We start from the raw sequence: 46,999 nt of genomic DNA, 5'->3' as shown, positions 1-46,999 counted from the left end.
ACGACCTTGATAAAAACGGAGAGACACCGCTTGTTACCTTCAAGGTTTCTCTTTCAACACTTGGTTTTTCTACAGCTTATCGATCTATTTTCATCAATACTCCCCAATATACCGTTCTTAAAGAGTTAGAAGAAGTTTATGCAGTTTCTAGTACTGAATTGGATGAAGGCAAGCTGAAACAGATCTGTACGGATATTCTTGAATGGGCTGATAACCAAAACACCAACCAAATCATCTATGATTATGCAGCTTTGCCAACAAACAGTGAACTTGATCTTATAATACGCCATTTTATTGCGCTTATTCTTATTGGGGATGTTGAAAAGCTCAAATTTTATAAGGAAAGTTTGAAGGATAAAAACTTTTCAGCTTTGATAAAGGAAAACATAGCACATATTATTGATAACGTCCTTACTCTTGCACGCCGTTATCGGACTGGTTTTCGTGTTGTTTCATTTTTAATTTTAATCATTTTTGCAGGCTTTTTTATATTTTAAATCGTATTTAGCATAGTTTAGAAGAAGATATTGAGGAAGCAACAAAAAGTGCAATTAAAAAGAAAAGGATAAAGCGATTGGTTTTGAAATAGTATAAAGAGCATAAGGAACAAATCTATTTATAATGCATTGATGTTTTATAAAGTAAAAGCAAAGTAAAAACGGAGATGTTAAAATGAAAAAAATAGCATGTACTACTCTTATGTCAATTTCGATAGTTTTTAGTACTTATGCTCAGTCTTTTGAAGTACCTTCTAAACCTGAAATGATTTCTTCGACGGGCATTGTACAGGTAGGGATAGATAAATCTGTGCGTTATGTGACCCCTTTAGCAACGGATTTTGTTGCTTCTAGCCTTATAGGAGCCAATGTATATAATATAGAAGATGAAAATATTGGTGAAGTAAAAGATATTATTTTACGTGAAAATAATATTGCGGGATTTGTTATTGCTGTAGGTGGTTTTCTTGGCATAGGGGAGAGTTATGTGGTTGTTTCTCCAGAAACAATCCAGATGACAAATGATTATGGTAAGTGGAAACTTATTACAAACGCGACAAAGGATTCTTTAAAGAACGCTCCAATATTTAAATACGAAGGGCGTTGGGCACGCTAAATTTTATATTTTCATTCTTAATGGGTAAAAAAGTTGCTATCATAATATTATGGTAGCAACTTTTTTTATTTAGAAGACCATCGGAAGTTTTTGCGACAAGCTTTCATGAATTTATTACAAAATTTTCAAGATAAAATATTTAAAGAAGAATAAAGATTAGGTATTATGTTTAAATAACATTATATCACCGTCTTGCACAATGTATTCTTTTCCTTCATCACGGGCTTTTCCTGCCTCTTTTGCACCACTTTCTCCTCCCAGAGCAATATAGTCATTGTAGCTGATGGTTTGGGCACGAATGAAGCCGCGTTCAAAATCTGAGTGAATAATACCTGCTGCTTGGGGAGCTTTTGTACCACGCGTAATGGTCCATGCTCGCGTTTCCTTAGGTCCACAGGTAAAGTAAGTAATGAGATCAAGTAAATGGTAACCAGCGCGAATAAGGCGATTTAAACTTGGTTCAAAGAGTCCTAAAGCATTTAGATATTCTGATGCTTCAGTATCGCTCAGTTGCGTAATTTCCGCTTCGATAGAAGCAGAAATGATAATGCTTTGTGTGCTTTGCTCTATTGCCATTTTTTCGATTGTTTGAGTAAAGCTATTTCCATGAGCGGCGTCATTTTCGCTTACGTTGCAAACATAAAGTACAGGCTTTGAGGTTAAAAGATTCAGACTTTTAAGAATATGGTGTTCATCAGGAGGGATATTCTTGAATAATAAGCGGACAGGATTTCCTTGTTGTAGTATGTTTAGTGCTTTTTCCATAATGGGTAGAATTATGAAAGCTTCTTTGTCTTTTCCAGTTGCTTGTTTCCGGATTTGTACGATTCGTCTCTCAAGGCTTTCAAGATCCGCAAGCATGAGTTCGGTTTCAACCGTTTTCGCATCACAAACAGGATCAATACGTCCTTCTACATGGGTAATATCTTCGTTTTGAAAACAGCGTAAAACGTGGACAATGGCATTGACTTCGCGAATATTGGCTAAAAATTTGTTCCCTAAACCTTCACCTTTTGAAGCTCCTTTTACAAGCCCAGCAATATCAACGAAATTAATGCGTGTAGGAACAATTTCCTTTGAACCAGCGATTGATGCAATTTTTTCCATTCGCAAATCTGGAACAGCAATTTCACCAGTATTGGGTTCAATGGTACAAAAAGGATAATTGGCAGCTTGTGCAGCAGCTGTTTTTGTTAATGCATTAAAAAGTGTTGATTTCCCAACATTAGGTAATCCAACAATACCGCATTTAAAGCCCATGAGAGTTTTTCTTTCCTATTGATTTTATGGTCAAGATAAAGCTTCTTTTTATAGCATGTTTTCAGGAGAGTTATAGTCTTTGTATTGCGATAACTGAGAAAAAAATCTACAGCAACAAATACTCTACTTTTTTACCTTTTAAGTTTTTCTTATCTTAATGATTTTCTTAGTCTCAAGGATAAGAAAACTTCGACTTAATATTAATAATGTGCTAAGCTTTTCATGGTACGCAAGTCTGCGTAAATAATTAATCGGAGAAAATAGAAGAGTGTTAACTCGTTATGTCTTTTTAATCTCAGTACTTTTGGCTTTGCCTGGATGTGCTACACATCAGTCAGATATGTCATCGGTTTCTTTTCAACAAGCTCGGTATATTTCACCAGAAATACAGGCTTTGTACGGTCCTATAACGAATGAGGCTTATTTGTTACCTGCTGTTGATCTTGCGACAATTGATCCAAAATTTTGGCGACAAGAAGTAATTTATTATACGTCTTATCCACCTGGAACATTAGTTATAGATATGCAAGAATGTTTTCTTTATCTCATTGGTGAAAATGGAAAAGCTTTACGTTATGGGATTGGAGTTGGTAAGGAAGGCTTAGCATTTGAAGGTGAAGGGGTTGTACAGCGCAAGCGCCGATGGCCAAATTGGGTTCCTACCACAGCAATGATGGCTAGAGAACCAGAACGTTATGGTCATTTGGGGAAAGGAATGCCACCAGGACCTGATAATCCGTTGGGTGCGCGGGCACTTTATCTTTTTAAAAATGGGAAAGATACATTTTTCCGTATTCATGGCTCACATGAATCTTGGTCAATTGGGCGTGCTATTTCAAGTGGGTGTATTCGTTTGCTTAATCAAGATATTATTGACCTTTATGATCGTGTTCCCATTGGTTCACGTGTTGTGGTGTTGCAAAACAATAAGAGTGTACCTACAGTTTACAATCAACAATCAACTAGCGATGATTCGCTATAATTAACTATTCAGTCAACTGGATTTTTTTAATTTTAAGGAGAAAGTTAGGATGAAGCCATTTGGGGATGTTTTTGGTTTGTTGTTCAATTTTATCTCTTTCCAAAGAGAGAGTGTAAATCTTTCTTTGGAGAAAGTGTGGACAAATTAACACCATTGTTCTACTTGCTGGCTTCTAATGTTGCTAATCGTTTTATCTTTGAAAAGGTTCATAAAAGGGGTTTTTCTACTTTTTTCAGGAGTTTTATCTATATATCTCTCAACTTGCGAGGTGTAGGCTAATGGTGTTGCTTGTTTGACTATCAACAGATTTAAAATGAATCATCGATTATTCGAAATTTTTAGTGTAAGTCCAAAAAATTAATCATTATAAATTAATGTATTATATAAATTTTCTATAGAAAAGCGTTAATTTTATCGATGAGAGAAATAAGCTGTTAGGGTAAGTTCTCGTTTTTTAACGTCTGTGATATTTCATTTATAAAGAGGGACTTGTTATCTTTTATGAGCAGAGCAATATTTTTTGCAATTGCATCTAAAAGAGGGGAGAGCCATTCTTGATCAGATTTGGTAAAATTTCCCAGAACATGCTGGTGAACAAGTTTTTTATTTCCAGGGTGACCAATTCCTATGCGTACACGAAAATAGCCAGCACTACAATGGGCATCAATAGATTTAATACCATTATGCCCATTATTTCCTCCGCCAATTTTTACACGGATCTTTCCTGGTGGTAGGTCTAACTCATCATAAATAACGATCAAATTCTTCAAATCTAATTTATAATAGCGTAAAGCTTGATCAATAGCTTGACCAGAGAGATTCATGAAAGTTTGTGGTTTTATAAGAAAAATTTTCTCATTATTTATGAAACCATTGGAGATTTTTGCTTGAAATTTCTTCGACCATGGAGAAAAAGGAAAGGACTGGTAAATGGCATCAACAGCCATAAAACCGATATTATGTCGGTTATTTTGATATTGTAAACCAGGATTGCCAAGCCCAGCAATAAGCCACATGTGTATCTTCAGTCAAGGTATGAGAAAGGGTAATATCCCATAAATTAAGGCGAAAAAAATTCTCGTCTGTTGAGTTCTATGAAGTTTGCGTGTCGTTCTTATCATTTTCTTGTTCAGAAGTTTTATCACTGACACCCATGGTTGCAGGGACTGCAATGGTTGCAATGGTAAAGTCTCGATCTTGGATGATGGGGGTTACATTTTGGGGCAGCTGCACTGCTGAAATGTGAATAGAATCACCAATAGAATAACTGGAGAGATCAATTTCAATGGCTTCAGGAATAGCATTTGCTGGGGCAGTACATTCGATTTCGTGCCGAACAATATTGAGGACACCACCTCTTTTAAGCCCAGGCGCTGTATCTTCATTGAGGAAGTGGACGGGAATATTTACTTCTACAATGGATTTTGCTGAAATGCGCAAAAAATCTACATGGAGAGGAAAGTCACGCACGGGATCTAGTTGATAGTCTTTTGGCAAGACCATAATTTTTTGCTTATCAAGCACAATCGTTGCAATGGTGGTACGAAAGCCACCAGCCTGAATTTTGTAGAAAATTTCTTTATAGGGAACTGTTATTGCCAAAGCTGGTTGTTTTTCACCATAAATAACAGCGGGAATAAGACCATTGCGACGAAGTTCACGGGAGGACCCCTTACCAACCCGCTCGCGTTTTTCGGCTTTAAGAGTATAGCTTTTGCTCATAATTTAAGTCCTTTTTACATGATTGGAGATCCTTCAAAAACAATAACAGTTTTTGCATGGATATGAAGATATGCGCTAACAAGCAGCGATCGCTCCATTCTGCGTTGCCTCCAAGGGTGTCTACGCAGAATTCTGTTCTATAATTCAAAATATTCATAGATGCAAGAGTTGTGGGAAAAATCGATGATTTCTACCGTTTAAAAAGAGGGCATGCTAAAAATTATGGTGCGGATGGAGAATCGACTAATATACGCTAATGTGTTTAAAATTAAACAGTGGAGATGTTATGAAGGTTGAGATTGCCTTGGGTGAGATGTCAGAGAGACATGCTTTGCATAAATCGATACCAGCACTTCTTGATTTGGAAGAATTATTAGCGACACGTCTTCTTGTACAAGGCAATTCCGGTTCAGGGAAATCACATCTTTTACGCCGTCTTTTGGAGCAGAGTGCTAAGTGGGTGCAACATTGTGTGATTGATCCAGAAGGAGATTTTGTAACTTTGGCAGATAAATTTGGTCATGTTATTGTAGAGGCTCAACGTAGCGAACTAGAATTAATACGTATTGCTCATCGTATTCGACAACATCGGATTTCAGTGGTGCTTAATCTTGAAGGTTTAGATATTGAACAACAGATGCGTGCTGTGGGGGTTTTTCTTGGAGCCCTGTTTGATGTGGAACGTGATTATTGGTATCCTATGCTTGTTGTTGTCGATGAAGCACAATTATTTGCTCCAACTGTGGCAGGAGAAGTTTCTGATGAAGCACGTAAAGTTTCTCTTAGTGCTATGATTAATCTTATGTGTCGAGGGCGTAAACGTGGTCTTGCTGGGGTTATTGCGACACAGCGTTTGGCTAAGCTTGCTAAAAATGTTGCTGCTGAAGCTTCTAATTTTTTAATAGGCCGGACTTTTTTAGATATTGATATGGTGCGAGCTGCTGATCTTTTGGGAATGGAGCGTCGCCAGGCTGAAATGTTTAGAGACCTTGAGCGGGGATATTTTATAGCTTTAGGGCCTGCTTTATCACGACGTCCTTTACCAATCATTATCGGTTCTGTTGAAACTTTAGCACGTTCTTCTAACCCCAAATTAATGCCTCTTCCGACGGAGTGGAATGATGTACGAGAACTTGTTTTTACTGCTTCACCAGCGGAAATTTTAACACCATTTAAGCAAACACGAGAGGCGGTGAAAGAAAAATCAATGCACGAGATGTTAGAAGAGGCGGTGCGTAAAAAACAAGAGTTGCTGGAAGAAGAACTAAATTTATTTCCTGAATTTTCTGATGTTGAAAGTGATAGCCAAGCAGAACATGTTATTCGGGAAATTCTTGAGGATCCAGAGGTTTTTTATCGTTCAACAGCGGTACTTTATCAAGATTTTTTGGTTCGTTGCCGTAGCCATGGTATATCAAAAGTTCCTTTTAATCTTTCACAATTTAGGCGTAAATTGGCTATTGCGCAAGCTTTTGTCGATGAACAAATGGCTGTTAGTGAACTTTGGAAACATATTCTGCAAATATCAGAAAGGTTGGAAGATAATGTTCAAGGAGTTTTCTTGAACGTGGCACAGGCCGCATTAGGCGGAAAGCCTTGCCCATCCGATGCATTTTTAGCACGTCTTTATGGAACTCATTCTTTAAGCCGTGCTCGTCGACTTTTAACTTACTTTGAAGAACGTGGTCTCATTATGATTCGTATGGATCTTAGTGGTCAACGCATTGTTGCATTTCCCGATCTTGGTGTCGAAACAGCACCAGGAGATCCCAAGGAACCACTTTAACCAAATAAGCTTGAAACAGATTGTTCTGCTGCTGTTCTTGCTATTGCTTCTCCAATAAGATCGGCAATAGGCAAAACGCGAATATTATGTGCTTTCTCAATGGTTTGTGTTGGCATAATTGAATCTGTAATAATCAATTCTTTCATTTCTGAATTAGCAATTCGTTGGATTGCATTTCCAGAAAGAACACCGTGCGTGATATAAGCTGTGACACTCTTGGCGCTATGTTTAAGCAGAGCACTTGCTGCATTGCATAAAGTTCCACCTGAATCAACAATATCATCAAGCAAAAGACAGTCTTTTCCCGATACATCTCCAATAATATTCATAACTTCTGATTCACCGGGCCGTTCGCGACGTTTATCCACAATAGCGAGCAAACTGTTCAAGCGCTTGGCTAAGGAGCGAGCACGGATTACACCACCCACATCAGGTGAAACTACAATGACATTTTCAAGAGAATAATGCATTTTAACATCGCGAGAAATGACAGGAACAGCATAGAGATTATCCGTAGGGATATCAAAAAAACCTTGAATTTGTCCTGCATGAAGGTCTAATGTCAAAACGCGATGGGCACCCGCTTCAGTAATTAGATTAGCAACAAGTTTTGCAGAAATGGGAGTCCGTGGACCAGGTTTTCGATCTTGGCGAGCGTAGCCAAAATAAGGTATCACTGCTGTGATACGACGTGCGGAAGAACGACGAAGGGCATCAATCATAATGAGTAATTCCATCAAATGATCATTTGCAGGATAGGATGTAGACTGTAAAACAAAAACATCTTGTCCACGTACATTTTCATGTAGTTCTACGAAAATTTCTTGATCAGCAAAGCGCTTTACAGTTGCTTTGCCTAAGGGGATGTTCAAATAATTTGTAACATCTTCAGCTAGGCGTGGATTGGAATTTCCGCAGAAAAGTTTCATAGTAGAACCTCTGAATAATTATGGTGGGAATGCGACACGGTTTTTAATTTCTTTTTACTAAATTGCAAGAAAACAATTATAAAAGCATTACAATTTTATTGATTATTGTTAAAGAGCTATGCGGTGTGTTTTTTTAATTTTCGTTTCTTGTAGAGTTAATTTTTAAAAATTGTAAGAAAAATAAAGGATAATATAAGATCTATACGGGTTATCTCTATTCTAGAAAAATTTGATTTATAATGATAATTTATTATTTTCATCGTGAATTAAAAAACCGAATATCGTAGGATTCCTTTATTTCAAATTTCTCAATGTTGAATCAATCAAAGCCATCCCTTTGCATATTATTAAGTGGGGAGAAAAATCGCGTAAGAAAGAAGTAAAAATAGCTCTTATTAAATCAATGCAAGAGCTGTTGGTGACACTGAAAGTTGGAAAATCCAACAATGGTACCAGTTTTCTAACAACTACGGTAGCAAGGCCACTGTTACACTTTTCCCATAAGGGTGCTGTGTGATGTAATCACACCTTAATACACTGTTGTATATCTTAATTAGAGCATAAAATACAGTTAATTTTTATAACGGAATTTAGGTTTATCATAACCATTTAACATAATTAAATAATTATATAACAAAACACGTATTTATTGTAAATATGTATTTATATTTTTTAATACACTGTGTATAAATATTGTAATATTTTTATAAAGTTATTATTTTTTATTATGTATTTTAAAATCTATATTCGATCATTTATTAAACAATTTTGCCATTTTTCTTTTATCAAAATTGGCGATTTAGGTAGTTTTATTGAAAATGAAAGCAAGCTCTCACATGATGGCAATTGCTGGGTTGTTGCTAAATACATGTGTTGTAAAATCTTATCGTGTTTAGGAAGAATATATATAAGGGTAACAATATGACGAGTTGTAAATAAATGACAATGGAGGTATTAAAGCTTAATTGGCGAGAAAATCTACAGCCTTGAGTTTTTAATCCATTGATAAAGTGACTCTATATTTCATTTATTTTCTCGCAAATTAGTACATGTATGGATTTGCGAGAAAATAGATAGTTATACAAATACTAACTAACAACAAGAAGGAAGCCATCTTGCCTTCTTAATTAGAGCTGATCGAAACTTTATAATAAATTCTTTAAATTATACACAACTTTTTTATTGGAGAGCGTTAAAGATCTGATTATAATTCGCGCTATTAATTTCCAAAGGATGCTCTTTATTGGCAATTTGTAGCATTTCTAGCTTGAGGTCTTCTCTTATCATCATATCTATATTGGTACGAATCTCAGGTGAGAGAGTGTGAGGCGTGATGTTTTGAGGCATTGTTACAGTTTTTATTTGATAAATGATACGGTTTGTTGCAACTGGACTTTTTATGACACCATAATGACCTTTGGGGCCAGAAAATAATGCTTTAACACCTTCAACACCAAAGATTTCAGATGAATCTTGACGACGGAGAGCTTGTGTTGTTTGTTTTGGAACACCAAGTTTACGAGCAAGAGAAGCAAGATCTTTTCCTTCAGTGAGCTGTTTAAGAATATTTTGTGCTTTTTCATCAAGAAGGCGTTGGATTTCTTCACTTTTCCATTGAGTAAGAACATCTGGCTTAGCCTCTTCAAAAGTTTTATCACGTGCTGGGATAATTTTATCGACCCTATACCAGAGATATCCACCACTTTGAAAAGAAAGAGGTTCAAGATTGATATCCTCATTTGATTGATAAATGGCATTCAGTAAAATATCTTTTTGAGGTAAATCCGTGAGTATTGCACCTTCAAGTGTTTTTCCCGTTTTATCAATGGTGATTGTGCGAAAAGATAATTTATATTGGTTAGCAAGCTCTTTAAGAGAAGAGCCTTCAAAACGGGCATTTTCAATTGCTAGATAATTGTTTCGGATATCATCGATAGCATGATTTTTTGCAAGTGTTTGGCGAATATTTTCTTCTACACTTTCAAAAGGAAGAGGTCTTGAAGGTTCAATATGCGTGACACGAATGAGAACAGGTCCCTGTAAGTCATTTATTACAGCACTGACTTGTCCTTGTTGGAGTTCAAAAATTTCAGATGCCAGACGATTAGGAAGTTCATTTTCTGCGAGAGGCCCTTTTTTTATGTCATTAAGAGCCTTTTTTTCAGCTTTTACTAGTTCGTCAAAACTTAAACCGTCGGCTATTTTTTTTGCTGCATTATCAGCTTCTTCTCGTGTAGAGAATCGCAATTCTTCAAATGTGCGTTTTTCAGGAGTTACAAAACGTGCAGTATTCTGAGCATAATAGGCTTTTGCCTCTTCTGTTGAGATATTTTTAGGTTTTATGAAATCATTAAGTTTCATAGATAATAAAGAGACAGTTCGGTATTCTTGAACACGAAATTCACTTTGATGCGTTTCAAACCATTTTTGCAATGTTTCGTGATCAGGATCAGCAATTGTTTCCTCTTCATTTAAAGTAATAATGAGATAATCAGCGATCCGCATTTCCCCTTGATAAAAAGCAAGTGCTTTATAAAAGAGATCCGGTGCTTTCATATCAGCGAGTAAAGCTGAAATAAGCTGATTTCGCTTTTCTTTTTTGATGTAATAATTAAGAAAAGCATTTTCACTGATCCGTAAATGCTGCAAATAGTTATAAAATAAATTTTTATCAAAAGTGCCATTTATTTGGAACATATTATCACTCCCAATCATATGGGCTATTGTATCTTTTGAAAGACTTATTTTCATTTTACGTGCTTGTTCATCAAACAGTGTATTTTGTTGCAATTGACTAAACACGAAAGCGGGAATTTGGTATTGCTGCATTTCATTTGGCGTAAACATTCGTCCAAGCTGAGCGGCATGCGCTAAACGTGCACTTTGATCGGCAAGTGTGAGATGATAATCATCGATAGTTGTTATGGATTTTCCAGAAGTAATAAGATCTCTTTTACTTTTGGTCTGTAATTGTGGTATTCCCCATAAAAGGATAAAGCATAAGAGTAAAATAGCAAGAAAAACCCTGGAAATCCAAGAATTTGCAGCATTTCTTATGATATCAAGCATTGTTCAATTCCATCATTTTATTATGAGTTATTCTCAAAGCAGTAATGGAATTTGCAATAAAGACACAAAAGATGCAAGCTTTAAAGACTTGCTTTCATTTTATAATTTGGTACCTACAATAAACAATGTATGGTAATAGCTTTCGAGGTGAAAATTATGTCTCCAAATATTCGGCCTTTTCTTGCTGGAAATTGGAAAATGAATGGAATGAGTGAATCGCTTGAAGAATTGCGCACTATTGCTATCGGCGTTAGCTCTGATCTAGGTCATCTGTTTGAAGCCCTAATTTGTGTTCCAGCAACACTTTTATCGCGCGCTTCTAATATGCTGGATGGTAAAAATCTCTTTTTAGGAGGACAAAATTGTCACTTTGCTGATCATGGCCCTTATACTGGAGATGTTTCAGCTTTTATGCTTAAAGAAGCAGGAGCGAGTCATGTTATTCTTGGGCATTCAGAGCGTCGTATAGTTTATCAGGAAGATGATGCGATTGTCTGTGCTAAAGTGCAAGCAGCTTGGCGAGCGGGGCTTGTGACTCTTGTGTGTATTGGTGAAACATTGGAGGAGCACAACAATAATAAAGTGCTGGATGTTCTTGCGCAGCAGCTTGAAGGCTCTTTACCAGACGATGCGACATCAGAGAATACCATTATCGCTTATGAACCTGTTTGGGCAATCGGTACTGGTAATATGGCGACTTTAGAAGATATTGCAAAAGTGCATCATTTCATTCGTGAGAAAATGTGTTCTCGTTTTGGTGATGAAGGGAATAATATGCGTTTGCTTTATGGTGGATCAGTAAAACCATCCAATGCATTTGAACTTTTAAGCATTGCTCATGTTAATGGTGCTTTGATAGGTGGAGCAAGCTTGAAAGCGGTTGATTTTTTAACTATTTGCAATGTTTATCGTCAATTCTAGCAGAGAAATTTAAGTTTCCCCCTTGGATTGTGTGTTATTTATGTGTAAATAGCCATGAAAGAGTTATTTGAAGAGCAGGGTTTATGCAAACAGTACTGATTGTTATTCATTTATTGATTGTGATTACTTTGGTTGGTGTTATATTAATTCAACCTTCTGAAGGTGGTGGTCTCGGTGTGAGTAATAGCTCAGGGTTGATGAAAACCCGTGGATCTCGAAATCCTTTAACACGTTTAACTGCTATTTTGGCATGTTGTTTTTTTGTCGTCTCTATTGGCCTGACTGTGGTAGGAAGTATATCAACTTCTAGTTCTGATATTTTAAAGCGTATACCGATTAATTCAGAGCAGAATTCTACCAATAAGAATTCAGAATCAGTATCCTCACCAGGTGGTGAGTCTCCCTCTTCTATTCTTGAGCAGCTAGGAGGCAGTTCGAATTTTTTACAGGAACAAAAACAACTCACAAATCCTGAAGCAGAAAACCCAGTTTCACCGGTTCCTGAAAATACAGTTCCCGATAATAGTACAAAATAGTTTTTTTGAGAAAATATAGATTTTTAAAAGGGTGATTTTTTTGATTTTTTTATTTTAGAAGAAAAATTATTTCTTTTTGCATTTTTTGCTGGAAAAATCATTATAAATTGCTTATCACCATAAGCCCATGGCACGTTATGTTTTTATTACTGGTGGTGTGGTTTCTTCTCTTGGAAAAGGCGTTGCAGCGTCGGCATTGGCAGCGTTATTACAGGCTCGTGGTTATCGCGTGCGGCTTCGCAAACTTGATCCTTATTTAAATGTTGATCCAGGTACAATGTCGCCTTGTCAACATGGTGAGGTGTTTGTAACCGATGATGGTGCGGAAACAGATCTTGACCTTGGTCATTATGAGCGTTTTACTGGGCGTTCTGCGAATAGCCAAGATAATATTACAACAGGGCGTATTTATCGCAATATCATTGAACGAGAGCGGCGTGGTGATTATTTAGGAGAAACAGTTCAAGTTATTCCTCATGTTACGGATGAAATTAAGAGATTCATTACGACGGGGAATGAAGAATTTGATTTTGTTTTATGTGAAATAGGTGGAACGGTTGGGGATATTGAAGCAATGCCTTTTCTAGAGGCAATTCGTCAGCTTCGTAATGAGTTACCGAGACAGAATGTTGTTTATGTCCATCTTACATTAATGCCGTATATTCCTTCAGCAGGTGAATTAAAAACAAAACCAACGCAACATTCTGTCAAAGAATTGCAATCGATTGGTATTTCTCCTGATATTTTGCTTGTGCGTGCAGCCCGGTCTATTCCAGAAACGGAGCGGTGGAAGTTATCACTTTTTTGCAATGTTCGCTCCAGTGCGGTCATTCAGGCGTTAGATATGCCGACGATTTATGATGTTCCTATGGCATATCATAAAGAAGGTTTAGATTCTGAAGTTCTTTACGCTTTTGGAATCGATTCTGCACTTCCCCCTCAGATGGATTGTTGGGAAGATATTACGCATCGCATTCATCATCCTGAAGGAGAGGTTACGATTGCTGTTGTTGGAAAATATACAGGCTTAAAAGATGCTTATAAATCGCTTATTGAAGCGATTGCGCATGGTGGTTTAGCGAATAAAGTAAAGGTTAATATTGAGTGGATTAATTCGGAACTTTTTGAAAAAGAAGATTCCATCTCAGCATTACAAAAAGTTCATGGAATTTTGGTTCCAGGTGCCTTTGGAGCACGAGGGGCAGAAGGGAAGATTCGAGCAATTAAATTTGCACGTGAACGTAAAGTTCCATTTTTAGGAATTTGTTTTGGAATGCAATTGGCTTGTATAGAAGCTGCACGCAATCTTGCACAGATTGAGAATGCTTCATCAAGTGAGTTTTGCGAAACAGAAAATCCAATTGTCGGTTTAATGACAGAATGGCTCAAAGGTGATGTTTTTGAAAAACGTACAAGAAATAATGATCTTGGCGGTTCAATGCGTCTTGGTGCCTTTGCCGCTGAATTGAAAGAAGAAAGCCATATTGCCAAAATTTATGGGATGACAAAGATTGTTGAGCGGCATCGTCATCGTTATGAGGTCAATATTGATTATAAGGACAAGTTAGAACGGTGTGGTTTGATTTTTTCTGGTATGTCTCCCGATGGTATTTTACCGGAAACGATAGAATATGCAGATCATCCATGGTTCATTGGTGTTCAATATCATCCAGAATTAAAATCACGTCCTTTTGATCCACATCCGCTTTTTTCTTCTTTTATTGAAGCTGCGGTAGAACAAAGTCGATTAGTTTAATACTTAAATTTTGGTTATTTTGCTTTTGAGGAATAATATGTCTAAACCAAATGCTAGAGTGAAAGTTGGAAATATTATTTTTTCAAATGAAATGCCTCTTTCATTAATTGCAGGACCATGTCAGATGGAAAGTCGGGATCATGCTTTTGAAATAGCTGGTCGTATTAAAATAATTACCGATCAGATTGGTATTGGGTTTGTTTATAAATCGAGTTACGATAAAGCTAACCGAACCTCTTTGAATGCAACACGTGGTATTGGCCTTGAAAAAGCAATGGCTATTTTTTCTGATTTAAAAAAGGAGTTTGGTTTTCCCATATTAACTGATGTGCATACGGAAGATCAATGTGCAATTGTTTCTTCTACGGTTGATGTTTTACAAATACCGGCTTTTTTATGTCGCCAAACGGATCTTTTGGTAGCAGCTGCCAAAACAGGGTGTGTTATTAATATTAAAAAAGGTCAGTTTTTAGCTCCGTGGGACATGGAAAATGTTTTAAAAAAGGTTGTTTACAGTGGCAATCCGAATATTATGCTTTGTGAGAGAGGCACGTTATTTGGTTATAACCGACTTATTTCTGATATGCGTTCGGTGCCTATTTTACGTTCATTTGGTGCTCCTGTTATTTTTGATGCAACACACTCTGTTCAAGAACCAGGTGGCCATGGTTCTTCATCTGGTGGACAGCGTCAATTTGTTGAGGTTTTAGCGCGTGCAGCTGTTTCTGTTGGGGTGGCAGGTATTTTTTTAGAAACACATCAAGATCCAGATAACGCGCCTTCTGATGGTCCCAATATGATTAAAATTGATGATTTACAAAGATTGCTTGAGACTTTAATGGAATTTGATTATCTGTCAAAGAAGTTGAATTAAAAAATATTTCATTAATATGGCATTAGAAATGAATCGTGCCTTTTATTGGATAAGGGAGCACATATGGCTATAATTGTCGATATCATTGGCCGTGAGGTTCTTGATAGCCGTGGTAATCCAACGGTTGAAGTTGATGTTCATTTGGAAAATGGAGCTTTTGGTCGCGCTTTGGTTCCCTCAGGAGCTTCAACAGGAGCACATGAGGCTATAGAACTTCGTGATGGTGGTTTGCGCTATCAAGGGAAAGGTGTTGAAAAAGCAGTTTCTGCAGTTAATGGCGAAATTCTTGAAGAACTTGGTGGGCGGGACGCAACAAATCAAATCGCTATTGATCAAGCAATGATTACTTTGGATGGAACGCCAAATAAAGGCCGTCTTGGTGCTAATGCACTTCTTGGTGTTTCATTAGCTGTTGCAAAGGCAGCTGCGGCTTCATTAAATCTACCTTTATATCGTTATATTGGTGGTACGCAAGCGCATATTCTTCCAACACCTATGATGAATATTATTAATGGTGGCATTCATGCTGATAACTTGATTGATTTTCAAGAGTTTATGATTATTCCTATAGGAGCTCCTACGGTCAGGGAAGCTATCCGTTATGGTGCTGAAATTTTTCATGCATTGAAAAAACGTTTAAAAGATGCAGGTCATAATACTAATGTTGGTGATGAAGGTGGTTTTGCACCTCAATTTACAAGTGCAGATCAAGCAATTGATTTTATTATGGAATCTATCATAACATGCGGCTATAAACCAGGTGAACAAATTGCTATTGGTTTAGATTGTGCTTCAACCGAATTTTATAAAAATGGTTCGTATTTTTATAAAGGTGAGGGGAAATGCCGTGATATTCAAGAACAGGTAGATTATCTAGCACAACTTGTGAAAAGTTATCCTATTATTACAATTGAAGATGGAATGGCGGAAGATGATTGGGAAGGTTGGAAGCTACTCACTGACACAATTGGAGAAAAATGTCAGCTTGTTGGCGATGATTTGTTTGTAACAAATTCAGCACGTTTACGTAATGGTATTAAAATGGGAGTAGGCAATTCTATTCTCATAAAAGTTAATCAAATTGGTACTTTGAGTGAGACACTTGATGCTGTAGAAGTAGCTCATAAAGCAGGTTATCATGCTATTATATCTCATCGTTCAGGCGAAACAGAGGATTCTTTCATTGCGGATCTTGCAGTTGCAACGAATTGTGGACAAATTAAAACAGGTTCTCTTGCGCGCTCGGATAGATTAGCAAAATACAATCAACTTATTCGTATTGAAGAAATGCTAGGAGACCAAGCACGTTATGCTGGTGATTTATATCGTTGATAAGTTGTGGGCACAAAGTTTGAAAGTAAAATATCCTTTAGATGTGAAATTGATATTTTTATCAAAGATATATACGTGATAATTGTCTAGGTATTTAAATTTGTAGGAATTAAAATGAAAGGTGTGATTATTAGTCAAGATCAAGGAACTTATCTGGTTTCGGGTGATGATGGTAAGCGTTATCAGTTTGCGATTTGGGATTGGTTAGGAAAAAAATCGCCAAGGATTGGTGATACTGTCGATTTTGTGTATGAAGGAGGTGTTGTCAGTTCTGTTTTTCCATTATTAAGACCAGGTAGCGAGCACTCAAAGATAAAGTTTGCTATGATTTGTTGGGTTACGGGTATCTTTGGTGTTCATCGTTTTATGGTTGGTAAAGTTTGGACTGGAGTTTTAATGCTCATTCTATCTTTGTCATTTTTTGGATTGATGATTACTGGTATTTGGGCGATTGTTGATTTTATCGTCATTCTCGCTGGAAAATTTACAGATAAAGATGGGAATCAAATTACGGAGTTGTGAAGATTTTACAATCAATGTAAAGAGAAGGTAATTTTGTTCGTTTTTTATTTTTATAAATATTAAGTTCATGATACTCAATTATTATAATATATGTTTTAAATGTGAGATATTAAATAACCTATGCACAGTTGAATAAAAATATTGAAACAGACTGTGCTATTTTATGTGAATAGAATAAAAGTAAAATCGCTAAACGTGCTTTTTATTGCAGTTCATAGAAGGTATGTTGTTGGGGATTTCAAGTTCTTTTAATTGTTACGTTTACCGCAGTGTATATAGATTGTATTCATGTAGTTATTCTATTCAGCATGCTATCGACTTAGAAGAAGAACCTCTTTATGGATAACATATGAGGAACAGCTTTATAGATGTTTAAGGCTGAGAAATAAAATTATCGCTTAGGATCAAGGAGGTTATCTCATTTTTGGAGATGATAGTAAGCGTTATCAATTTTCAGGTTGCAATTGGTTAGGTGAAAATTACCAAAAGTTGGGAATATTATTGATTTTGGATGAAGAAGATTCCACTAGATTTGTTTTCCCTATCTTGTTCGTAGGTCAGTCAGAATAATCAAGGTGACGTTAGAATCATTTGCTTTTTGGGGAAATGTTGGTGTGCATCGTTCTATGGTCGGTGAAATAAGGGCCAATATTGTATTGCTTTTCTAGTTATTTTATTTAGGAAATTATAGCCACAAAGATGCATGTAAAATTACAAGTTCGTGGCTATCCAATAAAGTGGATCATTTAGCTTCCGTTGCTTGTATTGAAGGGGGATAGATTGATAATGACAAATTATTTTGTGTAGTTTAGTAATGAGGTATTAATCAAAATTGCGTAGAGTGAGGCTGAGTATTAAGAAATTTGTTCTGTAAAGACTGTGCTATTTTATGTGGACAAAGCAGAAACGTAGATCAATCAAAGTACGCTTTGTACTGCCTCTTATGACAGTGGGAGTTTTAAGCTATTTCAGTTACCATATTTATCATGGTGAGTATGGATTGTATTCACGCAGTGAAGTTAATCGGCATCTTAGCGAGTTAGAAAAGGAGCTTCATAAAATAGAAGCTGAGCGGGTATTTATTGAAAAGCGTATTTCTCTTTTACGCAATGGGTACATTGAGAAGGATATGTTGGATGAGTATGTCCGAAAAAATTTAAACTTTTCTAAGTCAAATGAATTGACAATTTTAACGCCTTGTAAATGGTGTCAAGGTGAATAAGAAATCGCTTAATTTAAACAACAATTACCTATGATATTGTTTAAGCTGATTGTTAAGGCTTGTAACTTTTGTTCGTAAAGGTTATTCCTAGACAATCATAAAAGGGAGTTTAATATGGCAGAACGACTTAAAAAAAATTCTGCGTCGGTGGTGTGCACTGCATTATCCAGCACCACAAAGAAAGCACTAATAGCAGATTTTACAAAAGAGGAAGAAATTATTGCCTATCGTGAAATGCTTTTAATTCGTCGTTTTGAAGAAAAAGCAGGACAACTTTATGGTATGGGGCTGATTGGGGGATTTTGTCATCTTTATATTGGCCAGGAAGCTGTCGTTGTAGGAACATTAAAGGCAGCAAAAGAAGGTGATCAGGTTATTACGTCTTATCGTGATCATGGCCATATGTTAGCAGTTGGGATGAGTCCGCGTGGTGTTATGGCAGAATTAATGGGGCGTCAAGGTGGCTTTTCCAAAGGGAAAGGTGGTTCGATGCATATGTTCTCTAAAGAAAAGAATTTTTATGGAGGACATGGTATTGTTGGTGCACAGGTTCCGATTGGTTCAGGTTTGGCATTTTCGAATCAATATCTTGGTAAAGATAATGTGACTCTGGTTTATTTTGGTGATGGTGCTGCAAATCAGGGGCAGGTTTACGAAAGTTTTAATATGGCTTCACTTTGGAAGCTTCCAGTTGTTTATATTATTGAAAATAATCAGTATGCTATGGGAACATCAGTTCCACGTGCGTCTGCAGAGACTGATTTTTCCCGACGTGGTCTTTCTTTTGAAATTCCAGGTCTTATTGTTAACGGTATGGATGTTCGAGCAGTAAAAGGAGCTGCTGATGAAGCAATTTCTTGGTCACGTTCGGGTAAGGGACCAATCATTCTTGATATGCAGACCTATCGCTATCGTGGTCATTCTATGTCTGATCCAGCAAAATATCGTTCAAAGGAAGAAGTTCAAAAAATAAGAGAGGAATGCGATCCGATTGATCAAGTAAAAAGTCGGATTCTTAGACAAAATTGGGCGAGTGAAGACGATTTGAAGTCTATTGAAAAAGAAGTTCGTGCAATTATTGCTGATGCAGCAGATTTTGCACAAAGTGATCAAGAGCCAGATGCTTCTGAGCTCTATACTGATATTTTAGTTTGATGTGAAGGGAGCTAGTATGTCTATTGATATTTTGATGCCGGCGCTTTCACCAACTATGGAAGAAGGTAAACTGTCTAAATGGCTTAAGAAAGAAGGCGATAAGGTTAGTTCTGGCGATGTTATTGCTGAAATTGAAACGGATAAAGCCACAATGGAAGTAGAGGCTATTGATGAAGGCACTCTTGGTAAAATTTTTGTGCCTGAAGGTTCTGAAGGTGTAAAGGTTAACACTGTTATTGCGGTTTTGTTAGAAGAAAGTGAGAGCGCTGAGGATATTTCTCAACCTACCGCTACAGCACAAGGACCTAAAGAATCTTCTTTCTCTCTTTCTTTGTCAGTTCCGCAGTCTCCTATTCTTGATACGTTTCCTGATTTTGATATTCCGGCTGGAACACAGATGGTTACGATGACAGTGCGTGAAGCGCTTAATCAGGCTTTGGCTGAAGAAATGCGACGTGATCAAAAGGTTTTTCTCATGGGGGAAGAAGTTGCGCAATATCAAGGTGCCTATAAAGTTAGTCAAGGTTTGTTGGAAGAATTCGGGGAACGCCGAGTTATTGATACCCCAATTACAGAGCATGGTTTTGCTGGGATGGCTGTTGGTGCTGCTTTTGGAGGATTACGTCCTATTGTTGAATTTATGACATTTAATTTTGCGATGCAGGCGATGGATCAAATTATTAACTCAGCAGCAAAAACACGGTATATGTCTGGTGGGCAAATGACTGTTCCTGTGGTTTTCCGTGGTCCCAATGGCGCAGCTGCCCGTGTTGGTGCTCAACATTCTCAATGTTATGCCGCATGGTATAGTCATGTGCCAGGTTTGAAAGTTGTCATGCCTTATAGTGCTGCAGATGCAAAAGGTTTGTTGAAAGCTGCTATACGTGATGATAATCCTGTTATTTTCCTTGAAAATGAGATTTTGTATGGGCATCAATTTAATGTTCCTCAACTCGAAGATTTTGTTTTGCCTATTGGTAAGGCGCGTATTCATAAGTCTGGACAGGATGTGACGATTGTTGCATGTGGAATTGGAATGTATTATGCTGTTCAAGCGTTACCAGAAATTGAAAAACTTGGTATTGATGTTGAATTGATAGATTTGCGAACCATTCGTCCGATGGATCTTTCAACAATTCTTTCTTCAGTTAAAAAAACAGGTCGTTTGTTAACAATTGAAGAAGGGTTTCCTCAGTCATCTGTAGGAACTGAAATAGCAACACGAGTTATGCAGCAGGCTTTTGATTATCTTGATGCGCCAATTGCTACGATTTCTGGAAAAGATGTTCCGATGCCTTATGCAGCTAATCTTGAGAAGTTAGCTTTGCCTAATACAACTGAAGTTGTTGAAGCCGTTAAGGCTGTGATGTATAGAGCATAATGAAGGAAAGCACAATGCCCATTAAAATTACAATGCCAGCGCTTTCCCCTACGATGGAAGAGGGAAATTTAACAAAGTGGAATATTAAGGAGGGAGATAAGGTTTTCTCTGGTGATGTTATTGCTGAAATTGAGACGGATAAAGCGACGATGGAAGTTGAGGCCGTTGATGAAGGTACGGTTGCTAGAATTGTTGTTCCTGCTGGAACACAGGGCGTTAAGGTAAATGCTTTGATTGTTGTTTTAGCAGAGGAAGGTGAAGATTTAGCTAAAGCTGCAAAAGTTGTAGAAGAAACCTCTTCTTCTACAATTCAAGAATCAGAGGGTGTAAAACAGCCAGATTCTCTAATGCAGATGGACTCAAAGGATTCAAAAATATCTCACGAATCATCATCTCAACAATTAATACAGCAAGATAAAAGAAGATCTCGTCGTTTTGCTTCTCCCTTAGCACGGAGGTTAGCATCTCAGGCAGGCCTTGATTTATCCCTTATTGCTGGAAGTGGTCCGCACGGACGTATTATCAAGCGCGATGTAGAAAAAGCTATGAGCAGTGATATTTCTGAGACTTCTTTAGTCGCAGAGGCTTCTGATAAACAGATATTGAAACTTTTCAAAGAGGATGAATATGTTTTCACGCCCCATAATAATATGCGTAAAACAATTGCAACACGTTTAGTGGAATCAAAACAAAGAGTTCCGCATTTCTATATAACAGTAGATTGTGAACTTGACGCGCTATTAGCGTTGCGGACACAACTGAATGCTGTTGCGCCAATGGTTAAGATGCAGGAAGAAGAAAAGCCTACTTATAAGCTTTCTGTTAATGATATGGTAATCAAAGCTGTTGCACTTTCTTTGAAAGCAGTGCCTGATGCGAATGTTTCTTGGCTTGAAGGTGGAATGCTTCATCATAAACATTGCGATGTTGGTGTTGCTGTTTCTCTTCCTAATGGATTAATTACACCGATTATTCGCCATGCAGAGGAAAAGCCGTTGTCGCTTATTTCCAAAGAGATGAAGGATTTTGCAAAGCGTGCGCGTGAGCGCAAGTTAAAAATGGAAGAATATCAAGGTGGAACAACAGCTGTATCAAATATGGGGATGTATGGTGTGAAAAGTTTTTCTGCTATCCTTAATCCACCGCATGCAACGATTTTTGCGATTGGTGTGGGGGAACAGCGCGCTATTGTTAAAAATGGTACATTAACCGTTGCAACAGTTATGTCGGTTACACTTTCTGCTGATCATCGTGCTGTCGATGGCGCTTTAGCAGCGGAGCTTGCACGGACTTTTAAGAAGATGATTGAAAATCCATTCACAATGTTGGTTTGAATTATTCCTACAGCTCTTCATGTAAATTGAGAGAGTGTGTGGTGAGAGAGTACAAATAAATTCAAAGAGTTTGGAGGGCAATGTTATTGCTGTTTCTAGTTTGGCTAAAGCATTTATGTAAAGCTTAGAGTAAAGAAGTAAGATAATTTTGTCATGTTGATTTTTAATTTTAAGTTCAAAAAGTACATATCCATTTTATATATATCCATGGAGGAATTACTGTGGCAAATCTTTATGATGTAATTGTGATTGGATCAGGTCCAGGCGGATATGTAACCGCAATTCGTGCAGCACAATGTGGTTTTAAAACTGCGATTGTTGAACGTGAGCATTTGGGAGGGATTTGTTTAAATTGGGGATGCATTCCAACAAAAGCTCTTTTACGCTCTGCGGAAATGAAATATTTTGCTGAACATGCAAAAGATTATGGATTAAAAATTAATGGTTCAATTGAAGTAAACATCAAAGATGTTGTAGCACGTTCACGCGGCGTTTCAGCGCGTTTAAATGCTGGTGTTGGTTTTTTAATGAAAAAAAACAAAATTGACATTATCTGGGGTGAAGCAAGGCTTACTAAAGAAGCAAAGGGAAGCCATCCTGCGGAAATTGTAGTTTCTTCATCTTCAAAACCGGTTATGCGACCGCAAAATCCAATCCCTAAGGGAACATTAGCGGAGGGGCTTTATCAAGCAAAGCATATCGTTATTGCAACGGGTGCACGTCCTCGTATCCTTCCTGGTATTGAGCCAGATGGAAAACTCATCTGGACTTATTTTGAAGCTATGGTACCGACAGCAATACCAAAATCGCTTTTGGTCATAGGGTCTGGAGCTATAGGCATTGAATTTGCTTCTTTTTATCATGCCATGGGAGCTGAGGTAACTGTTGTTGAAATAATGCCCCACATTATGCCCGCTGAAGATCTTGAAATTTCAATATTTGCTTGTAAACAGTTAGAGAAAAAAGGTTTACGTATTCTTCGTCAAGCAAAAGTAACAAAAGTTGAAAAATCTTCCGATTCTGTAACCGTACATATTGATATTCAAGGTAAAATAGAGTCAATGACTATTGACCGTTTAATCTCCGCTGTGGGAGTACAGGGTAATATTGAGAATCTTGGATTAGAAGCTTTGGGAATAAAGACCGATCGTGGGTGCATTATAACCGATGAGTGGGGTTGGACAGGTGTTGCAGGTATTTATGCTATCGGTGATGTAGCAGGTCCTCCTATGTTGGCCCATAAAGCAGAAGAAGAAGGCGTAATATGTATTGAACATCTTGCTGGTTTAAAGAGTGCTCATCCGCTTGATAAGAAAAAAATTCCAGGATGCACTTATTGCACACCGCAAGTTGCTTCTGTAGGACTTTCAGAAGTTACAGCAAAAGAAGCAGGTTATGATGTACGTATTGGTCGTTATTCTTTTTCTGCGAATGGCAAGGCGATTGCTTTAGGTGAAGATCAAGGATTAGTAAAAACAGTTTTTGATAAAAAAACAGGACAGCTTCTTGGGGCTCATATGGTGGGGGCTGAGGTAACAGAATTGATCCAGGGATTTGTTATTGCTATGAATCTTGAAACAACAGAGGAAGAATTAATGCATACTATCTTTCCACATCCGACTTTATCGGAAATGATGAAAGAAAGTGTATTGGATGCTTATGATCAAGTTTTAAACGCTTGATGATTGGATTGTATGAAAGAACAAATATTTTTCATTGCTGCTTCAGATTCGTATTTATAAGGCAAAAGCTTAAATGGTTACGGTTGTTGATAGAGTTACGAATAGGCGTTTGCGTCATCCTGAAAAGGCACATCGTCCGGATACGAGCGTTCAAAAAAAACCTGCTTGGATTCGTGTGAAAGCGCCAACATCACCAATTTATAAGGAAACACATGGTATTGTACGTACGCATAAGTTAGTGACTGTATGCGAAGAAGCAGGTTGCCCTAATATTGGTGAATGTTGGAGTCAGCGTCATGCCAGCTTTATGATTTTGGGTGAAATATGTACGCGTGCTTGCGCTTTTTGTAACGTTGCAACAGGCATTCCGCTTGCTGTTGATGATAACGAGCCAGAACGTGTAGCTGATGCTGTTGCACGAATGGAATTAAAACATGTTGTCATTACATCTGTTGATCGTGATGATCTTGTTGATGGTGGTGCTGAACATTTCGCAAAAGTTATTTATGCGATTCGTCAAAAAATTCCTAGAACAACAATTGAAGTTCTTACACCTGATTTTCGTCAGAAGGATGGTGCTTTAGAAGTTATTGTTGCTGCTAAGCCTGATGTTTTTAATCATAACTTAGAAACAGTTCCTTCTAAATATTTGAAGGTTCGTCCAGGAGCGCGTTATTTTCATTCAATTCGTTTATTACAACGCGTTAAGGAACTTGATCCAACAATTTTTACAAAATCGGGAATTATGGTTGGCCTTGGTGAGGAGCGAAATGAAATTCTGCAATTGATGGATGATTTGCGCTCTGCTGATGTTGACTTTATGACAATTGGACAATATTTGCAGCCTACGCGAAAACATCATCCGGTTGTTCGTTTTGTGCCTCCTGAAGAGTTTGAATCTTTTGCTAAAATTGGCAAAGTAAAAGGATTTTTACATATGGCTTCCAATCCTCTGACGCGTTCATCTCATCATGCAGGCGATGATTTTGCTATTTTGCAAAAAGCACGTGATGAAAAATTTGCCTTACAGAGATAATTATGCCAGCTTTTTCAACACATCGGCAAGTTGCCCATAGTGCTCGTCAGATGTTTGATCTTGTGTCAGATGTTGAACATTATCCTGAGTTTTTACCAATGTGTGAGGCTTTAATAGTACGTTCTCGCAAAGAATGTGATGAAAAGACATTGCTTATTGCGGATATGACAGTTGGTTATAAAGTTATTCGAGAAACTTTTACAACTCAAGTTTTTCTTCAGCCGAAAAAAAGTTTGATAGAGGTTAAATATATTAATGGTCCATTTAAATATCTTGAAAATCGCTGGTCATTTTATAATATTGAAAATACGAATGCATGTAATATAGAATTTTTTATTAATTACGAATTTAAAAGTAAGATACTTGGGCGCGTGATGGGCTCAATGTTTGATATTGCGTTTAGTAGATTCACCGACGCTTTTGAGAAGCGTGCGCATCAGATTTATGGATCAATGGCAATATAATCTATTCTGTTATTTTTTTAACAATACATATTGTTTATAAAAGCATGAAGGTGAAAACTGATTTTCATCTTTACTATTTGTCTTAAATTTAGCTTTTTGGTTTTCAAAAGTATATAGAAATATCATTTTAAATGATGAAGATGCTGCATAACTTCATAATTTTGTTTCCCTCTTTTTTTCATAGGGTCATATCCTTTAAATAAAACGTTTTAAACAGAATATGCTTAGTTATACATGTTATTGTTTAAAAAGAACATCTCTCAGCATGCGTTATACTCATTTTCTGATAGCATTTATAAATAAATAGTAAGGTCGGTCGTAAAAGTATGTAAAACCCATTGTGCACCACATCTTTGCATTTACAAAAAAGTATGTTTTTGCATTATTTATTTTCTATCTCTCAGATGTTGCGACACGTTTTAGCACTTGAGAAAGGTATAAGTGTTTCTTTCTTTAGTAATTTTTATTTTATACAGCTTGCCTTGCTTGTGATGTGCAAGTGAATAAATTTAATTAATTCAACATAAACAGGACTGAAATAAACAAGATTGAAATGAGATAACCTTAAGATCTTCAGGTCTTTCATTAGCGCATTTTTTTGTGCAGGGGGAGTGATTTTTGGAAGCAACTACGCAATACACAAGTTCTAGAGGTTTGTTAAGACTTGTACTTCTTGAACCTGCAACCCTTGTTACAGAAATTGCGATGTCAGCTTCTGAATGTTTTCATCTTCCTTCAACCATTGCAAGAGCAATTTCTTTTGAAACGGCACCATAGGTTTTTATAAGTTTAACACATACGTCAACAAGGTGTGTTTTAAATTTATTTGAATAAACAACAAATCCACAATTGAGAACAACTAATGATTTTGCAATATTTGTGAAGTTTGCAGCAATGAAACCTCCTGTACAAGACTCTACAGTTGTTAACAGTAAACCTTTTTGGCAACAGGCATTAAAAATTTCACGTGCCTGTTTTTTATAAAAAGTATATCATTGGGGAATTTTTCCTGGATAAAAAACGCTTGCTGTTGCAAGAGCAGCAATTCCTTCACCACGACCAATAAATCCAAGCTTTTCATTTGTTGTTGCTTTGATAGAAATTCTATCAGGTGTAATTGCAAGGATTGCCATAAGATTTTCTATCATGGCATGACGATAAGGACCAATTTTAGGCTTTTCAGCGATAATTGTAATATCAACATTGGTAATACGAGCATCTGCTTGTTTTAGAATACCAAGAGCATGACGTAGAAAAATTTCTGATGATACATTTTTCCATTGAGGTTCAGAGGGAGGAAAATATTTACCAATATCTCCTGCGCCTTGCGTAGCAAGAAGGGCATCTGTTAATGCATGCAGAGCGACATCCGCATCGGAGTGTCCATTTAATTTTTTATGAAAAGGGATTTTTATACCACATAATATAAGAAAATCCCCTTTCTCGAAAGAATGAACATCATAACCATTACCAGTACGGATATCGGGAAACATTTGCATTTTTTTCTGTAGATATAAATGGGCGGTATCAAAATCTTCGTGCCATGTAATTTTTATATTATGAGGATCACCTGGAACAGTAAGCATAGGGAGTCCAAACCATTCAGCAATTGCACAATCATCAGTGAAGTCTTCTTTACAAGCTTTTTTTGCTTGTTTATGGGCAGCTAAGATATGTTCAAAGGGAAAACACTGTGGAGTTTGTGCGCTATAAAGATAGGAACGAGGAATTGTTTCTAACACATACTGGTTATTTACACGTTTAAGGGTATCAGAAACAGGCAGAACAGGCAGGACACCTTCTTGAGGAGTAACAGTGGCATGAATGTTATCAAGGAGTTTGTTTTCGATAAAGGGGCGTGCACCATCATGAATATGCACATATTGAAGGTTAAATTTTTTGAGCGCTTGAAGTCCATGTAAGGTGGAGATTTGACGTGTATTGCCTCCTTCAATGATAATAAGGCGCTCTTTAAAGTCGGCGATAGTTTTTTCACAGATTTGACGATCTTCTGGATGAATAACGAGGATAATCGTTGTGATAGCTGGATGCTGTAAAAAACACTGCACGGTATGATAAATAATCGGCTTTCGTCCTAGAAGCTGATATTGTTTTGGAATTTTATGAGGAGATTCTACTCTTTTACCGCGTCCAGCGGCTAATATTATTGCTGCAATAGAAATAGCTAATCTCCTTGTATTATAATATTAGTTTACTATTTTATCATTAATTTTAAAATGATTTTGAAAGGGTGGTCGTTGTAGGTCAGCTAAGGATATCACTGATAACACCTCAAAAAAAGCATGTAATGCTTTTTGAAGTGCGGTATTTAAACCACAAAAATCTATCAATGGGCAAGTCGGTTCTGCAGGATCGAAACATTCTGCTAGGGAGAAGTTATCTTCTGTTACTTTTACCACATCAGCAACTGAAATTTCTGCTGCGGGTTTAGCTAATTTCACACCACCATTGCGACCACGTACTGTTTGTATAAAACCTGCCTGAACAAGTGGTTGAAGGATTTTGAATAAAAAAAGTTCTGAAACAGCATATGCTTTAGCAATTTCTGAAACACGACTGAGAGTTTCCTGATTATCTGCACAATACATGAGCATTCGAAGAGCATAATTTGTTTGTTTTGTTAATCGCATCTCTTTTCCTTTATAAAGTATCGTCGGACGCAGTTTATTTTAAAGCTATTTTTGCAAAACGTAGAAGTTCTTTTTCATTGACTATACTTACCCTATTTAAAATGTAGTATTAGTGTTGTCAATTTTTGTCACAAAAGATTTTACGAGGATAATGGAATAGGGGTATATAAGCTTATGATGAATGTGATATCTGTGACAAATCTTCAAGACATAGATAAAAATACTTATAATGATGAGCTGTATCGTTTAAGTAAGGTATATATCTTTTTAGGTATCACAATTATTATATTGGCTTTACTTACAGCCTCTGTTTCGTTTATTATTCTTATTGGATTAACTCCTGTTGTTCCTAGTAGAACAGTAACCCTTATTCTTATAGGGATTAATAGTTTCTGGATTTTAGGGCTTATTGTTATTGTTTTTTATGAGATGATTCCGATCATTCGTGCATGGCGTTCAAGGCGTGCAGGTTCACGTCTTCATGTGCGTCTTATTTCATTGTTTGCACTTGTTGCAACGATGCCAGCTGTTGCTGTAGCTCTTGTATCGGGGCCAGCATTGAATTTGGGACTTGATCGATGGTTTGATACAACAACGCGGCAAATTGTAGGTTCTTCAATTGATTTAGCAAATGCTTACGCAGATGAGATGCTTCAAAATTTAAAAAATTTATCCTACGCTATGGCATTTGCACTTGATAACAAAAAACTTTTAGAACGTAATCCAGTTGAATATCGGATGCAATTAACGCGTCATGCTATCGGACGCAATTTGCGTGGCGCATTTTTGTTAAGTTCTAGCGGAACTATTTTTGTATCGAGTGCTCTTGGTGATGAGGATAAACTGCCAATCCCTCCTTCCAATCTTATTGAACGTGCAACCAGTGCGAGGCCCTTTTCTTTTCAACCAGGTGTTCATGATTATTTTGGTATTATTTTAAAATTTACCAATATTCCAAATACATTTTTATATTTGGTGCGTGACGTTGATAAAGGTGTTTTATCTGCTTTGCGTTTGACAGAAGTTAATACAGATCGTTATCGTGACTTAAATGAAAATCGTCTTTTGACACAAATTGCCTTTGGTATGCTTTATTTGTGTCTGTTTTTTAGTTTATTCTTATCAGCTATTTGGGCTGCTATCGCTGTTGCTGATCGTTTAGTACGTCCTATTCGTCTTCTTATTAGTGCTGCTGATGATGTGGCTTCTGGAAATATGGAAATTTTCGTTCCAGTGCGCGCGAAGGATGGAGATATTGGGCAATTGTCCAAAACTTTTAATTACATGGTTAGTGAATTGAAAAGTCGGCGCAATGAGTTAATTGCGGTGCGTGATCAAATTGATGAGAGACGGCGTTTTTCTGAGGCTGTGTTATCGGGTGTAACTGCGGGAGTAGCCGGTATAGATCATAATGGTGATATTACAATTATCAATCGGTCTATTGAAACGATGTTTGATATTCTCTCTGAGGACGTTGTTGGACAAAGCCTTTTATCTTTAAGTGCTGAAATTTGGCATGTTTTTCAGTTTGCGCGTTCATTAGATCGTAAAAATCATCGTGAGCAGGTCACTTTAAATGTTGCAGGAAAAGAGCGCGTCTGTAATGTCCAAGTTACGATGGAGGAGGATGATGGTCAGGGGCCATCTTGGGTTTTAACAATTGATGATATTACAGATCTTGTTTCAGCACAACGTACAGCGGCATGGGCAGATATTGCACGGCGTATTGCACACGAAATTAAAAATCCTCTTACACCTATTCAGTTATCCGCTGAACGTATTCGTAAACGTTATAACAAAGTTATTACACAAGATAGAGAGGTCTTTGAGCGGTGTGTTGACACAATTATTCGACAGGTTGGGGATATTGGACGTATGGTTGATGAGTTTTCTTCTTTTGCACGTATGCCCAAACCACAAATGCATGTTTTAGATATCCGTGAATTGTTGCGTGAAGCATGTTTTTTGATAGAAGTGACACGACATGATATTCATTTTGAGCAAAACTTAGGGAGTCTACCGCTTATGGGTGCATTTGACAATCGTCTTATTGTACAGGCTTTTTGCAACGTTATCAAAAACGCGAGCGAATCTATAGATTCGGTTATGCGAGAAGAAAATATTTGCGGTCATATTCTTGTTCGTTCTTATCGTCAAGAAGAATGGGTGGTTGTGGATGTTGTTGATAATGGGAAAGGACTTCCTAAAGAGCAAAGACAAAAGTTATTAGAACCCTATATAACAACGCGGGAAAAAGGAACAGGGCTTGGATTAGCCATTGTGCGCAAAGTTATTGAAGATCATGGTGGTTCCATGGAGCTTCATGATGCACCGGAGAGTTTTTATGAAGGTCGTGGTGCGATGATCCGTTTGATATTTCCAGTGGATGGGGGTAAGAAGAGTAGTATTATACAAGCCATAAATCATAAGATAGGGGAATAGTATGGTATCAGATATCTTGATTGTTGATGATGAAGTGGATATTCGTGAGCTTGTTGCTGGTATTTTAGATGATGAAGGTTATGAAACACGTGTTGCTTGTAATTCTGATGAAGCATTGGCTCAAATTAGTGAGCGTATTCCCAAGCTCATTTTTTTGGATATTTGGTTACAGGGGAGTCGTCTTGATGGATTAGCATTGCTTGATGAAATTAAAACGCGATATCCGGCTCTTCCAGTTGTTATGATTTCTGGACATGGTAATATTGAGACAGCTGTTTCTGCTATAAAGCGAGGTGCATATGATTTCATTGAAAAACCTTTTAAAGCTGATAGACTTGTATTGGTTGCAGAACGAACACTTGAGAACTCAAATTTAAAACGTGAGCTTTTAGAGTTACGGAAGCGCTCGAACGAGACATTAGAACTGCTTGGAAAATCGACAGTTATAAAAAATTTGCGTCAAATCATAGAAAAAGTAGCACCAACCAATAGCCGCATCATGATAACAGGTCCTTCAGGAGCAGGAAAAGAGACTGTTGCGCGAACTATTCATGCGCTTTCAACGCGTTCAAATGGGCCATTTGTTACAATAAATGCTGCAACGATTACTCCGGAAAGAATGGAAATAGAGTTGTTTGGCAGCGAAATGGAGGGAAGAGAGCGCAAGATCGGTGCCTTAGAGGAAGCCCATGGTGGAATATTGTATCTTGATGAAATTGCTGATATGCCGCGTGAGACTCAAGGTAAGATTCTTCGGGTGTTAACGGGGCAGACATTTGAGAGAGTGGGCGGTACGAAACGTGTTAAGGTGGATGTTCGTATCATTTCTTCGACAGCACAAAATCTTGAAAATCTTATTTCTGACGGGCGCTTTAGAGAGGATCTTTTCCACCGTCTTTCCGTTGTTCCGATTGCTGTTCCACCTCTTTCAGCACGTCGAGAAGATATTCCGGAACTTGTACATCATTTTGTAAAAACAATATCACAGCAGGTTGGGATTAAACCGCGTGAAATCAGTGATGATGTGATAGCTATTTTACAAACACATGCTTGGCCGGGTAATATAAGGCAATTACGTAATAATATTGAACGTCTTCTTATTCTCGTACGGGATGGTGATGGGCCTATAACAGCGGACTTTCTGCCTAGTGAAATGAGTGATTCTGTGCCACGTTTGCAAATGGATGCAGATGAAAGTATCATGGATTTACCGTTGCGTGAAGCGCGAGAATTGTTTGAAAAGAGATATTTAGTGGCGCAGATTGGGCGTTTGGGTGGAAATATATCGCGGACGGCTGAATTTATAGGTATGGAACGTTCAGCTTTGCATCGTAAACTTAAAGCGCTTGGAGTTTCTTAAGGTTATGCATGTTATTATTTGCGGAGCAGGCCAGGTTGGTTATGGGATAGCCGAGCGTCTTGCTGCCGAAAGCCACGATGTTACTGTTATTGATATTGAAACGAAATTAATTGAAAAAATTCGCGATACATTGGATGTGAGAGGTTTTGTTGGTCATGGTTCTCGGCCAGAAGTTCTTTTGGCTGCAGATGCAGATAAGGCTGATATGTTGATTGCTGTCACTTTGTTTGATGAAGTGAATATGGTGGCTTGCCAGGTAGCACATTCATTATTTAATGTTCCTACAAAAATTGCTCGTATTCGCTCACAATCTTATTTAGAACCACGTTATAAGACGCTTTTTTCCAGAGAGAATATTCCCATTGATGTGGTTATTTCACCAGAGGTTGAAGTTGGGGAAATGGTTTTACGCCGCATTGCTTTACCTGGTGCAATAGATGTTCTTTATTTTTGTAATGATGATATTGTTGCGCTAGCCTTGGAATGCATGGAAGATTGTCCAGTTATTAATACACCTTTGCGTCAATTAACAGAACTTTTTCCGGATCTTCATACCACCGTTACCGCTATTAAGCGTGGTTCAGAATTATTAATTGCACATTCAGAAACGCAATTACGCGTTGGTGATATAACCTATCTTGTTGTTTCTCGTGATCAGATGCGTCGTGCAGTTGGGCTTTTTGGTCATAAAGAACAAGATGCTCACCGTATGATTATTGCAGGGGGTGGTCACATTGGTCTTTATGTTGCACAGGCTATTGAAAAGCGTCTCCATAAATTAAAATTGAAGATTATAGAATCGCATAGAGAAAGAGCCCTTACAATTGCTGATCAGCTTGAAAAAACAACCGTTTTATATGGTAACGTGTTAGATCCAGTGATTCTTCAAGATGCGGGTATTGATCAGGCTGATTTAATGATTACATTAACCAATCAAGATCAGGTTAATCTCTTAAGCGCTATTATTGCTAAAAGATTGGGTTGCAAAGCCAATATGGTATTGATTAATAATGTTGCTTATCAAGAATTTAGTCGCGCTGTTGGTGTGGATGCATATCTTAATCCTCATAGCGTTACAATATCGAGAATTTTGCAACAAATGCGTCGTGGGCGTATTCGTTCGGTTCATTCAGTTTTTAATGGTCGAGCAGAAATTATTGAAGCTGAAGTGATGCAGACATCTTCATTGGTTGGTAAATCATTATCAGAGCTCAATTTATCAGATGGTTTGAGAATTGGTGCAATTTATCGCAACAAGACAATAGTTCAGCTTTCGGCAGATATACGTATTTTATCTGGTGATAGAATAGTGATTTTTGCTCTTGCTGATAAGGTTCGTGACGTTGAACAACTTTTCCGCGTGAGTTTAGAATATTTTTGATATATTATCTATGGATATTTGTACTTTTTGGTATAGTGGGCAATTAAGGTTGGTGGATAAGCTTTGCTTGTCCTCAATGGTTAAAACTGGCCAGCGTGTTAAGCTTTTTAGTTACGATAAAAAAATAGATAATCTGCCTACGGGGGTGCAGTTACATGAAGCTGAATCAATTTTACCACGCTCAGCAATTTATCGGCTTGATCCCAATTTTTCTGATGATAAACCGGGATGTACAATTGTTCAATTTTCGGATTTTTTTCGTGTTATGCTGATGAAATATCGACAAGGTGTTTGGTTAGATACAGATGTTTACCTTGTTAAACAATTTCATCCAGATGCGGATAGGGTTTGGTTGGCAAGAGAAAATAATATAAGAGTGGGCGTTTCTGCACTTTATTTTCCTCCAGATAATCCTATTATAAAAGTGTTTGAAGATTATTGGTCAGGCACAGAAATTATTCCTCATTGGCTCGGGTTTAAGCGTCGTGTTTGGAGACCGTTTTGGTTAAAGAAGAAAAAAATGCCGATTTTACCTGGAAGTCTTGGCGTTACGATATTTGGCAATGATGGGATATCACGATTAGCAAAACAATATGGCTTTTTTCATGAAGCAAAGGAAAAGGAAACTTTTTATTATTGGACTGGGAGAAAAACTGAATACATCTTTGAACCAGCTTTTGGTGTAAAACCGCTTACAGATACACGTTTAATAGGATTTCATATTCACAGAAAGACAAAGACTACGCAAAAACCTCAGGAAGGAAGTTTTTACCATTGGGCGGTATCTCGCATTCCCGATGTTCATGATTTATTTCGGTAGAGTTATTATTGCTATTTTAACTATTGGAATTTTACTCTATCTTATAACAGCTCTTGATTGTAATTTGCACAAGAGGGTAATGTTAGCCTATAGATAAAAGCATTGAATGTGTAAAGAGCGATTGTTATATGAACGGAAAGTAAAGATATGAGTGATCCAATGAAAACAGCGTTAAGCCTTGTTCCTATGGTTATTGAACAGACCAATCGTGGTGAACGGGCCTATGATATTTTTTCTCGTCTTTTAAAGGAGCGGGTTATTTTTATTAATGGTCCTGTTGAAGATAGTATGGCGATGCTTGTTTGTGCACAATTGCTTTTCTTGGAAGCGGAAAATCCTAAAAAAGAAATTAGTCTTTATATTAATTCTCCAGGTGGTGCTGTGACATCTGGTATGGCTATTTATGATACTATGCAGTTTATTCGCCCTCCTGTTTCGACGCTTTGTATGGGGCAGGCAGCATCTATGGGATCTTTATTGTTAACAGCTGGAACAAAAGGCCACCGTTTTACATTGCCAAATGCTCGTATTATGGTGCATCAACCATCTGGTGGTTTTCAAGGTCAGGCTTCAGATATTGAGCGACATGCCCAAGATATTATAAAGATGAAACGACGTTTAAATGAAATTTATGTTCAACATACAGGGCAAGATTATGAGGTTATTGAGAGAACCCTCGATCGTGATCATTTTATGACAGCGGAAGAAGCTAAAGCATTTGGCTTAGTTGATGATGTTATACAATATCGTGTAGAAACTGAAAAAGAAGAAAGAGATTAAGAATTTTTATAGAAAAAATAGTTACTTTAAAATAAAGAGTTTTATAAAAAATATCGCAAAATGAGAGAAACACTTAAAAATGTTGAGACATGCATAGTTTTCTATATGTCTTTTAGTTTTCATGATGAAAAGCTTCCTGTGAAAAAGCGAAGTATTCATATATCGTGGTGAAAGGAAAGAAAAATGAGCAAAATTAGCAATAGCGGGAACGAATCAAAAAATACTCTCTATTGCTCGTTCTGCGGTAAGAGTCAGCATGAGGTGCGTAAGCTCATTGCCGGGCCTACAGTGTTTATCTGTGATGAATGTGTAGAGCTTTGCATGGATATTATTCGGGAAGAAAATAAGTCTTCTGGGGTTAAGGTGCGTAATGGTGTTCCTACTCCACAGGAAATTATCACAGTTCTTGATGATTATGTTATTGGTCAACAGCATGCAAAGCGTGTTCTTTCTGTTGCTGTGCATAATCATTATAAACGTTTAGCACATCAGTCTAAAAGCAATGATATTGAGTTGGCTAAATCAAATATTCTTCTTGTGGGTCCAACGGGCTGTGGTAAAACTTATCTCGCACAAACATTAGCACGGATTATTGATGTGCCTTTTACAATGGCAGATGCGACCACTTTAACTGAAGCAGGATATGTAGGTGAAGATGTTGAAAATATTATTTTAAAGCTTCTACAAGCTGCGGATTATAATGTTGAACGCGCGCAACGTGGTATTGTATATATTGATGAAGTCGATAAAATTTCTCGTAAAGCAGATAATCCTTCTATTACAAGAGATGTTTCAGGAGAAGGAGTTCAGCAGGCGTTATTAAAAATTATGGAAGGCACGATTGCTTCTGTTCCGCCGCAAGGAGGACGTAAACATCCGCAACAGGAGTTTCTTCAGGTTGACACTACAAACATCTTATTTATTTGTGGGGGAGCTTTTGCAGGTTTAGAGCGGATTATTTCAGGGCGTGGTGAAAAAACTTCTATTGGTTTTTCTGCGACTGTTAAAGCACCTGATGAGCGTTGTGTTGGTGAAATTTTTCGTGATTTAGAGCCTGAAGATCTTATAAAATTTGGTTTAATACCAGAATTTATTGGGCGCCTTCCTATAGTGGCTACCTTAGAGGATTTAGACGTTAATGCTCTCATGCAAATTTTATCACAACCTAAAAATGCGTTAGTAAAGCAATATCAGCGTCTTTTTGAAATGGAAAATGTTGAGTTAGCATTTCATGAAGATGCTTTACGTGTTATTGCGAAGAAAGCAATTGAACGCAAGACTGGTGCACGTGGTTTGCGTTCAATTATGGAGAAGATCCTTCTTGAGACGATGTTTGAACTACCAGCTCTTGAAGGTGTTCAAAAAGTGGTTATTTCGAGTGATGTCGTTGATGGGAAAGCGCGTCCTCTTTATATTTATTCTGAACGTGCAGAAGATAAAGAAAATGTATCAGCATGACATTGTCACGATATAGAATGTAAAAAGTGGTCATGAATGATATTTGATGGGTGTTACTTAATATCGTTATAATGCTTGATTTATGCGTTAGTAATTACCACTTCACGTATTGTCGAGAGCTTAGGTTTTCTAAGGAGTGGCTTATTGTTGTAGATAGCTCATAGACTCCAGAAAGGAGAGTTATGCAATATATTGATGAAAAGAGAGATGAGGTAAGAGATGGAATTTATGCTGTTTTGCCTCTTCGTGATATTGTTGTGTTCCCCCATATGATTGTTCCACTTTTCGTGGGCCGCGAAAAATCAATTCGCGCTCTTGAAGAAACGATGGCGGTTGACAAGCAAATACTATTGGTGACACAAAAGAATGCTTCTGATGATGATCCAAAATCGGAAGATATTTATCATATTGGTACATTTGCTAATATTCTTCAACTTTTAAAACTTCCTGATGGTACTGTAAAGGTTTTGGTTGAAGGGACTGCACGTGCAAAAATTAGTCAATTTGCTTTAAGTGAAGGTTATCATCAGGCTTTTGCGACTGTTATAGAAGAACCTAAAGAGAGTGATGTTGAGATTGAAGCTCTTTCAAGGTCAGTGATTGCTTATTTTGAAAATTATGTAAAGCTTAATAAAAAAGTCTCTCCTGAAATTGTCAATGCGATTGGTCATATTGATAATCCTTCTAAACTTGCTGATACGATTACTTCTCATTTGATGATTAAACTTGGGGAAAAACAGGAGATATTAGAACTCTTACCTATACGGGGCCGTCTTGAACGTGTTTTGTCTTTCATGGAAGCAGAAATTTCTGTTTTGCAGGTTGAAAAACGTATTCGTTCGCATGTTAAACGACAAATGGAAAAAAACCAACGAGAATATTATCTCAATGAACAGATGAAGGCTATTCAAAAAGAGTTAGGAGCAAGTGATGATAGCCGCGATGAGCTCTCTGAACTAGAAGAACGTATTAAGAATATAAAACTTTCCAAAGAAGCACAAGAAAAAGCTGGGGCAGAATTGAGGAAATTACGGAATATGTCTCCTATGTCCGCAGAAGCAACAGTTGTACGTAACTACCTTGATTGGTTATTAGCAATGCCTTGGGGTAAAAAATCTAAGATTAAAAACAATTTAGATTTTGCTGAAAAAGTCATGAATAATGAACATTTCGGTCTTGAAAAAGTTAAGGAGCGAATTACTGAATACTTGGCCGTCCAAAGTCGTGCATCAAAGATAAAAGGTCCCATTATTTGTTTATTAGGTCCTCCTGGTGTGGGGAAAACATCATTAGCTCGCTCTATTGCAAAGGCGACAGGGCGTGAGTATGTTCGAATTTCTTTGGGAGGTGTACGGGATGAAGCGGAAATTCGCGGACATCGCCGAACATATATTGGTTCAATGCCTGGAAAAATTATCCAGTCTATGAAAAAAGCAAAAAAATCCAATCCGCTTTTCTTGCTTGATGAAATTGATAAAATGGGACAGGATTTCCGTGGAGATCCTTCATCAGCTTTATTAGAGGTTCTTGATCCTGAACAAAATGGTACATTTATTGATCACTATTTGGAAGTTGAATATGACCTTTCTGATGTTATGTTTATCACAACTGCAAATACGCTTAATATTCCAGGTCCGTTAATGGATCGAATGGAAATTATTCGTATTGCTGGTTATACTGAATGTGAGAAAATGGAAATTGTTAAGCAACATCTTTTACCAAAGGCACTAAAAGATCACTGTTTGTCTAAAAAAGAACTCAACATTTCTGATGGAGCGTTAAGGTCGATTATTCAGTTTTACACGCGTGAAGCAGGTGTTCGTAACCTTGAGCGTGAACTTATGAAAGTTGCCCGGAAATCTGTTACAAAAATTCTCAAAACACATCAAAAGTCTGTAAAAGTTACAGAAAGTAATATTAATGATTTCTTGGGCGTTAAACGTTATCACTACAATCAGATTGAAGGAGAAAATCAAATTGGTGTTGTGACAGGTCTAGCGTGGACAGAAGTTGGTGGAGAGTTATTGACCATTGAAGGAGTTATGATGCCCGGCAAAGGTAAGATGACTGTAACTGGAAATTTACGTGATATCATGAAAGAGTCCATTTCAGCGGCAGCATCTTATGTACGTTCTCGTGCGGTTGATTTTGGTATTGAACCGCCACTTTTTGAAAAATGCGATATCCATGTTCATGTGCCAGAGGGAGCGACTCCAAAAGATGGACCATCTGCTGGAATTGCAATGGTAACAGCAATTGTTTCAGTACTTACAGGGATAGCTGTACATAAAGATATTGCAATGACTGGTGAAATTACTTTACGTGGACGTGTTTTACCAATTGGTGGATTAAAGGAAAAACTCCTAGCTGCTCTTCGAGGAGGAATAAAAAAAGTACTTATTCCTGAAGAAAACGCAAAGGATTTGGTTGATATTCCTGATGATGTCAAAAATAACATGGAAATTATTCCGGTAAATCATGTGAGTGAAGTTTTGAAACACGCTTTAGTTCATTTTCCCGATGCTATTGAATGGGAGGAACGTTCTACAGTGGCTGTATCTATTAGGCCAGAGAACAGCGATAATGAAGGAATACAGATTGCGCACTGATTCACTCATCACATTTATAACTGCATTTTTTAAGTGGCAGAAGGCATTGTTGTGGTTATTATTCTGTTTTTTGTTAAAAAAAGTGAAAAAATCCGTGAATAACTATGATTATTGCTAAAAAAACAATGTTTTGGATAAAAATAAGACTTCTGTTTGCTGTACTTTTCAATAAACTGGCTAATAGCATGATTAAGTCATGTTGTCAGGTAATATAGGGAAAGGAAATATTCTATGAATAAAAGTGAATTGGTTAGCTCTGTTGCTGAAAAGGCAGGCGTTTCGAAAGCGCAAGCGGGTGTTGTTGTTGATGCTTTTATGGCTTCTGTAACAGAAGCTTTAGCTTCAGGAGGTGATGTTCGTCTTCCAGGTTTTGGCTCTTTTGAAGTTTCTCATCGTGCTGCTACGAAGGGGCGTAATCCTTCAACTGGTGCTGAAATTGATATTCCAGCGCGTTCTGTACCCAAGTTTTCTGCAGGCAAAAGTCTTAAAGAAGCAGTTAATAAAAAATAATTTAAACAGCATTAAAAAACCCGATTTATTTATAAGCGGGTTTTTTAAACGCATGTTTAAGCACATCTATTCTATATTGTGCGCGTTTTTCCCATAAGAATTTTGTATCCTTGTGGTTTATGTGTTGTTGATCCTTTTGAAAGTGGTTTTAAGTGTTGTATAAAATATTGTAGGCTTGGACTACATTGTTTTTAGCCGATTCAATAAAATATTGTACTGTAGTAATGGAATACTATGTGGTTTGTAAAAGTGATGTTAACTTTTATTATGCTAAAGCGCTATGGGTTTATATTCAAAATGATTCTCCTAAATAATGTAAGGCAAGGAACTTTGTGAAGTCTAAAAAGCTACTATGTGCGATCATTTTTACGCTTAATACTTAATAAAAGTGCAAGTTAGCGCCATCAGGTGCTTTTTTCAGTTCTTATAATGTTTTGGTAGCTCTCGACATATGATATGGGTGCATAAAGGATGGTTTGTAGTTCTTTACTTATGTACCAGCTTAGTTTGTGATGTACTAAACAAATAATTTTTATAAGAGAGTCTGAAATAGAGACACCTGATAATATTCAAGTTTGGCATTCAGTATAGAAAGATATAAATTAATTCATTGTAAATTGGTAAAGCGGCGTCATCATTTTTTGCTTTCAATATTGTGATTTTTCTTGATTCTTGAAATGGGAGAGACATATTTAGCTCTGTTTTAAAATATTTTTTCTCCTGTTTTGATTTCACGTGTGATTTGCAAGCAAGCATTTTTCTTCATACTCTAAGAATTAAGATGAGAGAATATCACAAACTTTGAAAAAGGAAGTTAAAGAGCAGAAAACCTCCAGTTCTTAATAATGTAGATTATATAAAATTATTAATGACAAAAAAGATAGTGTTGTACACGTACTGTTTATCTATTTATTGGACGTATTAAATTGTTGATAGAAGTAAAGGCTTTGTTATATTTAAAAATTATTTTACAGCATTTGCACTATTGAATAAATAATAAAACATAGAGCAGTATTTATTGATTAAGGAAGACAGTATTTTTAAAAGGCGTTAGAATGATTTTTTACAGGAATCATTGAGATTTATTCAGTAGATGGGAAGAGAATCATATATTGTATTATCAATAGGAGTTCTTTGATTATTTATCTATTAATCACTGAAAACAATCAAGAAGAGCTCTCGTTGTTATAGTTTGTTTTTTTGCTAATTTTTTTCTTTACTTAGAAAGGGTTTTTCTAAATGTTTAATAGAAGTAATAGGAGAAAGAGTCTGAAATTGATATTCATTGGCTGAAAGGATTGCCTTTCTGTGTCTTTTCTTACATTGTGCCTCTCTGTAATATGGTTTAAAAAGGTTCCAAATGCGTGGTTTATGGAGGTAAGAAAGGGCATTTGTAATGATATTCTGCAGCGGCAAAATGCCTCCGCAAAAAGCCCTTTTGCAGTTGATTCCGCATAACCTTTACATCCTAGTAATCTGCCCTGCAAAGTGTAGTCGTTTTATTTGTTTTAACTACAGAGTTTGATCAAGAATGATTGGAGAGTTGAGGTAGGTGTTGCAATAGAAGATCACCAAGATGTGCAAATTCGTTCATCATATTTCAGTTTTGTTTGAAGACCAATCATCTTGTAAAGCGTACCAAGTTTATTATATTGGCATAATTGAATGACAGTATAGGGTTTAACTGTAGGGTTGTGGGCATTGGTTAAGCCTATAGGTTTCATAGGATTATGTCTTAAAGTTTCAAATCCCCTTTCAGCCATAATTTCAATAGGGAGGCATCTATTAAAATAAGGCGTTTTTTCGCAGTCATAAAATTCTGTTTTGTCCGCATTTTTTAATGCTTAAATGAAAGTTTCATACTGTTCTTTATTTAGGGAACAGTTAAGATAGTCTTTTCTTGTTTTCTCAGAACTAATTTTATTATAGTGAGACCGATATCAATAAATATTCATATCAACTATTATCGATATGGATAACGTGCAATAGCATCAAAAAATAAAAGATATTTTGTACCAGTTATTGCCTATGATTCTTGAGCAAGTGCAGGTAAGGTAAGAGGATCCGTTGCAATGACTACATGTTTCCAAGCTTTAGGATTTTCTGAATTCCTTCATGTTTTATTATTATAAAAGGGTGGTTTTCGAGTGCTGTTGTCACGGTTTTTAAAAATTCATTACGGTCAATGGCAAGAGTTCTGCCCGCAGGGACTTTGTTGATATCAGCTGCTTTCATAATCAATGATTTTGCTCATCGCATTTCAGTATGGAGAAGTCCTCCGACATTTATTGATGAATCATAATAACGAAATGAGTTTTAACAAACAAGTTCTGCCAGTTTATCGGTTTTTATGGGCATCTGATTTTCTTTGGGAACGCATTTCATACAAAATAACAGGAATCTCCAGTTGAACGATTTAATAGCTTGCTTCACTACCTGCAAGATCTCTATCGATAATATAATTGAAATATCAAATGCCTTTACCATGATCAATTTTTAGCGCAAGCAGCCATGTATGAAAAGCATATATTTTATTTTTGTTATTTATAAGAATTAATGTGTATTTGTTTTTTTTAATATATTTATTTGCTTTTTTTCTGTAATTAATGGTATAGAAACGCCGTTTGTATAAGGTTATTAGCTTTGTTAAGTTTAGCGGATGTGGCGAAATTGGTAGACGCACCAGATTTAGGTTCTGGCGGGAGACCGTGGGGGTTCGAGTCCCTCCATCCGCACCACTTATAATTTTCTATAATATCACTTAATATCGGTGTTTATCTCATTTTTCTTATAGCTCGTTTTTTATTTAATGAATTATTTTTATGTACGACCTTGATATCTGATAAATCTATCAAAAGGTGGTTTAAAAGGTGATTAGGAAAACAAGAACGCGTAATAGATTATCCACATTATCTGTAAAGAATTTTCCTATTCATTTGAAATGTTAGAGAGAATGGGGGTGTTGTTTGATATATTTTTCATATTTAAAACCTATCTGTAAAAAGTTTTCAATTGACACCCTATAAGAGTATCGGGTGTTGAAAATACGCCAGATAGTCTGTTGTTACGCTTTTCCCAGAAAGGGTCTTATATGGTGCAACTACACCCGACAAAATCATCATATATGCTAATTAAAGCATAAAAGATAATCAGTTTTTAATAGGGTTAGGTTTATCGCAACCTCTTCGCTATCGATTTAGTATTTTCATCAATTGAGTATTTATATAGAAAAATACGTATTTATTGTAAAATAATATTTTATCTTTTTGATATTTTTGTTGTATTTGAAAATTTTATTGTGTATTGATATTATCATGTGCTTATTAATTGCTTCTTTTATATTTATATGCTTTTAAAGATATATTATGTGCTTTCTGAAACGATTGCGTTATTTTTTTAATCTATACATTTATAATATTTAGAAACGCATTTCATAATGCGTATTTTTATCTTTATAACCTATCAGTTTTTTCACTAAATGAATTTTAATTTTTTTGTGAATTTTGTTTATAAGGGGCTTTAATTTAAACGACCTTAATAGCACCGCGCTCTTATAATCAATGCTTTCATTTTCATAATAGAAACAATAAATAGGATAATTGCGATTTATAGACTGTTATGAAAACATCTAAAGAGAGTTTGATAACTATAGAGATTAGAAAAATCCTTTTTAATAGACCGTGTCAGTGTTGTCAGTTCCTTTTAGACCCTCTATTATTTTTTTTAAATGATAAAAAACTAAAACATTATATTTCAATAGGTTAATGTTTTTAAGACATAATTCATATCAAGAGTACAATCTTTAAAGATAACCAATGATGTGAATTGATTAAAACTTGTCAGTTATGTGTCAGTAAATTGAACTGACAAAAGTGATTATTTTAGTGAGTGGTTAAAGCGTATCTTATGAAAAGCGTATGAAATTAAAAACTGATTAGGTTATCGAAATCCCTTTTATGAATTTTAATCAGTTCTTTTGAATGATAACCTTATGATTTATAGAATGATTACAACGTGCTTTATGAAAATCATGTGATTCTTTAAAGCCTTTCAAAAGATAGTTTGTAACTCATATGAAATGCTATCAGGACCATTAGGTTATGAGTTTTGGAGGTTTTGGGGGTTTTGGAGGTGCTTTTTACGCCCCTTTATATATTTTTTTTCAATCGAAAAATAAAAGTCATTATATTTCAATATATTAGCATTTTATAGATACAATCTATATTAAAACACAACCTATAAATACAATCATGATATATTTTTGAAGGGGTTTTGAGAGTTTTAGGAACCTTCAAAACCTATAAGCAAAATGAATATATATAACTCTCTTTAAACAAAGCTTTTGAAAAGCATAAAGCTATCATTTTAGATTACGGTATAATCTTTTAAAGGCAATGTAAAAAAATCTAATTATGTAGAGAAAAGTTAGAGTATTTTTAACGTTCCATATAATTAGTCTTTGAAAAGGTCAGAGTGAGTTCCTGTACGAATAAGATGTAATTTATCTCCTTCTATTCTATAAATAAGCAGCCAATCTGGTTCGATATGAATATCATGATACCCCACCCAATCGCCTTTTAGTGGATGATCACAGTAATGTCTTGGTAATGACTTTTCTTCAATTAGAAGACTTAATAGTGTACGCAGCTTATTCATATTTTACCGCGTTTTTCCGTTTTGCGTACGTCACTTTTAAATTGTCTTGAGCGAACAGGTATCAGCATATTAAATGCCTAAGTCCTTAAAAAGGGCATCAGCGTTTTTAAATGTCTTACCTTCAGCTAATTCCTTTATAGCTTTACGTGTGATACTATTAGGTACTTTAGGATCAAAAGGCAAACAACCTTCTTCAGCGACACGCAAAAATGTTATGCGGATAAGGTCTGATGCACTTAATCCCATACGTTCTAAATTAATCATCGCTTGTTTTTTCATTTCAGCAGGAATGCGAGCGCGAACAACAGAATCGGCTTTCATGATTTGTACCTCCATTTATAACCTTTATTATAATGTAGCTACACTATAGCCTCAAGTCAATTTTTTTAGAATTAAAAACCCTTTGGACAGCAGGTATGGTAAAAAAACTCCACGAAAAAAACCTTGATTCGCAATAATTAAGAGGAATGTTGCTAAATCCTATTCTTTTAACTTTATTTTGTTATCCTTCATAGTAAAGAAGATTTTGTGTAAGCAACTTAACAAAAGAGGTATAGATTATGGTTATAAGCTCTATACCCCTTATGCGTTTATCATACCCATTCTGTGAGCATGCTTTATAAGCTATTCAGTTTCTCTAATTTCTAATTTTGGTAAGTTTTTCACGATTTTCATTGTTTCTAAAAAGCGGGTTGAGCTTTTCAGTGATGGCCTATTGATGATGGGCGAGACAAGTGAGGTTGGTGCTTATGATGTAACGCTGAAGGCAGGCACACTCACCCAAGCTGGGGTTGTGGAAGCACAAGGCGGGGTACTTACTCTCAACAGCCATGATGTTTTAAGCAATTTCGGTATCATGGTGGGGGGTGTTGTTGAAGCAAAGCTTGGGTCTTTAGCCAATTTTGGTCAGCTTTTATCCCGTGACAGCTTTACGCTTATAGCAAAAAGCCATGATCGGTCATTGGGGAAAGTTGCTCTGGTTTTAAATGGTGAAGACGGTGTTCTCAAAAGTGGTGGTGCTTTTGTCTTAACCGCAGATGTTTTGGACAATGCCGGCAGTATTGGTTCAAGTGGGGATGGGGTTGCGCTCAATGTGAGCGCTGATCTGAGTAATAGTGGGCTGATTTATGCCAAGAAATCTGCCATTTTCTCCTTGGATGGGGATTTTATTAATAAGTTTGCCGATGTCATTGCTGAAGACAATCTCATCATCCGTGGCTTAAGTGGAGAGCGGGCTGGTCATGTGATCAACAGCTCGGGGCTTTTAGAAGCCGTGTCAGGCGATATGACCTTCGATGTCTCAGCGCTTACCAACATGCGTGAAGGTGGGGTTGAAGTTAGCGATAAAGTGGTTTCTCACAGTTACGTGCGAGGAGAATGGGAAAATATCCCAAATGTTGATAAACACACAAGGATCAAGAAAAATATCGACACTACGATCATTCGTCAGCAGCCTCATTTTACCAATAATGCGGCACAGATTTTGGTAGGGCGTCATCTCACGGTCCATGCCGGTGATATCCGCAATAGCTATAGTTTGATTGCTGCTAATGGCAACATTGAGATGCAGGGTGATACGCTGCTCAATGAGGGGCGTGATTTAATTGAAACAACCAAGATTGTAACTGAAACACGCTACAGATATAAGCAATGTAGTGCCGCAAATCCAGCATGTATAGGGCAAGGTGCAGAAGAATGGGATGGTCCTACTTTTACCCAAACACTCAAACGCACTTATGATGCGGTTTATGGCACGATTGAAGCTGGTGGCACGCTTGATGCCAAGTTGACAGGCACTATTGACAATCATGCGGTGCGTGAGGGGGTTGAGCAAGTTGGCTTAAGCTCTGGCGATAAAGGTTTGGCTGGTGTTAAAAACACCGATTTTGATGTTTCCAAACCCCTGATTAGTGATGATCGATTAGATGGGATTATCAATGGTTTGAAAGGGCATAAAGGGCTTTTTGCACCAAGCACAAAAACACCCGCACCAGAGTCCATACAGGTGCTAACGCAAGATGGGCTTAGCTCTGTCAAGACAGAATTGGCTCAGACCCAAACACCGGATGTGCCATTTTTAATCGAGACGCGACAGGACTTTATCAACCCAAGTAAATTTTTGGGATCGGACTATTACTTAAAAAAGATTGGCAATTATAAGCCTGAGCACGTGTTTAAAAAGTTGGGGGATGCTTATTTTGAATATCGTCTGGTGGGTGAGCAAATCTTTGAGCTAACAGGCAACCGCACTCTTCTTGATGTTGAAGATCCCAATGCTCAAATGCAAAGGCTCTATGACAATGCTGTGGAGCAGCAGGGTCCTTTGGGGTTAGAGCTAGGCAAGGCCTTAACGCCTCAGCAGATTGCTGGGATCAAAAAGGATATGATCTGGCTTGAGACCCACCTTGTCGATGGACAAGAGGTCTTGGTACCCCACGTTTATTTGGCAGCAAATTCTTCTTTAGCACAAGATGTTTATGAGGCAAAAACGCAGCAAGGAAACCTTGCCAGTGCACGTTTGAAAGGCAATGGCGTCACTATAGAGACGGATCGTCTTACCAATAGTGGCACCATATCGAGTAATGGTGCATTGCATGTTTCGACTACGCAAACTTTGTTTAATGATGGTGGTTTTTTGCTTGGCAGCGGTGCTGTAGATCTCAGCAGTGGCGATCTTTTAGCCAACTCTTCCGGTGTTATTCTGGGGGATATCATCACCCTCAATGCGAAGACAATCATTGATGGGACTGCAAAAATCCGTGACACGAATGAATATGGTTTTGTTGATCGGATCGGACAGCAGGCTCAAATCATTTCTATACAGGATTTAAACATTCACTCCCTTGGCGATTTAAGCATGACTGGTGGCCAATGGAGCAGTGGTGGATCGACGACGGTGATTGTCGATGGTTCTGCTACATTTGGTTCATTAGTGCTAGAGAGTGACCATAAGGAGACATTGGAAAAAGGGCATTATAACGCCCAAAGCAGTGAGCACCGTTTGACAGAAGTCAACAGTGATGGAGATTTGACCATTGTCACAGGTGGTGAACTGAACCTTGGGGGAAAGTTTAAAACCAAGGGCAATGGGGATTTCACCAGTGGTGGCGCTCTCAACGTGGTTTCAGAGCAAGATTTTAACAGTTTTGATTTGGATCTGAGGGGCAAAGAAGGCGACAAATCGAAGCAAAAGAATAAGTTTCGTCAACAGTCAACAGAAGTTACGACAAACAAAACCACGATAGAAACAGAGGGC

The 46,999-nt window shown here is 37.0% G+C and carries 34 protein-coding genes, 1 tRNA gene and 3 pseudogenes; 27 read left to right on the top strand and 11 right to left on the bottom strand.

What is annotated here, in order from left to right; all coding sequences use genetic code 11:
• On the top strand, nucleotides 1-497 hold a 497-nt coding region (locus tag GGR08_RS05435; RefSeq protein ID WP_425485753.1), incomplete at its 5' end, for a DUF6990 domain-containing protein.
• Nucleotides 498-672: 175 nt separating this feature from the next.
• Nucleotides 673-1,113: a PRC-barrel domain-containing protein gene (locus GGR08_RS05430; protein ID WP_183194361.1), complete on the top strand. Its 441-nt coding sequence runs from the start codon at nucleotides 673-675 to the stop codon at nucleotides 1,111-1,113.
• Between the two features lie 156 nt (nucleotides 1,114-1,269).
• On the opposite strand, the gene ychF is transcribed toward GGR08_RS05430, so the two are convergent.
• On the bottom strand, nucleotides 1,270-2,373 hold the full coding sequence (ychF, locus tag GGR08_RS05425) for a redox-regulated ATPase YchF (protein WP_183194359.1): 1,104 nt from the start codon (nucleotides 2,371-2,373) through the stop codon (nucleotides 1,270-1,272).
• Between the two features lie 268 nt (nucleotides 2,374-2,641).
• On the opposite strand from ychF, the gene GGR08_RS05420 reads away from it, so the two are divergent.
• Nucleotides 2,642-3,355, top strand: a complete 714-nt coding sequence (locus tag GGR08_RS05420) for a L,D-transpeptidase family protein (protein ID WP_183194357.1) — start codon at nucleotides 2,642-2,644, stop codon at nucleotides 3,353-3,355.
• Between the two features lie 434 nt (nucleotides 3,356-3,789).
• Here the strand turns inward: GGR08_RS05420 and pth are convergent, their stop codons facing one another.
• Entirely contained in the window at nucleotides 3,790-4,371 is a 582-nt protein-coding gene (gene pth, locus GGR08_RS05415; protein ID WP_183194356.1) for an aminoacyl-tRNA hydrolase, read from the bottom strand.
• 76 nt (nucleotides 4,372-4,447) lie between these two features.
• Nucleotides 4,448-5,077: a 50S ribosomal protein L25/general stress protein Ctc gene (locus GGR08_RS05410; protein ID WP_183194354.1), complete on the bottom strand. Its 630-nt coding sequence runs from the start codon at nucleotides 5,075-5,077 to the stop codon at nucleotides 4,448-4,450.
• A gap of 286 nt (nucleotides 5,078-5,363) precedes the next feature.
• Here GGR08_RS05410 and GGR08_RS05405 point away from each other — a divergent pair, with 286 nt between their 5' ends.
• Nucleotides 5,364-6,863 carry a helicase HerA domain-containing protein gene (locus GGR08_RS05405; protein ID WP_183194353.1) on the top strand — a complete coding sequence of 500 codons (1,500 nt, stop codon included), beginning with the start codon at nucleotides 5,364-5,366 and terminating at the stop codon, nucleotides 6,861-6,863.
• Here GGR08_RS05405 and GGR08_RS05400 read toward each other — a convergent pair.
• The gene (locus GGR08_RS05400) at nucleotides 6,860-7,792 is read right to left on the bottom strand and encodes a ribose-phosphate pyrophosphokinase (RefSeq protein WP_183194352.1); all 933 of its coding nucleotides are present in this window, start codon (nucleotides 7,790-7,792) and stop codon (nucleotides 6,860-6,862) included. The genes GGR08_RS05405 and GGR08_RS05400 overlap by 4 nt on opposite strands.
• A gap of 1,179 nt (nucleotides 7,793-8,971) precedes the next feature.
• The gene (locus tag GGR08_RS05395) at nucleotides 8,972-10,861 is read right to left on the bottom strand and encodes a peptidyl-prolyl cis-trans isomerase (RefSeq protein WP_183194350.1); all 1,890 of its coding nucleotides are present in this window, start codon (nucleotides 10,859-10,861) and stop codon (nucleotides 8,972-8,974) included.
• A gap of 156 nt (nucleotides 10,862-11,017) precedes the next feature.
• Here GGR08_RS05395 and tpiA point away from each other — a divergent pair, with 156 nt between their 5' ends.
• The 13 genes from tpiA (at nucleotide 11,018) to GGR08_RS05330 (ending at nucleotide 25,076) form a co-directional block, all read left to right on the top strand.
• Nucleotides 11,018-11,782: a triose-phosphate isomerase gene (tpiA, locus tag GGR08_RS05390; RefSeq protein WP_183194349.1), complete on the top strand. Its 765-nt coding sequence runs from the start codon at nucleotides 11,018-11,020 to the stop codon at nucleotides 11,780-11,782.
• An 83-nt stretch (nucleotides 11,783-11,865) separates the two neighbouring features.
• A complete protein-coding gene (gene secG, locus GGR08_RS05385; RefSeq protein WP_183194348.1) occupies nucleotides 11,866-12,318 on the top strand; it encodes a preprotein translocase subunit SecG in 453 nt (150 codons plus the stop codon).
• Between the two features lie 127 nt (nucleotides 12,319-12,445).
• On the top strand, nucleotides 12,446-14,074 hold the full coding sequence (gene pyrG, locus GGR08_RS05380) for a CTP synthase (protein ID WP_183194347.1): 1,629 nt from the start codon (nucleotides 12,446-12,448) through the stop codon (nucleotides 14,072-14,074).
• Between the two features lie 37 nt (nucleotides 14,075-14,111).
• Complete coding sequence (kdsA, locus tag GGR08_RS05375) at nucleotides 14,112-14,948, top strand: 3-deoxy-8-phosphooctulonate synthase (RefSeq protein ID WP_183194346.1); 837 nt, start codon at nucleotides 14,112-14,114, stop codon at nucleotides 14,946-14,948.
• A gap of 63 nt (nucleotides 14,949-15,011) precedes the next feature.
• Nucleotides 15,012-16,280 carry a phosphopyruvate hydratase gene (gene eno, locus GGR08_RS05370; RefSeq protein WP_183194344.1) on the top strand — a complete coding sequence of 423 codons (1,269 nt, stop codon included), beginning with the start codon at nucleotides 15,012-15,014 and terminating at the stop codon, nucleotides 16,278-16,280.
• A gap of 114 nt (nucleotides 16,281-16,394) precedes the next feature.
• A complete protein-coding gene (locus GGR08_RS05365) occupies nucleotides 16,395-16,802 on the top strand; it encodes a TM2 domain-containing protein (RefSeq protein ID WP_183194343.1) in 408 nt (135 codons plus the stop codon).
• An 889-nt stretch (nucleotides 16,803-17,691) separates the two neighbouring features.
• Nucleotides 17,692-18,024, top strand: a complete 333-nt coding sequence (locus GGR08_RS05360; protein ID WP_183194342.1) for an FtsB family cell division protein — start codon at nucleotides 17,692-17,694, stop codon at nucleotides 18,022-18,024.
• Nucleotides 18,025-18,138: 114 nt separating this feature from the next.
• Nucleotides 18,139-19,179, top strand: a complete 1,041-nt coding sequence (gene pdhA, locus GGR08_RS05355; RefSeq protein ID WP_183194340.1) for a pyruvate dehydrogenase (acetyl-transferring) E1 component subunit alpha — start codon at nucleotides 18,139-18,141, stop codon at nucleotides 19,177-19,179.
• Between the two features lie 16 nt (nucleotides 19,180-19,195).
• Nucleotides 19,196-20,560 (top strand): pyruvate dehydrogenase complex E1 component subunit beta, encoded by a 1,365-nt coding sequence (locus GGR08_RS05350; protein WP_183194339.1) that lies wholly within the window; start codon nucleotides 19,196-19,198, stop codon nucleotides 20,558-20,560.
• A gap of 14 nt (nucleotides 20,561-20,574) precedes the next feature.
• The gene (locus GGR08_RS05345) at nucleotides 20,575-21,894 is read left to right on the top strand and encodes a pyruvate dehydrogenase complex dihydrolipoamide acetyltransferase (RefSeq protein WP_183194338.1); all 1,320 of its coding nucleotides are present in this window, start codon (nucleotides 20,575-20,577) and stop codon (nucleotides 21,892-21,894) included.
• Between the two features lie 221 nt (nucleotides 21,895-22,115).
• Complete coding sequence (gene lpdA / locus GGR08_RS05340) at nucleotides 22,116-23,576, top strand: dihydrolipoyl dehydrogenase (protein ID WP_183194336.1); 1,461 nt, start codon at nucleotides 22,116-22,118, stop codon at nucleotides 23,574-23,576.
• A gap of 73 nt (nucleotides 23,577-23,649) precedes the next feature.
• Entirely contained in the window at nucleotides 23,650-24,612 is a 963-nt protein-coding gene (lipA, locus tag GGR08_RS05335) for a lipoyl synthase (protein ID WP_183194335.1), read from the top strand.
• Between the two features lie 2 nt (nucleotides 24,613-24,614).
• Nucleotides 24,615-25,076, top strand: coding sequence for a type II toxin-antitoxin system RatA family toxin (locus tag GGR08_RS05330; RefSeq protein WP_183194334.1), 462 nt, complete (start codon nucleotides 24,615-24,617; stop codon nucleotides 25,074-25,076).
• A gap of 611 nt (nucleotides 25,077-25,687) precedes the next feature.
• On the opposite strand, the pseudogene GGR08_RS05325 reads toward GGR08_RS05330, so the two are convergent.
• The 3 genes and pseudogenes from GGR08_RS05325 to rirA all read right to left on the bottom strand — a co-directional run.
• Nucleotides 25,688-26,038: pseudogene (locus GGR08_RS05325) on the bottom strand (CinA family protein); the annotation flags it as partial.
• Between the two features lie 30 nt (nucleotides 26,039-26,068).
• Nucleotides 26,069-27,259 (bottom strand): bifunctional 2-C-methyl-D-erythritol 4-phosphate cytidylyltransferase/2-C-methyl-D-erythritol 2,4-cyclodiphosphate synthase, encoded by a 1,191-nt coding sequence (locus tag GGR08_RS05320; protein WP_183194364.1) that lies wholly within the window; start codon nucleotides 27,257-27,259, stop codon nucleotides 26,069-26,071.
• A 24-nt stretch (nucleotides 27,260-27,283) separates the two neighbouring features.
• On the bottom strand, nucleotides 27,284-27,727 hold the full coding sequence (gene rirA, locus GGR08_RS05315; protein ID WP_183194333.1) for an iron-responsive transcriptional regulator RirA: 444 nt from the start codon (nucleotides 27,725-27,727) through the stop codon (nucleotides 27,284-27,286).
• A gap of 177 nt (nucleotides 27,728-27,904) precedes the next feature.
• Between rirA and GGR08_RS05310 the strand changes: the two genes are divergently transcribed.
• The 8 genes from GGR08_RS05310 (at nucleotide 27,905) to GGR08_RS05275 (ending at nucleotide 39,087) form a co-directional block, all read left to right on the top strand.
• Complete coding sequence (locus GGR08_RS05310; RefSeq protein WP_183194363.1) at nucleotides 27,905-30,169, top strand: sensor histidine kinase NtrY-like; 2,265 nt, start codon at nucleotides 27,905-27,907, stop codon at nucleotides 30,167-30,169.
• 1 nt (nucleotide 30,170) lies between these two features.
• Nucleotides 30,171-31,529: a nitrogen assimilation response regulator NtrX gene (gene ntrX, locus GGR08_RS05305; RefSeq protein ID WP_183194332.1), complete on the top strand. Its 1,359-nt coding sequence runs from the start codon at nucleotides 30,171-30,173 to the stop codon at nucleotides 31,527-31,529.
• 4 nt (nucleotides 31,530-31,533) lie between these two features.
• Entirely contained in the window at nucleotides 31,534-32,910 is a 1,377-nt protein-coding gene (trkA, locus tag GGR08_RS05300; RefSeq protein ID WP_183194331.1) for a Trk system potassium transporter TrkA, read from the top strand.
• 10 nt (nucleotides 32,911-32,920) lie between these two features.
• Nucleotides 32,921-33,730, top strand: a complete 810-nt coding sequence (locus GGR08_RS05295; RefSeq protein WP_183194330.1) for a glycosyltransferase family 32 protein — start codon at nucleotides 32,921-32,923, stop codon at nucleotides 33,728-33,730.
• Nucleotides 33,731-33,877: 147 nt separating this feature from the next.
• Complete coding sequence (gene clpP, locus GGR08_RS05290) at nucleotides 33,878-34,510, top strand: ATP-dependent Clp endopeptidase proteolytic subunit ClpP (RefSeq protein WP_183194329.1); 633 nt, start codon at nucleotides 33,878-33,880, stop codon at nucleotides 34,508-34,510.
• Between the two features lie 183 nt (nucleotides 34,511-34,693).
• Nucleotides 34,694-35,968, top strand: a complete 1,275-nt coding sequence (gene clpX / locus GGR08_RS05285) for an ATP-dependent Clp protease ATP-binding subunit ClpX (protein WP_183194328.1) — start codon at nucleotides 34,694-34,696, stop codon at nucleotides 35,966-35,968.
• 182 nt (nucleotides 35,969-36,150) lie between these two features.
• Nucleotides 36,151-38,577, top strand: coding sequence for an endopeptidase La (gene lon, locus GGR08_RS05280; protein ID WP_183194327.1), 2,427 nt, complete (start codon nucleotides 36,151-36,153; stop codon nucleotides 38,575-38,577).
• A gap of 231 nt (nucleotides 38,578-38,808) precedes the next feature.
• Nucleotides 38,809-39,087 (top strand): HU family DNA-binding protein, encoded by a 279-nt coding sequence (locus GGR08_RS05275; RefSeq protein ID WP_183194326.1) that lies wholly within the window; start codon nucleotides 38,809-38,811, stop codon nucleotides 39,085-39,087.
• Nucleotides 39,088-40,240: 1,153 nt separating this feature from the next.
• Here GGR08_RS05275 and trmFO read toward each other — a convergent pair.
• A pseudogene (gene trmFO, locus GGR08_RS05270) lies at nucleotides 40,241-41,545 on the bottom strand (methylenetetrahydrofolate--tRNA-(uracil(54)-C(5))-methyltransferase (FADH(2)-oxidizing) TrmFO).
• Nucleotides 41,546-41,742: 197 nt separating this feature from the next.
• On the opposite strand from trmFO, the gene GGR08_RS05265 reads away from it, so the two are divergent.
• Nucleotides 41,743-41,825, top strand: a tRNA-Leu gene (locus GGR08_RS05265).
• Between the two features lie 1,714 nt (nucleotides 41,826-43,539).
• Here GGR08_RS05265 and GGR08_RS05260 read toward each other — a convergent pair.
• Both GGR08_RS05260 and GGR08_RS05255 read right to left on the bottom strand, forming a co-directional pair.
• Entirely contained in the window at nucleotides 43,540-43,743 is a 204-nt protein-coding gene (locus GGR08_RS05260; RefSeq protein WP_183194325.1) for a type II toxin-antitoxin system YafQ family toxin, read from the bottom strand.
• Between the two features lie 69 nt (nucleotides 43,744-43,812).
• The gene (locus GGR08_RS05255) at nucleotides 43,813-44,064 is read right to left on the bottom strand and encodes a type II toxin-antitoxin system RelB/DinJ family antitoxin (RefSeq protein ID WP_183194362.1); all 252 of its coding nucleotides are present in this window, start codon (nucleotides 44,062-44,064) and stop codon (nucleotides 43,813-43,815) included.
• Between the two features lie 352 nt (nucleotides 44,065-44,416).
• On the opposite strand from GGR08_RS05255, the pseudogene GGR08_RS05250 reads away from it, so the two are divergent.
• Nucleotides 44,417-46,999, top strand: a pseudogene (locus GGR08_RS05250) (DUF637 domain-containing protein); the annotation flags it as partial.

Origin of the sequence: Bartonella fuyuanensis, assembly GCF_014197255.1 — a bacterium.
Taxonomy (GTDB): domain Bacteria; phylum Pseudomonadota; class Alphaproteobacteria; order Rhizobiales; family Rhizobiaceae; genus Bartonella; species Bartonella fuyuanensis.
Note: the sequence above shows the minus strand (reverse complement) of the source record. Positions and strands in the feature narration are given on the sequence as shown.

What these genes read in the sequence shown, in the direction of transcription:
- GGR08_RS05430 (WP_183194361.1), top strand. Translation starts at nt 673, where the DNA reads ATGAAAAAAATAGCATGTACTACTCTTATGTCAATTTCGATAGTTTTT.
- ychF (WP_183194359.1), bottom strand. Translation starts at nt 2,373, where the DNA reads ATGGGCTTTAAATGCGGTATTGTTGGATTACCTAATGTTGGGAAATCA.
- pth (WP_183194356.1), bottom strand. Translation starts at nt 4,371, where the DNA reads ATGTGGCTTATTGCTGGGCTTGGCAATCCTGGTTTACAATATCAAAAT.
- GGR08_RS05410 (WP_183194354.1), bottom strand. Translation starts at nt 5,077, where the DNA reads ATGAGCAAAAGCTATACTCTTAAAGCCGAAAAACGCGAGCGGGTTGGT.
- GGR08_RS05405 (WP_183194353.1), top strand. Translation starts at nt 5,364, where the DNA reads ATGAAGGTTGAGATTGCCTTGGGTGAGATGTCAGAGAGACATGCTTTG.
- GGR08_RS05400 (WP_183194352.1), bottom strand. Translation starts at nt 7,792, where the DNA reads ATGAAACTTTTCTGCGGAAATTCCAATCCACGCCTAGCTGAAGATGTT.
- GGR08_RS05395 (WP_183194350.1), bottom strand. Translation starts at nt 10,861, where the DNA reads ATGCTTGATATCATAAGAAATGCTGCAAATTCTTGGATTTCCAGGGTT.
- tpiA (WP_183194349.1), top strand. Translation starts at nt 11,018, where the DNA reads ATGTCTCCAAATATTCGGCCTTTTCTTGCTGGAAATTGGAAAATGAAT.
- secG (WP_183194348.1), top strand. Translation starts at nt 11,866, where the DNA reads ATGCAAACAGTACTGATTGTTATTCATTTATTGATTGTGATTACTTTG.
- pyrG (WP_183194347.1), top strand. Translation starts at nt 12,446, where the DNA reads ATGGCACGTTATGTTTTTATTACTGGTGGTGTGGTTTCTTCTCTTGGA.
- kdsA (WP_183194346.1), top strand. Translation starts at nt 14,112, where the DNA reads ATGTCTAAACCAAATGCTAGAGTGAAAGTTGGAAATATTATTTTTTCA.
- eno (WP_183194344.1), top strand. Translation starts at nt 15,012, where the DNA reads ATGGCTATAATTGTCGATATCATTGGCCGTGAGGTTCTTGATAGCCGT.
- GGR08_RS05365 (WP_183194343.1), top strand. Translation starts at nt 16,395, where the DNA reads ATGAAAGGTGTGATTATTAGTCAAGATCAAGGAACTTATCTGGTTTCG.
- GGR08_RS05360 (WP_183194342.1), top strand. Translation starts at nt 17,692, where the DNA reads ATGTGGACAAAGCAGAAACGTAGATCAATCAAAGTACGCTTTGTACTG.
- pdhA (WP_183194340.1), top strand. Translation starts at nt 18,139, where the DNA reads ATGGCAGAACGACTTAAAAAAAATTCTGCGTCGGTGGTGTGCACTGCA.
- GGR08_RS05350 (WP_183194339.1), top strand. Translation starts at nt 19,196, where the DNA reads ATGTCTATTGATATTTTGATGCCGGCGCTTTCACCAACTATGGAAGAA.
- GGR08_RS05345 (WP_183194338.1), top strand. Translation starts at nt 20,575, where the DNA reads ATGCCCATTAAAATTACAATGCCAGCGCTTTCCCCTACGATGGAAGAG.
- lipA (WP_183194335.1), top strand. Translation starts at nt 23,650, where the DNA reads ATGGTTACGGTTGTTGATAGAGTTACGAATAGGCGTTTGCGTCATCCT.
- GGR08_RS05330 (WP_183194334.1), top strand. Translation starts at nt 24,615, where the DNA reads ATGCCAGCTTTTTCAACACATCGGCAAGTTGCCCATAGTGCTCGTCAG.
- rirA (WP_183194333.1), bottom strand. Translation starts at nt 27,727, where the DNA reads ATGCGATTAACAAAACAAACAAATTATGCTCTTCGAATGCTCATGTAT.
- GGR08_RS05310 (WP_183194363.1), top strand. Translation starts at nt 27,905, where the DNA reads ATGAATGTGATATCTGTGACAAATCTTCAAGACATAGATAAAAATACT.
- ntrX (WP_183194332.1), top strand. Translation starts at nt 30,171, where the DNA reads ATGGTATCAGATATCTTGATTGTTGATGATGAAGTGGATATTCGTGAG.
- trkA (WP_183194331.1), top strand. Translation starts at nt 31,534, where the DNA reads ATGCATGTTATTATTTGCGGAGCAGGCCAGGTTGGTTATGGGATAGCC.
- GGR08_RS05295 (WP_183194330.1), top strand. Translation starts at nt 32,921, where the DNA reads ATGGATATTTGTACTTTTTGGTATAGTGGGCAATTAAGGTTGGTGGAT.
- clpP (WP_183194329.1), top strand. Translation starts at nt 33,878, where the DNA reads ATGAGTGATCCAATGAAAACAGCGTTAAGCCTTGTTCCTATGGTTATT.
- clpX (WP_183194328.1), top strand. Translation starts at nt 34,694, where the DNA reads ATGAGCAAAATTAGCAATAGCGGGAACGAATCAAAAAATACTCTCTAT.
- lon (WP_183194327.1), top strand. Translation starts at nt 36,151, where the DNA reads ATGCAATATATTGATGAAAAGAGAGATGAGGTAAGAGATGGAATTTAT.
- GGR08_RS05275 (WP_183194326.1), top strand. Translation starts at nt 38,809, where the DNA reads ATGAATAAAAGTGAATTGGTTAGCTCTGTTGCTGAAAAGGCAGGCGTT.
- GGR08_RS05260 (WP_183194325.1), bottom strand. Translation starts at nt 43,743, where the DNA reads ATGAATAAGCTGCGTACACTATTAAGTCTTCTAATTGAAGAAAAGTCA.
- GGR08_RS05255 (WP_183194362.1), bottom strand. Translation starts at nt 44,064, where the DNA reads ATGAAAGCCGATTCTGTTGTTCGCGCTCGCATTCCTGCTGAAATGAAA.